The organism is Ruegeria sp. C8, assembly GCF_056537565.1.
In genome coordinates, this window is record NZ_JBQFRV010000009.1 from 113348 (window position 1) to 167330 (window position 53983).

A 53983-nucleotide genomic window follows, 5' to 3' on the forward strand; every position below is an offset into this window, starting at 1 on the left:
AGAAAACAAAGGTCTGGAAACCGAGACCGATGTTGTCGAAGGTATGCAGTTCGACCGTGGCTACCTGTCGCCTTACTTCGTCACCAATGCAGACAAGATGATCGCAGAACTCGACGACTGCATGATCCTGCTGCACGAAAAGAAACTGTCCTCGCTGCAGCCGATGGTTCCGCTGCTCGAGCAAGTCATCCAATCGCAAAAGCCGCTGCTGATCATTGCCGAGGATGTTGAAGGTGAAGCGCTGGCAACTCTGGTTGTCAACAAACTGCGCGGCGGTCTGAAAATTGCTGCTGTCAAGGCACCGGGCTTCGGCGATCGCCGTAAAGCCATGCTGCAGGACATCGCAATCCTGACCGGCGGTCAGGTCATCTCGGAAGATCTGGGCATGAAGCTCGAGTCCGTCACAATGGATATGCTGGGCACCGCCAAGAAGATCGAGATCACCAAAGACGAAACAACCATCGTTGACGGTGCTGGCGAAAAAGCCGAGATCGAAGCACGTGTTGCTCAGATCCGCACTCAGATCGAAGAAACCTCGTCGGACTACGACCGTGAGAAGCTGCAAGAGCGCGTTGCCAAACTGGCAGGCGGTGTTGCTGTTATCCGCGTCGGCGGCATGACCGAAGTTGAAGTGAAAGAGCGTAAGGACCGTGTGGACGATGCTCTGAACGCGACCCGCGCTGCTGTGCAGGAAGGCGTTGTCGTCGGCGGTGGTGTTGCTCTGGTTCAGGCCGGCAAAGCACTGGAAACTCTGGAAGGTGCAAACGCTGACCAGAACGCCGGTATCAACATCGTTCGCAAAGCGATCGAAGCGCCGCTGCGCCAGATCGCCGAGAACGCAGGTGTTGACGGTGCGGTCGTTGCGGGCAAAGTCCGTGAATCCGGCGATGTATCGTTCGGCTTCAACGCGCAGACCGAAGAATATGGCGACATGTTCTCGTTCGGCGTGATTGACCCTGCCAAAGTTGTCCGTACCGCTCTGGAAGATGCGGCGTCGGTTGCTGGTCTGCTGGTCACCACCGAAGCAATGGTTGCTGACAAGCCCGCCAAAGAAGGCGCGGCACCTGCTGGCGGCATGCCCGACATGGGCGGCATGGGCGGCATGATGTAAGCTGCTTAGGCCATAGTGCTTACGAGCGGGGTCGCCTTTTGGCGGCCCCGTTTGCGTTTGGAATGCCCGCTGCGCGGTCATGCCTCCGGCGGAGGTATTGTTGAACAGAAGAAGGGTGAGCTTTGCACTTAGCTGGAAAGTGAGTGTGCAAAGCGTGGCCAACGCGCTATGCGGGATTCATGAGACTTTTTCTTCTGACCTCACTGACCATGTGCGCCTTTGCGGCCAATTCGATTCTGAACCGGCTGGCGATTGAGAGCGAGGCGAGTGATCCTGCGGGGTTCGCCGTCGTCCGTGTTCTTGCGGGGGCGGTGGTTCTGGCCGTGTTGGTTCTTTTGAAAGGCGCGGTTCTGCCCCTTCGCTCACCACGTCGGATCATTGGGGCGGGTTCACTGTCTCTCTATATGATTGGCTTTTCTGTGGCTTACCTGACGTTGGACGCTGGGTTAGGGGCGTTGATTCTGTTTGGTGTCGTTCAGATCACCATGTTCGCAGTCGGGGCTATGACCGGAGCGACCCCGACGGTGCGCCAATTGGCAGGCGCAGCGGTTGCGCTGGGAGGGTTGGCCTATGTGCTTTGGCCATCGGGGACCGTTCAGGTGGACGCCTTGGGGGCTGCTCTGATGGTCGCGGCGGGGATTGGCTGGGCCGCTTATTCATTGGCCGGGCGGTCTGAGCCGAACGCCTTGGAGGGCACCGCGGCCAATTTTGTTGTCGCATTGCCCGTCACGGCTATGGCCTTGCTGGTGACAGGTGGTACTTGGCAGATGACCGGATTTGGCTATTTTCTGGCGGCTCTGTCCGGGGGCGTGACCTCGGGCCTTGGCTACGCGCTTTGGTATCGCGTGTTGCCGCAGCTTGCCCCTTCGGTCGCGGCAGTCGTACAGTTGAGCGTCCCTGTCATCGCAATCGTGGCGGGTATTTTGCTATTGGGTGAGGTGGCAAGCATGCGCTTGATCATCGGCGCGGCACTGGTTTTGGGCGGGATCGCGCTGGCAGTACAGCGTAGAACCTGAGGTCACATCTTTCCCCGAACCAAAATAGGCCTTATCTGGCGGGTATGAGAGTTCTGCTTGCCATATTTATTCTCCTTCTCCCGGCTGCGGCCCAGGCGAAATGCGTGATCCTGCTGCACGGGCTGGCTCGGACCGAGGCGTCCTTTTCGGTGATGGAGCAATTGTTCGAGGTGCATGGCTACACGGTCATTCGCCCAGGTTATCCGTCGACCGATTTGGGCATTCCGGAACTGGCCGAGCAAACTCTGCCCGATGCGTTCGCCGAATGCGGGGACGACACCGCAAATGTCGTGGCGCATTCCATGGGGGGCATCCTGTTGCGCTATTGGCTGCAGGATCACGAACCAGAGAATTTGGGTCGCGTTGTCATGCTTGGGCCGCCTAATCAGGGCAGCCAGTTGGTTGATGAATTGGGCGCATGGGAGGTGTTCGGCTACCTCAACGGTCCGGCGGGATTGCAGTTGGGCACAGGCCCGGAAGGCATCCCGCGCCAATTGCCTCCGGTTGAGTTCGAGCTTGGGGTGATCGCGGGTGAAAACTCTCTGAATCCGGTCTTTTCGTCGATGATTGATGGGCCAGACGATGGCAAAGTGTCGATCCGCACGACCCGGGTTGAAGGCATGGCGGACCACATCGTTCTGCCTGTGACGCATACGTTCATGATGAATAATCCCCGTGTAATGGCCCAGGCACTGCACTTCATCGAGTTCGGACAGTTCGACCCGCAAATCACTTGGCTCGATGGGGTGATGGACGTGATTGACGAGATCTGTATCGGGCAGGATTGCTCGGAGCCGAACTCGGAGCGCACGGAATGACCGCATTGGAACTGAACTTGACCGGAGCAGAGGTTCTGCTGCCGGAGGCCGGGTTGTCGCGTGCCGATTTGTCAATTGCCGAAGGGGAGGTGCAGGGCGACCGGACCGGGCGACAGGTAGATTTGTCTGGCTATTTGGTTCTACCCGGCATTATCGACCTGCACGGGGACGGGTTTGAACGTCATATTGCCCCGCGCCGTGGTGCCATGAAGCAGATGAACGAGGGCATCCTGTCGGTCGAGGCCGAGCTTGCCGCCAACGGGATCACCACCGGCGTTCTGGCCCAGTTCTACAGCTGGGAGGGCGGGGTACGCGGGCCAGACTTCGCCTCTCAGGTGTTCAAGGCGATTGCCGAGGTCAAGGACGGCACAGTCACCGATCTGATCCCACAATTGCGGTTCGAGACGCATATGCTGGACGACTATGACGGGCTGGCCCAAAAGATCGCGGGTTGGCAGGTGCCTTATGTCGTCTTCAACGATCACCTGCCGCATGACCGGCTGGCCAAAGGGCGCAAACCACCGCGCCTGACCGGGCAGGCCTTGAAAGCGGGGCGCAACCCCGATGCGCATTTTGAGATGCTGCTATCCATGCACGCCCGCAGCGATGAAGTCCCTGCCGCACTTGACGCGCTTTGCGCTGAGTTGGCCCAAAGAGGCGTGCGCTTGGGCAGCCATGATGATGCCACGTCTGAGACTCGCGCAGGATGGCGTACACGCGGTGTTTCGATTGCTGAATTCCCCGAAACCCTCGCCGCCGCAGAAGCCGCTCACGCGGCCGGAGACCACATCATTTTGGGATCGCCGAACGTGGTGCGCGGAGGCTCCCATAAAGGCAACGCCAGCGCTCTGGATCTGATCGCGATGGGGCTGTGTGACGCGCTGGCCTCGGACTACCACTACCCCAGCCCGCGCCGCGCCGCGTTGATGTTGGCAAAAAGCGGGTTGCTGGATTTCGCAAACGCCTGGGCGCTGGTCTCATCTGGCCCCGCGCGGGTTCTCGACCTGACAGATCGCGGCACGCTGATGCCGGGTCAACGCGCCGATATCGTCATCCTGGACGCAACAACCCACCGCGTCGCCGCCACCTTTGCGGGCGGGCGTGTCAGCCATATGTCCGGCGATATCGCGGCCAGATTTTTCGCCTGACTGCCTCATCTTCTTCTGTTAAAAAATACTTCCGCCGGAGGCATCGCGCAGAATGCGCGATTTCCCTCAGCGAGCGACGCGGTTGAAGTGACCCATCTTCCGGCCCGGCTTGACCTCGGCCTTGCCATAGAGGTGCAGGGCAACGTCCCGCTCCTGCGCCAGTTCCGGCACGCGGTCCATATCGTCGCCAATCAGGTTCTCCATCACCACGTCCGAATGCCGCTGCCCGTCTCCCAAAGGCCATCCGACCACGGCGCGAATATGCTGCTCGAACTGGTCGACGGCGCAGCCATTCTGCGTCCAGTGGCCCGAGTTATGCACCCGAGGTGCGATTTCGTTAACGATCAGGCCCGAAGGTGTGACGAACAGCTCAACCCCCATCACGCCCACATAGTCCAGAGCATTCAGGATATTGGCCGCGAGCAGAACGGCATCCGTCCGCTGCGCCGGGCGCAAGCTGGCAGGGACCGTTGTGGTGTGCAGGATGCCGTTGCGGTGGACATTCTCACCGGGGTCAAAGCAAGCGACCTGACCATCAAGCCCGCGGGCCGCGATGATCGAGACTTCGTGTGAGAAGTCCACAAACCCCTCAAGGATCGCAGGCGCGCGCGCCATATCGGCCAGAGCAGCCTCGGCATCCTCAGGCGCGCGCAGGCGGGCCTGACCTTTGCCGTCATAGCCGAACCTGCGCGTTTTCAGGATCGCGGGTGTCCCGATGTCCTCAATGGCCGTATTCAGGCTTGCCAGATCGGTGACGTCTGCAAAAGGCGCGGTGTTGAGGCCCAGACCTTGCAGGAAATTCTTCTCGGTCAACCGGTCCTGACTGACCCGCAGCGCCTCGCGTCCCGGACGGATCGGGCGGTGGGCTTCTAGCAGGTCCAGCGCCTCGGTCGGGATGTTCTCGAACTCGTAGGTGATGACATCGACCGAGTCGGCGAAGGCGCGCAGCGCGTCGGCGTCGTCATAGGGCGCGGTTGTCACGAGGTCGGCGACTTGAGCGGCGGGAGGGTTGGCGCCCGGCTCATAGATATGCGTCACAAACCCCAAGCGGGAGGCAGCGACCGACAGCATCCGGCCCAATTGGCCTCCGCCCAGAATACCGATCCGGGCGCCGGGTTTCAGAGCGTCACTCATCAACTGGCTCCTCCGGGATCGAGGCGGACAGAGCCTCACGCCACGTGTCCAGCCGTTCAGCCAGTGCGCTGTCTTGTAAGGCCAGAATACCGGCCGCCATCAGACCCGCATTGGCCCCACCGGCCGAGCCGATTGCCATGGTCGCCACAGGAAATCCTTTCGGCATCTGAACGATCGAGTACAGGGAGTCGACACCCGACAAAGCCCGCGTCTGAACCGGAACACCAACAACGGGCACGCGAGTTTTCGACGCCATCATGCCGGGCAAATGCGCAGCTCCGCCAGCGCCTGCGATGATCACATGCAAACCGCGCGACGCGGCGGTCTTGCCGTAATCCCATAGACGGTCAGGGGTGCGGTGGGCCGAAACGATGCGTTTTTCATACGCGATGCCCAATTCATCCAAGATATTGGCGGCTTCTTTCATCGTGGGCCAATCCGATTGGCTGCCCATGATGATCCCCACTTTCACATCGCTCATCCGCTTGCGTCCCTGCCGTTCGAAAGAGCGCGCACTATAGCCAAATCCGCATGCGTGGCAATGCGTCAGGCGATGATGTCGGGGGTCAGGCGATCCTCGATCAGGCGGATGATGTCTTTCAGCCGCAGTTTCTGCTTTTTCAAGCGTTTGATCGTCAATTGATCGGATGTGCCGGTGGCCTGCAACGCCTCAATTGCCTCATCAAGATCACGGTGCTGACGGCGAAAAACCTCCAGCTCAACCCGCAGAACTTCGTCGGTTTTCATGGAAAGGTCAGTGGGCGCGTTCATTGGCGACTCGGGCTTGTTGTGGTGCGTCCCCAACAAGATAGTGTGCAAGACGTTATCGCGCCAGACCTTGTGGACTTCCCGGTTTCTTCCCATATTCTATCTTGTGCGGTTGCCGAAATGGGGCCGCCCAAAACGTCGCTTTGACATAAAAGGACGAGAACACGTGTCAAAACTTACCTTGGGCTCATATCCGCATCTGTTGGGGTTCGAGCAATTGGAACGCCTTCTGGAACGGTCTGCAAAGGCTGGCAATGAAGGATATCCGCCCTACAACATCGAACAGACCTCGGACTATTCCTACCGCATCACTCTGGCGGTGGCCGGGTTCGCGGAAGAGGATCTGTCGATCACCATCGAGGACCGCCAACTGGTGATCCGGGGCCGTCAACGCGACGACAGCGAGGGGCGCATCTTTCTGCATCGCGGCATCGCGGCGCGTCAATTCCAGCGCATGTTCGTGCTGGCCGACGGTGTCGAGGTGGGCGAGGCGATTATGGAGAACGGTCTGCTGCATGTGGATCTGACCCGCGCCGTGCCGGAAACCGTGGTGCAGACAATCAACATACGGAAGGGGTAAGAGCAATGAACACACCGATTGAAATCAACACCGAAGGCGATCGTATCGTCTATGTCAAAACGGTTGAGGTTGCCGATCTGCCCAGCGATCTGCGCGATCAGGCGGGTGATCTGGATCAGCTTTACGCCGTTCATGACTCAGACGGGCAGCAACTGGCGCTTGTCGCCGACCGCAAGCTGGCCTTTGTGCTGGCCCGCGAGCATGACCTCTCGCCGGTGGCCGTTCACTGAACGGCCCCAGCCACACGCGTTTGCGCGTGACATTCCGCCCGACACCAGCGAAACATGCACAAGCTCCGGATCGCATCCGGGATGACATGTTCATGTAAGGAAACGGTGGATGAGCTGGTTCGATTTTGACTGGGTGGATGCCTTTACTGACAAAGCCTTTGGTGGAAATGGCTGCGCCGTAGTCCATGGCGCGGCCCACCTGTCGGATGAGGTCTGCATGGCCTATGTGCGCGAAACCTCTCTGGTCGAGTGTACTTTTGCAGGCCAGTCGGATGTTGCCGATATCCGGGTGCGGTATTTTCTGGCCAGCCGTGAAATCCCCTTTGCCGGTCATCCGACCATCGCAACGGTCGCGGCACTTCGGTCGCGCGGTCTGGTTGAAGGCGACTCTCTGACATTGGAAACCGGGGCGGGGCTTGTTGCCATTCGTCTGAACGGTGATGAGATCGAGATGACGCAGGTTGCGCCGGAATTCGGAGCCTATGTGCCTGCTGATCTAGTCGCCAGTGCGATATCGTTGCCCGAGGACGCGATTGTTTCTCCGCCGCGATTTGTCTCTACCGGGTTGCCGTTCTGTATCACCGTGCTGCGGGATCACGACGCCTTGCGCGCAGCGCGGCTGGTCGAAGGTCCTTTGCGCGAGGTGGCAGCATTAGCGGGATTTTCTGGTTCCGATATGGCAGAGCCGTTTTTGGTCACCTTGCAGGGAGCGACGACACAAGGGGATACGTTCTCACGCCTGCTGCTGGCACCGCCCAGCCCACCCGAGGACCCTTTCACAGGTTCTGCGACGGGCGCGATGGCGGCCTATCTTTGGAAATACGGGCTTATGGAGAAAGACCAATTCATCGCTGAACAGGGTCACGACATGGGGCGTCCGGGGCAAGCAACGGTGACGCGCGTCGGCCCAAGCGATGCCATGACCGGGATCAAGGTGGCGGGGCAAGGCTATGTTCTGATGCGCGGACAGGTCGACTTGCCTGAGACGGATCAATGACCCAAGCGATTGCTGTTTTACCCTACGGCCACCGTCTGGGCCCGAAACTGGCCGAGGTGCCTTTGTCCGAGCTGATCTGGCACGAGGGCTGCCCGGATCGTTTGCTGGGCAAAACAGTTGGCGACCTCGCGCCGACGGATCATCTGATCATATATCCCAATTCGACGGTTCACTGGCGGTTGCGGCGGGGCACAAAGGCGCGGATTTCGCTGATGATGGGTGAGCCTTCGGCCATCCACGCCAAACATGACCGACAGTTGCGCCTGACATGGCGGCGGTTCTTTCGGGTGTTCACGTTTCACGATGTTCTGCTGGAAAACCTGCCCAATGCTGTGTTTCTGCCCTATGGCGTGACCATGGTGCCAGATTGGCAGGAGCTACAGGCTGAGAAAGTAAAATCCTGTTCGCTGATTGCCTCGGCCAAGCGGGACCTCGTAGGCCACCAGCTGCGGCATGACGTGATAGATTGGATCCGCGAAACCGGGGCAGATGTGGATATCATGGGGCGCGGATACACGCCTTTCGACCAGAAGTCGGATGGTCTGGCCCCTTACCGCTATTCGGTCGTGATCGAGAACGTGCGAGAGCGGAACTACTTTTCAGAGAAACTGATCGACTCGATCCTGTGCGCGACAGTTCCGATCTATTGGGGCTGCCCAAATATCGAGGATTTCATGGACACTTCGGGGATGATCCTCTGCGAGACACAGGCAGATATACAGGAAGCGATTCAATCTGCATCCGAAGAAGACTATGCCCGGCGTCTGCCCCATCTGAAGGCGATTCAGGGCACAGCTGCAGATTACGGTCAGTTCGAAGAACGCGCCGTGCGGGCTTTGCGGCATGAGCTATCGGGCGCGTCCGGTTAAAACCCCATCCAAGCCATCTGTGCGATCGGGTTGTCTTGTGGGTCAATCCCGTGACGCGCGCATAGCGTGCTGAGAAACGATCCCCGCACCGGCAGGCCCGCAGTCTGTTGGGCCATAAATTTCTTCTGATGCCCAAATACATGCACGGAATTCACCCCGTCCCGTTCTATTGCATTTAGCGGAATCCTTGGGTCGTGCAGCTTCCAAAACGCCTCGTTTGCTAGGGGGTAGAACGTATCAGCAGGCATAGCGTGGATGTCCTCTCCGGTCTCACACAGAAAATGCCCCAGCGCCTTGGGGCCGGAGCATCCCCATGGCAGCGCCTCGATCCCCCAGGACTCACCCGCCGCGATACGCTTCTCGTTGTGCCTGCGCAGCTTGGCCCCGCGCCATGGTTGGGTCGGGTTGGCCGAGGTGACAAATGCCAGCATCTGCGCAAGCGTTTGGGATTCTCGGGGCAGGCGGAGCACCCCATTGGGAAATTTGCCGGATTGAGAAGGGGCAAAGACATACGGGGACGCAAAATCAAAGGGCTTCAGACAGAGCGCATCCAGATCAACCCAGATGAAATCTGTACGTTCCAATAGTCTCAGCCTGAAGATGTCGGAAAAAACCGCGACGCCCAGCCGGTCTTCGGGCCGTAACGCGAAAGGGGCGGGCCACAGTATCTCGGACGCGTGCCGCAGGTCGACGCCATTTGGGATATTCGCGATGTCATGAGCCGCATAGAGGGTGAAGGAATGGCCGTGGTCTAGGTACGATTGCATGCATAACGCCTCAAGCCAGCTGAGATCGGAACCAAACCAGAAGCTGGCGATGTGAGGAAGAGAGCGCATCTTGTATTGACTGTAGCGAACTTGACTGGGCCGACTGCATCAATGCCACGCATCTTTGTCAATCTCGGTCGTTGTTTTGCACGAAAAACGGCCCCCGGTGACCGGAGGCCGTTTCCAATCTGGTTTAGCTCAACCGCCTAGTTCGCAGCGATCAGGCCCATGCTCTCGAGCTTCAGCAGAACCTGATGCGCGCAGTTGTCGACCTCGACATTCTCGGTCTCGACGCTCAGTTCAGGATTCTGGGGCACGTCGTAAGGGTCCGAGATGCCGGTGAACTCTTTGATCTTGCCTTCACGGGCCAGCTTATAGAGGCCCTTGCGGTCGCGGCGTTCGCATTCCTCGATGCTGGTGGCCACGTGAACCTCGCAGAAGGCACCGAACTGTTCGATCTCTTCGCGCACGGCCCGACGGGTGGCGGCATAGGGCGCAATCGGCGCACAGATGGCGATACCGCCGTTCTTGGTGATCTCGGAGGCCACGTAACCAATGCGGCGGATGTTCAGATCGCGGTGTTCCTTCGAGAACCCCAACTCGGACGACAGGTTCTTACGCACAATGTCGCCATCCAGCAGCGTCACGGGGCGGCCGCCCATCTCCATCAGCTTGACCATAAGCGCGTTGGCGATGGTGGATTTTCCCGAACCCGAAAAGCCGGTGAAGAACACGGTAAAGCCCTGCTGGCTGCGCGGCGGTTTGGTTTTGCGCAGCTCGGCCACGACCTCGGGGAAGCTGAACCATTCAGGGATTTCCAGACCTTCGGCCAGACGGCGGCGCAGTTCGGTGCCCGAGATGTTCAGAATCGTTACATTGTCTTTGTCGAGGATCTCGTCATTCGGCTCGTACTGGGCGCGTTCCTGCACATAGACCATGTGCTTGAAGTCGACCATCTCAACGCCGATTTCATCTTGGTATTTGCGGAACAGATCCTGCGCGTCATAGGGGCCGTAGAAATCTTCACCTTGGCTGTTCTTGCCGGGGCCAGCATGGTCGCGGCCAACGATGAAATGAGTGCAGCCGTGGTTGGCGCGGATCAGACCATGCCAAACGGCCTCACGCGGGCCTGCCATGCGCATCGCCAGGTTAATCAGCGACATCGAGGTGGTTGAGGCCGGGTACTTGTCCAGAACCGCCTCATAGCAGCGCACGCGGGTAAAGTGGTCCACGTCGCCCGGTTTGGTCATGCCGACAACCGGGTGGATCAGCAGGTTGGCCTGCGCCTCTTTCGCGGCGCGGAAGGTCAGTTCCTGGTGGGCGCGGTGCAGTGGGTTGCGGGTTTGGAACGCAACAATGCGGCGCCAGCCCAGTTTGCGGAAGTAGGCGCGCAGCTCGTTCGGAGTATCCCTGCGGCCACGGAAATCATAGTGAACGGGCTGCTGAATGCCGACAACGGGACCGCCCAGATAGACCTTGCCTGCCACGTTATGCAGGTAGTTGACGGCCGGGTGCTCATCGTCATCCGCGCCAAAGACCTTCTCGGCTTCGCGCGATTTGTCGGGGGTCCAGCGGTCGGTCACAGTCATGGTGCCGAGGATCACGCCCTCTTGGTCTCGTAGGGCAATGTCTTGGCCCAGTTCGATGCTTTCGGCGAATTCTTCGCTGACATCCAGCGTGATCGGCATCGGCCACAGCGTGCCGTCAGCCAGACGCATGTTCTCGACCACACTGTCATAGTCGGCTTCGCTCAGAAACCCTTTCAGCGGATTGAAGCCGCCATTCATCAGCAGTTCCAGATCGCAGATCTGGCGCGGAGACAGGTCATGGCTGGTCAGATCCGCAGCCTCAACCTTCAGCTTCTGGGCCGAGTCATAAGATACGTAGAGTTCGGGAATGGGGGCGAGGTTGCTTAACATTGTCATCGGAATTCTCTTGTCGATGTGATGATGCGCCAGTGTGATCTTGGCATTTGAAACGGCATGTGCCCCGCCACTGAGTCAGAGTCCACAGGGTCAGATAAAACTAAGGAGGATATGAGCGGTTTTTCTTGTGATTGGAAGAATTTTCCAATTGGGTGGGAAACCGGCGATCAAAGTTCCGGTAATCTAGCGCAAATGTGCCACAGTAAGTATGCGTGTTCCTGTTGTCTTAGGCCTTTTCAAATTCCGAGGCGCGGGGCACCGGCAGGGCTGGAACGGGCTTGGATACGCCGCGCAGCTCGAAGTTTTGGATGCGGTCGCGCGAGATATCCATCTCGGCGGCCTGTAGCAGCTCGGCCGAAACCAGAAGCTCAACCCCCAGCGGTTTTGTTTCGGCCTCAAGGCGGCTGGCGACATTCACCGCGTCGCCGATGATGGTTTGCGCGGCATGTCCGGCCGCGCCAATTTCCCCAAGCACCAGATCGCCCAGATGCAGCCCCATGCCGATACGGATATGCGGGCTGTCTTCGGATGAGAGCTGTCGGTTGAACTGTTCCAGCGCATGGCTGATCTCAATTGCCGCTTGCAGACCGGATCGGGCGGATTGCTGGGGGTCGGGTTTGTCAAAAACCGCCAGCAACCCATCCCCCATATATTTGTCGACGACCCCGCCCTGGGAGGTGATCGAAGGCACAATCGCGTCAAAGAACCGGTTTAACAGGAAGACGATGTCATAAGGCAATTGCCCAGCGGTACGGGCGGTAAAGCCGCGCATGTCCAGAAAGAGAACGGCCAGCTGACGTTCCTGCCCCTGACTGGCATGAGCCCGGTCGTGCTTGCCGTCGGGACGGAAAACACGAAAGACCTTTACCGGCTCGGTCGGGCGCATCTGACAGGCCAGGCGCGTCTGGGCCGAGGCCCCAACAGCGGCCAGACTGCGGGCTTCGATCTCGCTGGGCGGGGACAGGTGATCTCCGCCATCTTCGACGATCACGCGGCAGGTGGTGCAGCGGCCCTTGCCGCCACATAGGGCGGCATGCGGAATTCCGTTGGCCTGAGACATCTCAAGCAGCGTCATGCCTTTCTCGGCAAAAACCTCGGGCCCTCGGGCATAGGTGACCTGCACGGAATGCCGACGTCTCCACAGCTTGCGGCCAAGATAGAAGGCCGCCGTGGCACCAAGCGCGGCCCAAAAACCCGTCATGGCGTTGTCTTCGACGCGGAACATGGCCTCAAAGGCCTCGGCCGAGGGCCAGTTATAGTGTTCGATATACTGTGCGCGCAGGAAGTCATCGGCAAAATCGGCCCAAATCCGGCGCCCCTCGGTCAGCACACCAGCCAGGGCGAAACAGGGGACAAAGACCGCAATACCGATCAGGTAGGGCAGGGTCTTGCCCCACCACCGGGTCAGCCGCAGCCACATGTGCAACCCGATGCAGCCATGTACCCACACGATCAGCAACAGAAGGCTTTGCATCCAAATCGCAGAGCTTGGCCACATCAGGATGATGATATAGCCCATTTCGTCATTCACATCGTAGATCTCATGCGCGTATCGCGTGTGAATGATGTGGACAATCAGCTGGATCGGGATCAGCAGCCCCAGCACGACCTGCAGGGCCGAGCTGAACGGCATGCGCAAAGTCCGTCGTTGTATGATCGACGTTAGCGCAAGGCCCGAATGCACGATCAGCGCAAGGTAGAGAAGCGCGCTCATGGCGTCGTGGCGCGTGACGGCCTTTCGACCATCTTGCATGCCATGCAGATAGTCGGTGTGAAACAGGCCCAGGCCGATGTTCAGAAAATGGAAGAAGGCAAAGACAAAAAGGACCAGCCCGCTGCCGATCCTAAGGCGGGTTGACCACCCGCCACGCCAAAGAGCGTTGTCCGTTGTGACCACGCGCGACCCTCATGTTTTGCACCAGTGTGAGGCCGCGCGGGGACAGGGTCAAGCCGGTCTGGCCTGACCCTGTGGCCCCTCAGTCTTGTTCGGCCAGGAAGCGTTCGGCATCCAAGGCGGCCATGCAGCCCATGCCTGCGCTGGTGACGGCCTGACGGTAGATGTGATCTGTCAGGTCTCCGGCTGCGAAAACGCCCGGAACCGAGGTCTCGGTTGATCCCGGCTTGGTTACGACATAGCCGCCCATATGGGTTTCCAGCGTGTCCTTGACCAACTCGTTGGCCGGGGCATGGCCGATGGCGACAAAAACGCCCTTGCACGGGATTTCTGAGATTTCACCCGTTTTCACGTTCTTGACGCGCACGCCTTCGACGCCCAAGGGCGCGTCGGTCCCGATGACTTCGTCCAGTTCATGGAACCAGAGAGGTTCGATCTTTTCATTCTTCATCAGGCGATCCTGCAGGATCTTTTCGGCCCGCAACTCGTCGCGGCGGTGGATCAAGGTCACCTTGCTGGCGAAATTGGTGAGGAATAGCGCTTCTTCCACGGCGGTGTTGCCGCCACCGATCACAACGATCTCCTGCCCGCGATAAAAGAACCCGTCGCAGGTCGCGCAGGCCGAGACGCCGAAGCCTTTGAATTTCTCTTCGGACGGCAGGCCAAGCCATTTGGCCCGTGCGCCGGTCGCCAGAATGACCGCGTCAGCAGTGTAAACCGTGCCGCTGTCGCCTTTTGCGGTGAACGGACGTGTTGAGACATCCAGATCACTGATGATGTCGCCGATGACCTCACAGCCCATCGCCTTGGCGTGGTCCTGCATGCGGACCATCAGATCGGGGCCTTGTACCTCGGTGTCGCCGGGCCAGTTTTCGACCTCGGTGGTGGTTGTCAGCTGGCCGCCGGGCTCGATCCCTTGCACCAGAATGGGTTCCAGCATCGCGCGGCTTGCATAAACCCCGGCTGTATAGCCTGCGGGCCCCGACCCGATGATCAGAACCTTGGTGTGTCGTGTTTCGGCCATGGTACCCCCGCTCGAACTGCCTGAATTGGGCCTTTTGCCCGTCGCAAGGATATAGCGATGGCCGGGCAGGGCTTAAAGCCCCTTCATGAAGGGAAGCTGATATGCCTTATTGGAATGACTCTGCGCAAATGAGCGATTTGAAAACAAAGAAAATTGCGCAGCTACGAAACATTATTGCGCGTGGGCTGGGTGCTGATATAAGAACCGAAAAATCAGGAGCGTTTTATGGTCACGACCCGGCTGGATGAAATTGATCGCAAGATTCTGGCGGAATTGCAGGCGGACGGTCGCATGACCAATGTGGAGCTGGCCAAAAGGGTCGGTATCTCGGCCCCTCCGTGCCTGCGCCGCGTCCGTACATTGGAGGAATCGGGTTATATCACCGGCTACCACGCCGAAGTGAACGCTCGCGAGCTTGGTTTCGAGGTTCAGGTCTTTGCGATGGTTGGATTGGATAGCCAAGCTGAATCGGAACTCAGCGCGTTCGAGGCGCAGTGCGGGCTATGGCCGCTGGTCCGTGAGTGTCACATGCTGAACGGCGAGGTCGACTTCATCCTGAAATGCGTCGCGCCCGACCTCAGCAGTTTTCAGCAGTTCCTGACCGGAGAACTACTGACCACGCCAAACGTGGCCAGCGTCAAGACATCGCTTGTTATCCGCGGCGCAAAAGACGACCCAGGCGTCCCGTTCGATGTGCTGGAAGACCGAATGAACCGCTCGGCCTAAACCACATCCGTCGTGTTTCTGTTGGGCAAGGTGGCAGCATAGCCACCACCGCCAGGGTCAAAGCCCATCCTATCAAAATCTGCATAAAGCCCCCACTCTGCAGTACTCGTTAACACGTCACGCCGATATCGCGTCGATCTCTCCGTCTCCGGCGCGTGGCATAAGCAACGGGCCGAAATCGTTCAACGATTCGATATGCGCGAACAGGTTCAGATAGATCGACCGTAACGAATGGCTGATCATGCGAACCGCATTAGCACCTGGATGATAGGTTTCAAAGGGCAGGCCGTCTACACGTATGACAGAGTGTTTTTTCAGGCATATGTGAAACAATTCCACCGGAGTGGGTGGCATTGTTTCCACAACGCCCATTCCGTCCTGAAATTCGGCGACAGGCGTCAGAATCGGTGACCCCCCGTGCAGGCGTCGCAAATGGGCGGGCGTGCCAAGCAGGCGCGCGGCAGGCCCGGCTATCACACCGGACATTGGCTTCTGCATGCCAAATGTATCGGCCATGATGCGGGTCAGCGGGCGGGTGCGCCCGCGGGAGTCCTCGCGGCCCGGTATCAGCGTCACCGAGCCCTTCCACAAAACGGTCTCAGAGGTCCCGTCCTGCGTAAGTACCGTGTCGCCGGGCAGCAGATCCTCGATTGCCATTGGCCCCTGTTCGGTTTCCACAAGCGACCCCCGTGAGAAGGCGCAAAAGGCGTCCTCGAACATCGGCAGGGCCGGTGCGATATGCCGGGTTTGCGCGATGTCTCCGTTTTTGAGCAAAGCGCTCACTTCGTAACGGCGCAGCTGGGCTTTCTGTTTTGTAGTCGGCCGCGGAGTGTCGCGGAGCAAAGCCGAGGTTTCGACAGCATTTCTGGCAGCAATGGCCAGTGATTTTGGAATAGTCATAAATATTCCGTTCCTTTTAGAACCGGATCAGACGGGGCATACCCCCATGCAGGCCCATCTGTCGGTTCGGTTCTTTGTCTTGAAATAAATGGGTAACCCCTGGGCACCGGCGATGGCCGTAGCGCACAGCGAAGCAATTTCGCATTCCATTGGTCAATCCATTGACCCCCCAGACAAACTCGTACAGCGCGGGCGAAAATGCCCACAAACACGCTCCGAACTCAGGATGCAGTTTTCGTTGCATCCCACGCTCACCGGACCGGAGCACTACCCGGTGCGCGTTGACCAAATGGAACCGGCAGCTTGGTTCCGTTGGCTTTCTGTTTCAGCGTCGCGTCGCGAGACGGCGGGCAACCCTGACAGAATGGCTTGAAACTCGCTTCCACGGCATGTCCAGTTTCGGATCCTGTGCGGCCTGAATGACCGCGCTTAGAAAGCGAGATTTCTGTTTCATTTTCTGGTCCTGCTCGATCGGAGGTCTGAGCCTCATTCCGTGTGTGTAGACTTAACGTGCCGCGTGTTTGCGGCAGGGATAAGGCTTAACCGGGATCAAAAACGGACAAAGAATAAAGGTTGGCGGTTCCTCTGTTTGAGGTGCCAGCATTCATTTGTCGGCAAAGACAGATAACCTTCTGAGTACTGGCACAAAATTCACTACGATTCTGTGTCAGATAAACACAATAAATGTGGCGGAAAGGTGGCGGTTTTGCCTTAATCAGGGCCTAATCTACAATCTGATCGCCGAAATCAAACGCCCGTAATCCGCCTCTTTGGCGTGTGTTGTCCGGCGGTATGAATAAAAACGATCTGGATCGGAATAAGTGCAGTGCCGGGTCCATTCTGCCTGCCCAACACCTGCTTGGCGCAGTTTATGTAGGCCAAAGGCGGGCAGGTCGAATTGCATCCGGTCGTCGGTGCCATTGGCGAAGAATCGGCTGTTCTCAGAGGACTCCGCCATAAACGCATCCAGAAACTCGGGGCCGACCTCATAGGCCGCCTGCGAAATGGATGGCCCGATCACGGCACGCGTGTTTTCGCGTCTGGCACCCAGTGCCTCCATCGCGTCCAATGTGGCCTCTAGTACTCCGTCCAAAGCTCCGCGCCAGCCAGCATGGGCGGCGCCGATCACGTTCGTGTCAGGGTCGCAGAAAAGCACAGGCTGGCAGTCCGCGGTCAGAATTGTCAGCGCCAACCCGGGCGTGGCGGTCACAAGCGCATCCGCCTTGGGTTTGTCACCCGTAAGGGGCGCATCTACCGTCAGCACATCGGGCGAATGCACCTGATGAATGCCAACCAGCGCCTCGGGCGTGACATCCATCGCGTCAGCAACTCGTCGGCGATTCAAGGCGACGATCTCAGTCTGATCGGACGAGCCATAGCCGCAGTTCAATCCCGCAAAGACACCCGAGGATGCGCCGCCTCTACGGCTGAAAAAGCCGTGTTTTACGGGGGCCAGCATATCCGACGTGAGAATTTCCAAAGTCATGGTTCCAGTCCCGGTGGAGGCGCAGCTTGGGGCGGGTAGAGGCCCAGCACTTTGAACAGATTTCCCATTTCATCGGGATGCGTCAACCGGCGATGTGCGGCCACCAGTTCATCAAGCTTGGAGCCGCCTATACCCTTGGCCAGAGCCTGTGCACGGGCGGTGATTCCCAGACGTTCCAGAAAAATGCCCTGTGGTGTCAGGCGGGTATGAGCACAGCCTGCGGCCTTTGCTGCCAGCGCCAGGGTTTCAAAATCCACATGCGCGGTCAGGTCTGCCTGACCGGGAGTTTGCAGAGGGTCCACACGCTCATGCGCCTTTAGGGCCTGAAGCGTATCGCCAAGCGAGCGCCAGTCACCATAGTCCACGATCAGAGCTGCCCCTCCGTTCTGCGCGATTCGGCTGGCGAGGATGGTCAGAATCGGAATGGCAGGTGCGCAGAGTTCGACGAGATCCCCGTCTCGCGTATCGGACAGCCTGTCCTGCAGCGCAGTATGCGGCGCAGCGGGGCCAAGGCCAAAACTCAGCGCGCCATCGGCCTCTCCGATCAATCGTTCGCGCCAAGCAGGGCCGTCGCGCAGGAACTGGCGGATGGGGAGGGCGTCAAAGAACTCATTCGCCACCAGAAACATCGGCAAGTCCGGCAGTTCTGCCACGTCGCTGATCCACTGCGGGTTGTGATCTTTCAGGGTTGCCTTTTGTACGTCGCGGAGCGTTTCTGAGGCTTCCAGCAGAACAACCTTGGCCGTATCATGAAAACCTGGAACCGAGCGGGTCGACCGTAGGATATCCGCCATCAGCGTGCCGCGACCCGGTCCAAGTTCGGCCAGAGCAAACGGGGATGGCTGCCCTTGATCTATCCAGCTTTGCGCCAGCGACAGCCCGATCAACTCGCCGAACATCTGACTGATTTCAGGCGAGGTGATAAAATCTCCCTGCGCACCGAATGGATCGCGCGTGGAATAGTAGCCCCAAGTTGGGTGTAGCAGGCATTCGGTCATGTAATCGGCCAGCGTCATCGGGCCGTCTTGCCGGATTCGGGCGATCAGAAGTTCGTGCAGCCTCATACCGTTCGCCGGGCGCGCAGGGCGAACCATAGGCCCAAGGCGATCATCGGCAGGGACAGGATTTGCCCCATTGTCAGGCCGTAGCCGCCGATATGCCACGCCAGCCCAAGCGGGTTACCGGGCGAGATGAACTGCGCGTCGGGCTGCCGGACAAACTCGACCACGAAGCGGGATGCCCCGTAGCCTGCGAGGAAAACGCCCATAATCAGGCCGGGTTTCCGGAACGCGCCGCGCCGGTAGGCCAGCCATAAAAGGACTGCGCCCAATAAGACACCCTCAAGCGCCGCCTCGTATAGTTGCGAGGGGTGACGGGCGCACATACCGGCCACGACGCCTGGGCAGTCCTGCGCTGCGAAGCCGGGAAAGATCACGGCCCATGGCAGCTCGCTTGGTCGGCCCCAAAGCTCGGCGTTGATGAAATTGGCAAGCCGCCCCAGCAACAGACCGGGCGGGACGGTGTAGGCCACCAGATCGCCCAACGACAGGGCCGGAATGTTGTGACGGCGACCATAGAGGTATGAGGCGACGATCACCCCCAGCAGCCCGCCGTGAAAGGCCATGCCGCCTTGCCAGACCTTCAGGATATCTGCCGGGTGCGACAGGTAGTAGGCCGGTTGATAGAAGAGCACAAAACCCAGCCGCCCACCGAGAATGACGCCAATAATGATCCAAGTCAGAAGGTCGTCCAACTGCTCGGGCTTCATGGGTGGCGTCTGATTGCGCCACAGAGCCGGACGCCGCAAGGCCATCACGGCCAGACGCCAAGCAATCAGGATGCCGACAATATATGCCAGCGCGTACCACCTGAGCGCGAACTCCATCCCGAACAGTGAGATCGAGAACAGCTCGGGCGACAGATCGGGGAAATTCAGAACAGCCTGCATGTGCGTCTCATTGCCCGGGGTTTGCAGGGCAAGTCAACCTTGAGCCTGCGCCAATCCTTCCCCATATAGGGAACAACCGCGATTTCGGAGAAAAGCCATGCAAACCCGCAACAAGATCCTCGACGACGTTTCCCAGCTGATGACCAACGCCATGGGTGTGGCGCAGGGCGCACGCGAAGAGGCCGAGAATGCGATGAAGTCGATGGTCGACCGTTGGCTGGCCGACCGCGATTTCGTCACGCGTGAAGAATTCGACGCTGTGCGCGCAATGGCCCAAAAGGCCCGTGAAGAGAACGCCGCGCTTGAGGCGCGCATCGCCGCGCTTGAGGCGAAACTGGACAAGTAACGCCCATATCCAGATTTTGAAGACAAGATTAGAGCCGCGCAATCCAAGGTAGGATTGTGCGGTGTTGTGTATCATGCCGCCTTGCAGAAATTAATCAAGACAAAGCTGCGCGAGACGCCAATATTTTGATCGTCGTTGCCGACTGTCCACAACTTATTGCTGTTATCCCCAAGAAATGGGGTTGCCAGACCACCTCTTGCGGCGCACCATATTTGGTACAGGCCTACGGGGGAAGCCCGGCTTGTAGAGCAGGCAACTAGCGCTGGGGCGCTGCCAGCCCCGAAATGCTAGAGAGTAGTGAGGTGGCATTATGGCCCTTTCCGAGCAGTTTCTCGAAGAAGACCTTCATCCAATCGATATTGTTGAACATCTGGCCGAGCATCACGACTGGGATTTTGACCGCATCGGTGACGATCAGATCGCCATGGCTGTCGAAGGGCAGTGGCGGACCTATTCGATCACGCTGGCCTGGTCCAACTATGACGAAACGCTGCGCATGGTTTGCTCATTCGAGATGGAGCCTCCGGCGGAGCGTGAGAGTGAGCTGTATGAGCTGCTCAACAAGATGAATGATCAGTGTTGGGCGGGCGCGTTTACCTATTGGGCGAACCAGAAGCTGATGGTCTATCGCTACGGTCTGGTTCTGGCCGGTGGTCAGACCGCAAGCCCCGATCAGATCGACACGATGATCAACGCTGCGGTGCTGAGCGCCGAGCGCTACTACCCGGCGATTCAGCTGGTCACCTGGGGCAATCGCGATCCGGAAGAAGCGATGCAAGTCGCCATTGCAGAGGCCTACGGCCGAGCGTAAACCTTTGCCCTGAACCGTTGAATAGGGGAGGGGCACAGATGGACATGTCGCGCGTGGCCGAGCAGGGCCTTGTGTTATTGGGTTGCGGAAAGATGGGGTCCGCGATGTTGGCGGGTTGGCTGGATCACGGCCTGCCCGCCGCTTCCGTTTGGGTGATTGATCCTTACCCCTCGGACTGGCTGAAAACGCAGGGCGTAAACATCAACACGCCACTGCCCGAATCCCCCGCAGTCGTGCTGGTGGCCGTCAAACCGCAAATGATGGGTGAGGCTCTGCCGGCGATCCAGGCCCTCGGTGGTGGAGGCAGCCTGTTCGTTTCCGTCGCAGCGGGCACCTCGATTGCGACATTTGAGGACGTGCTGGGTGAGGGCACACCGATTGTGCGGGCAATGCCGAACACACCGGCGGCGATCCGTCAGGGTATCACGGCGATGATCGGCAACGCACATGTGTCCGGTGACGATTTGGACCTCGCGGAAAACTTGCTTTCGGCGATAGGCGAGACCGTGCGTCTGTCGGACGAGGCTCAGATAGATGCGGTCACTGGCGTCAGCGGCTCAGGCCCAGCCTATGTGTTCCACCTGATCGAAACGCTGGCCGCCGCAGGGCAGGCGCAGGGTCTGCCGCATGAGCTGGCCATGAGACTGGCGAAATCCACGGTCGCCGGCGCCGGTGCCTTGGCCATGGCCGCCGAGGAAGACCCCTCGCAGCTGCGGGTCAACGTGACCTCGCCCAATGGCACGACACAGGCCGCGCTGGAGGTTCTGATGCACGAAGCAGAGGGTTTCCCAAATCTATTGCACCGCGCCGTCAAGGCCGCGACCGACCGTTCAAAGGAGTTGGGTCGTGAGTGAGATTTCCTTCGACGACTTCCTGAAAGTCGACATCCGCGTCGGTGAGGTCATCCGCGCCGAGCCCTATCCCGAAGCCCGCAAGCCCGCGATCAAGATGTGGATCGATTTCGGCGACGAAATTGGTGAGCGCAAAACCTCGGCCCAGATCACCGCGCATTACGATCCGTCGACACTGATCGGCAAGCAGGTGATGGCTGTGGTCAACTTCCCGCCACGCCAGATCGGGAGATTCATGTCCGAGGTTCTGGTCCTTGGCCTGCCGGATGAAAAAGGTGAGATCGTGTTGATCGGCCCGGATGGCAAAGTCCCCGTTGGCGGAAGGATGCACTGATGAAACTCTGGATCACGCGCCCGATGACACCGGCGGTCGAAGCACGGGCCGCTACCGAGTTCGATGTTGAGATCCGCCCTGCAACCACTCCGCTTTCCAAGGATGAGATGGTGGGGGCGTTGCAGGACTATGACGTGGTTGTGCCCACTCTGGGCGACCTGTTCTCGGCCGATGTCTTCGCCAAAGTGCCCGAGCCGCGCTGCAAGCTGTTGGCCAATTTCGGCGTCGGCTACAATCACATCGATGTCGAGGCCGCGCGCGCCTTAGGCATCGCCGTCACCAACACGCCCGGAGCGGTCACAGATGCGACCGCCGATATCGCCATGACCTTGCTACTCTCGACCGCGCGCCGCGCGGGTGAGGGGGAGCGTTTGGTGCGGGCTGACAACTGGCAGGGTTGGCATCCCACGCAAATGCTGGGGCATCATGTGACGGGCAAGCGCGTGGGCATCGTCGGCATGGGTCGCATCGGGCAGGCCATCGCGCGGCGCTGTCACTTCGGGTTCGGCATGCATGTCGCTTATCAATCCCGTAGTGCCAAGCAGCTTGATTTTGAGGCCGAGTACATCCCCGATCTCTTGGCACTTGCGGCCTCGGTCGATTTCCTGGTTCTGGCGGTTCCGGGCGGGGCTGAGACACGCCATCTGATCAATGCCGCAGTGCTTGAGGCCATGAACTCCTCGGCCATTCTGGTAAACATCGCGCGGGGTGAGGTGGTAGATGAGACCGCTCTGATCAGCGCGCTGCAAGCAGGGCTGATCGCCGGGGCCGGGCTGGACGTTTACGAGTTCGAGCCGGCTGTGCCGCAGGCACTACGCGAGATGCAGAACGTCACCTTGCTGCCGCATCTGGGTACCGCCACCGAAGAGGTGCGAACCGGCATGGGACATATGGCGTTGGACAATGTGGCCGCCTTTGTCGAAGGGCGCGACTTGCCAAACCCGGTCTAGTCGCCGACCGCCTCGCGCCAGTGTTTGCGGCAGAGCGAGACATAGGTCTCGTTCCCGCCAATCTGAACCTGAGCACCCTCGGTGATCGCGCGGCCATTGACGTCCTGCCGAATCACCATCGTGGCCTTGCGTCCGCATTCGCAAATGGTGCGGACCTCGCGCATCTCATCGGCCAAGGCCAGTAAGGCTGCTGAGCCGGGGAAGAGTTTGCCCTGGAAATCTACCCTTAAGCCATAAGCCAGCACCGGGAGCTTCAGGTCATCCACGGCGCGGGCAAGTTGCCAGACCTGATCCTCGGACAGGAACTGGGCCTCATCCACGAAGACACAGGCGATCGGATTGGCCTTCTGGCGCGTTTCGATCATGGCAAAAACGTCATCGTCCGGCCGGAAGGTATCGGCTTCTTCGGAAATCCCGATACGCGAGGCGATCCGCCCCACACCAGCGCGCCCGTCCACGGCAGCGGTCATCAGATAGGTCTTCATGCCGCGCTCACGGTAATTGTGCGAGGCCTGCAGCAATACGGTCGATTTGCCCGCATTCATGGTCGAGTAGTTGAAATACAGTTTAGCCATGCGGCGGGTCTAAAGCGCCGACGCCAATCGAACAACCCATCAATCTTTCAGGGGGAAGCGACGTCGCCGTTACCATTGCAGAGGCCGAGCAGATGCTCTTTGGGGATGGAACCTTGCGCATGCAACAGCGACGCCATCGGTCAACATGTGACCAAAACGGAGTGAGGCTGAACAATATTGCCTCACGATTACTCATTACCGGCACTGAACGGCCGCCACTCACTCACAAAACCCTCGCATATCTGAGGGATAGTCAATTTATGGCATTTCAATTATGACTCGGTTATGGGAAATTTCCCTATGCTTTCCCCCAAAACGGATAGAAGGGGCGGCGCGTGCAGGTAGCAAAGGTAGAACTATGGCAGATATCGGGGCCTATCTTAAGAAACACACCGAAGCCTTGGTGAAAGATGTCGGGATCGAAGCCGCGTGTGAGATCACGGGCAAATCCAAGGCGACGCTCGGCCGCTACTATTCGGATAATTCGGAGCACGCGGATCGGTTCATGCCCGTTGACGCAGTGGCACGGCTAGAGAATGCGGCTAACTATCCGCATGTCACTTCGGCGCTGGCGGACCTGAAGAACATCACTCTGTCCTACGGGGATCGCAACACGGATTCTCCGCGTACAGGTGGTGTGAACGCGGATGTCATCGCCCTGAGCCAGCGTTTCGCCATGCTGATGACCGAGTATCAGGCGGCCATCGAAGACGGGATCATTACCGTCAACGAAGCCAAGCGCCTGCTGAAGGAAACCAGCCTTTTGCAGCAGGTTCTTATTGAGATGAAACTACATCTCGAAGAAGAAAGCGTTAGTTAAGAGTTGGCACCAGACGCCTTTGGGCGGTCGTTGTTAGAACGTGCTTATTGCACTGCCACCTGACAGCTTCTCCTATACAGTGTCAGATCAGGATTTCCGTTTTACAATTACGGACCCTACCGAATAACCCGCTCCGAACGAGCAGATTAGCCCGATATCCCCGTCTTCAAGATCGTCCGAGTATTTGGAGAAGGCGATAATCGACCCGGCTGAGGACGTGTTGGCATAGTCCTGCAAGATGTTGGGTTGCTCACCCGCCTCGGGCACACGTCCAAGGACCTTCTTTCCGATGAAATCGTTCATGGTCTTGTTGGCCTGATGCAGCCACAGGCGTGTCAGGTCGTCGCTGCCGATGCCCTCGGCCTCCATGTGGTCGCTGATATGCTGGCTGACCATGGGCAGCACTTCCTTGAAGACCTTGCGCCCGTTCTGCATGAACTGCATGTCGCGCCGGTCGATCATCCCATCAGGGCGCGAGCGGCGCAGAAAGCCGTTATTGTTGCGGATATTGTTCGAGAAACTGGTGGCGCATCGGGTCGACAGGACCTCAAAATGCGGGCCTTGCGCGTCTTCGATGCGTTCGATCAGGGTGGCCGTGGCCACGTCGCCGAAGATGAAATGACAATCCCGGTCGCGCCATTCCAGATGGCCCGAGCAGATTTCGGGGTTCACGACCAATGCGGACCGAACCGAACCCGAGCGCACCATATCCGCCGCCGCCTGAATGCCAAACGTGGCCGAGGAACAGGCGACATTCATGTCAAACCCAAAACCCTTGATGCCCAGAGCCTGCTGTATCTCGATGGCAATGGCCGGGTAGGCCCGTTCGTGGTTCGAGGCCGCGCAGATCACCAGATCGACATCTGCCGCCGTCCGACCAGCTTGCGCCAGTGCTTTGTGGCAGGCATCCACCGCCATTTCGGTCATGATCCCCGGCTCGTCATCGCTGCGCTGGCGCAAAGCGGGGTGCATGGTGTCGGGGTCCAACACGCCGGATTTATCCATCACATAGCGGTTTTCGATGCCGGACGCCTTGACGATGAACTCCTCAGAGGAGTGCTGCATCGGCTCCATCTGTCCGGCTTCGATGGCCTGGGCGTTCTCTGCATTCACCTTGTCGGCATAGGCGTTGAAGGCTTGCACCAGCTCGGCATTGGTGATGACGTTTTCCGGCGTGAAAACGCCTGTACCGGTGATTGCAGGGATATACATGGCAAGTCCTGAACGTTTTGGATTTGCTCAAAATGCAGTCACAGGGGCATTTGATCAAGTCTTGGTTACCCGAGGGAAGCCAGGCCCGAGGATGATTCTCCACTTCAGTTATTGAATAGTTCATAATTTGAAGTATATGACCCGCAACGACGTCTCGGAGTCTCTTCAATGTCAGACAGTATCAGCGACAGGCTTAGCCGTTTGAGCCCAGAAATTCAGGCCATCATGGGCGTCTACGCGCTCTATTGGAAACTCGAAGAGACCTTCGACACCGTCGAAACTGACCTGAGCCACCCGGAATGCCATATGCTGATCAAGCTGGATGAACCTAAGCGAATGGGTGTTCTGGCAGCCGATATGCTCAGCGTGCCATCCACAATTACGGCCACTGCGGATGCTCTGGAAGAAGCCGGCTATCTGGCGCGCCAGCGCGATCCCAACGATCGCCGTGCCTGGTTGCTGGTGCTGACCGAACAAGGCGAGAGCGCGCGAGATATGTTGGTGTCAGCAGCCGGAGATCTGTTTCACAAGGCATCTGGCCTGAATGCAGAAGAAACAGCCGAGTTCGCCCGGATGGCGAGCAAGATTCGTGACAACGTACTGAAAACGGGAATTCCCGAGGGATTGAAGAAATGAAACAGCTGACTTCTCTGGGCCTGCTATTGGCCGTTTTGGCGACGCCGCTTGTCGCGCAAGAGACCGCGAAACCGGTCAAGCTAATGCAGGTGCAGGAAACGGCTCCGGGTTTCACTCGACAGTTTTTCGGCCGCGTCGCTGCGCGTCAGACCGTTGATCTGGCATTTCAGGTTCCAGGGCAGATTGTTGAGATGCCTGTCACCGAAGGGTTCGTCATCCCGAAGGACGGTCTGATTGCCCGACTGGATCAGGAACCGTTCGAACTCAGGCTGGATCGCGCCCGGTTGCAGAAAGAACAAGCTGACCGAACCGTCGCGCGCCTGTCGCGGTTGCGCGGCACAACCGCCAGCCAAGTGGCGGTCGATGATTCCGAAACCGAAGCGCAACTGGCCGCTATCGCCCTCCGCGACGCGGAATACGAGCTGGAACACGCAACGCTGACGGCGCCGTTCGACGCGCTTGTATCAAGCCGCGCAGTTGAGGCCTTTACCACCGTGTCGGCGGGAACTCCGATCGTGCGCATCCACGACATGTCCGAACTTCGGATCGAGGTGGACGTCCCCGAGATCCTGTTCCAACGCTCGGGTCAGCAGGATGACATCACGATCACGGCCAAATTCCCCGTAAGCGACGAAGTTTTTCCGCTGGAAATCCGTGAGTTCGACGCTGAGACCTCGAGTGTTGGGCAGACATTCCGCATTCAGTTCGGCCTGACCCCGCCTGAGGGGCTGCAGATTCTGCCCGGCTCGTCCGTGTCGGTGAACGTGCATGTCAGGGATGGCCGCACGGGGATCGTTCTGCCGGCGTCAGCCATCGTCGCTGGCGCGGATGGCGCGCTGGGCGTGATGGTCTTTTCTCCGGCTGGCGCAGACGAGGGCACGGTACGCCTTGCACCCGTAACCATCGAACCAACGCAGACCGGCGAAGTCCGTGTTCTGACCGGCTTGTCAGACGGCGATGAGGTGGTTGTCGCAGGTGGCTCGGCGTTGACAGACGGCCAGAGCGTGCGCCGTTTCACCGGCTTCTCGAACTAAGGGGCGGGCTAATGAGAATTGCACGCGCATCTATCGACCGGCCGCTTTACACGTGGCTGATCATCCTGATCGCCCTGTTTGGCGGTATTTGGGGCTTCCTTTCCCTGGGGCGCCTGGAGGACCCGGCTTTTACAATCAAAAACGCGGTGATCGTCACGCAATACCCCGGCGCCACGGCCGAGCAAGTGGCGCTGGAAGTCTCTGAACCTCTGGAATCGGCGATCCAGCAAATGGGCGAAGTGGATACGATCACCTCGTTGAACCAGCCGGGGCAGTCCCTGATCGAGGTTGAGATCAAATCCACATATGACGGTAGCGAATTGCCAGCCATCTGGACCCGCCTGCGCGCCAAAGTGCGCGATGCGGCGCGGGGCCTGCCATCTGGCGTAAACCAGCCCTTCGTCAATGATGGTTTCGGCGACGTGTTCGGCCTGTTCTACGCAGTCACGGCCGAGGGGTTTTCGGACGCCGAAAAGCACGAATTGGCGACGTTTCTGCGGCGTGAGCTGTTAACGGTCGACGGCGTTGCCGATGTCGAGGTTCAGGGCTTGCCGCAAGAGGCGATTTTCATCGAACCGGATCTGTCCATCTCGGTGAACCAGAATGTCCCCATCCAAGCCATCAACGAGGCGATTGCCAACGCGGATTCGGTCAACTCCTCCGGCTCGGTTCGGTCCGAGAACGACCGCACCACCATTCTGACAGCCGAAGGGTCGGATAGTGTGTCGGCCATCGCAGGGTTGTCGGTCGGCTCGCAAGGGCAGGTGATCAACCTGTTTGACATGTCCAACGTTTACCGCGCCCGTCAGACCGACCCGGATATCATGATCCGCTTCGATGGGACCGAGGCCTTTACGCTGGGCATTGCCGGTTTGGCCGCCGAAAACATTGTCGAAGTCGGCAAGCGCGCGGATGCCAAATTCGCGGAACTGGATACGCAAATCCCCTTTGGCGTGGAGATTCTGCCCATCTACCAGCAGCATGTGGTGGTCGAGCAAGCCTCGAACGACTTTCTTGTGAACCTCGCCATGTCGGTGATCATCGTGGTCGCGGTTCTGGGCCTCTTTATGGGATGGCGCGCCGCCATTGTGGTCGGGACGACATTGCTTCTGACCGTGGTCGGGACGCTACTGTTCATGGCGCTGTTCTCGATTGAGATGGAGCGAATCTCGCTGGGTGCCCTGATCATTGCGATGGGGATGTTGGTGGACAATGCCATCGTGGTGGCCGAGGGCATGCAGATCGCGATGCTGCGCGGCAAATCCTCGCGCGATGCAGCGGATGAGGTGGCATCGAAAACGCAGATCCCACTGCTGGGCGCGACGGTCATCGGCATCATGGCCTTTGCGGGCATCGGTCTCAGCCCCGATGCGACCGGAGAGTTTCTGTTCTCGCTCTTTGCGGTTATCGGGATCTCATTGCTGCTCAGCTGGGTTCTGGCAATCACAGTAACACCGATGTTGGCGCATTACTTCTTCAAGCAGGGCAAAGAGGGTGAAGTTGACGCCTATGGCAGCCTTCTGTTCCGCGTTTACGGCGCGATCCTGCGCTGGGCGTTGCGGTTCCGCTGGCTCGTTGTGGCCGGGCTGATCGCTGTCACGGTGGCCTGTTATGCGGGCTTTGGCCTGATGAAGCAGCAATTCTTCCCGGACTCGAATACGCCGCTGTTCTTTGTCCACTACAAACTGCCTCAGGGCACACCAATCTCGCGTACGTCAGCGGATATGGCCGTGGTCGAGGATTGGCTGGCCGAACGTGACGATGTGGTGTCCGTCACCACATTTGTCGGGCAGGGCGCAACCCGTTTCATGCTGACCTACAGCGCGGAGGACCCGAACCCAAGCTACGGTCATATGATCATTCGGACGGAAACGCTCGAGGATATCCCAGTGCTGCAGGCCGAGCTTGAGGCCTTTGGGGTGGCTCAGTTCCCTGAAAGCGAGTTTCGCACCAAACGTCTGGTCTTTGGTCCGGGTGGAGGCACCCCGATACAAGCCCGCTTTTCGGGTAGCGACCCAGCCGTGCTGCGGCAGTTGGCGGACGAAGCGGTTCAACGCATGGCGGCTGCTACGCCGAACGCGCTGAACATCCACCATGACTGGCGCGAAAAAGAACTGGCGGTTCAACCGATCTACGCAACCGAACGCGCGCAGACAGCTGGTGTTTCTCGCGAAGATATTGCGGCCACGCTGCAATTCTCGACCGATGGCATCACCGGAGGCGTCCTGCGCGAGCGCGACCGCCTGATCCCAATCATTCTGCGCCGCCCTGCGGAGGGTGACTATTCGATCGTCGATCAGGTCGTGTATTCCGATCAGTCAGGCCAATTCGTACCCATCGAACAGATGGTGGACGGGTTCGAATACCAGTTGCTGAACACCGAGGTCCACCGGCGCAACCGGGTCCTGACCATCACCGTTGGCGCGGATATCCCGCCGGATGTGACTGCAGCGCAGGTGCATTCCGAGGTGCGCGCAACGATTGAAGAGATAGACCTGCCACCCGGCTATCGTATGGAATGGGGCGGTGAGTTCGAGGACTCGGGCGATGCCCAGGAAAGCCTTGGTAGGCAATTGCCGCTGAGCCTGCTGATCATGGTGCTGATCTCGGTGCTGCTGTTCAATGCGATCCGCCAGCCGGTTATCATCTGGCTGTTGGTGCCCATGTCGGTGAACGGCGTGGTCATCGGTTTGCTGGGCACCGGGCTGCCGTTCACCTTTACGGCGCTTCTCGGTCTGCTCAGCCTGTCGGGAATGCTGATCAAGAACGGCATCGTTCTGGTCGAAGAGATTGACCTGGTCCGCGCAACGGGAAAACCCCTGCAGGAGTCGATCATCGAAGCATCCGTCTCGCGTCTACGGCCGGTGATGCTGGCGGCGATTACAACGATCCTTGGGATGGCCCCGCTGCTGACGGATGCGTTCTTTGTCTCGATGGCGGTCACCATCATGGGCGGGTTGGCTTTTGCCACGGTCCTGACCATGGTCGCGGCCCCGGTCTTCTATATGCTGTTTTTTCAGCGAGATGAGAAACGACAAGCGGTTACCGCTTGAATGAAAAACCCCCGGTCAAAGACCGGGGGTTTTGCTTTTTCCTTGGTGCTGCAGGTCAGCCCTGCAGCGATTTCACCTCGACGTCACCTTCGGCCTGCGCCTTGATCGCCAACGCTGCTGCGTAGCTGGCGGCGGCGGTGGTGAAATAGGGGATCTTGTCATACAGAGCGATCGAGCGGATCGACCGGCTGTCTTCCACCGCCTGTGCGCCTTCGGTTGAGTTCATCACCAGCTGAACACCGCCGTCTTTCATCAGGTCAGTCACATCGGGGCGTCCCTCATAGACCTTGTTGACCACTTCGCAAGGTACGCCCTGCGCGTCCAGCCAGGTTTGCGTGCCGCGTGTGGCGACCAGTTCAAAGCCCTGATCGACCAGAACGCGCGCGGCCTCCAACATGTCCGGCCCTTTGTCGGCATCCTTGATCGAGATGAATGCGTGGCCGGATGAGGGCAGCACCATGCCAGCGCCAATCTGTGCCTTCAGGAATGCGCGCGGGAAGTCGCGATCCCAGCCCATGACCTCACCAGTCGAACGCATTTCCGGGCCCAGAATGGTGTCGACGCCAGGGAAGCGTGCGAAGGGCAGCACGGCCTCTTTGACCGAGAACCACGGCATGTCCGGGTCGGCCAGTGTCATCTGGTCGGCGATCTTGCTGTCGTCGACTGTCTTGTAGGGCGGGCGTTTCGGGAAGTCCGCCAGTTTCTCACCCGCCATGACACGCGCGGCGATGGATGCAATTGCGCTGTCGGTGGCTTTGGCGACGAAGGGTACGGTACGCGAGGCGCGGGGGTTTACTTCAATCAGGTAGATCTCAGCATCCTTGATCGCGAACTGAACGTTCATAAGGCCGACCACGTTCAACGCCTTGGCCAGTTTGAACGCCTGATCTTTGATCTGCTCGATGATCTCTTTCGACAGCGAGTAGGGCGGCAGCGAACAGGCCGAGTCGCCCGAGTGAACACCCGCCTCTTCGATATGCTGCATGATGCCTGCAACGTGAACGTCGGTGCCATCGCACAGAGCATCGACGTCCAGTTCCACCGCACCAGCCAGATAGCTGTCCAGCAGAACAGGGCTGTCGCCCGAGACCACAACAGCCTCGTTGATGTAGCGCCGCAGCTGATCCATATCGCGCACGATCTCCATCGCGCGGCCGCCCAGAACGTAGGAGGGGCGGATCACCAGCGGGAAGCCGATTTCCTCGGCGATCTCAAGCGCCTGTTCATCGGTCGAAGCGATGCCGTTTTTCGGCTGCTTCAGGCCCAGCTCGTTGACCAGCGCCTGGAAGCGTTCACGGTCTTCGGCCAGGTCAATCGCGTCGGGCGTTGTGCCGAGGATCGGAATGCCTTCGGCCTCAAGCGCGTTCGCCAGTTTCAGCGGAGTCTGGCCGCCGAACTGGACGATGACGCCGTGCAGCGTGCCGTTTTCCTGCTCTTTCGTCAGGATTTCCATGACGTGCTCAAAAGTCAGCGGCTCAAAATACAGACGATCCGAGGTGTCATAGTCGGTCGAGACCGTCTCGGGGTTGCAGTTGACCATGATGGTCTCATAACCCGCGTCGGTCAGCGCAAAGCAGGCGTGACAGCAGCAATAGTCGAACTCGATGCCCTGACCGATCCGGTTCGGACCACCGCCAAGGATGACGACCTTTTTACGGTCACTTGGGCGCGCCTCACACTCAACTTCACCCATCATCGGAGCTTCGTAGGTCGAGTACATATAAGGTGTCTGCGCTTCGAATTCGGCGGCACAGGTGTCAATGCGTTTGAACACGGCCTTTACGCCCAGATTGCGGCGGGCGCGGCGGACGTTGTCTTCGTCACGGCCAGTCAGGTTGCCCAGACGTGCGTCGGTGAAGCCCAGCATTTTCAGTTTTCGGATGCCGTCCTCGGTGACCGGCAGGCCGTCTTTGCGGACCTGGCGCTCGGCCTCGATGATCTCGCGGATGCGGGCCAGGAACCAAGGGTCGAATTTGGTGACACCGAAAATCTCATCATCGGAAAGACCGTGACGCATCGCTTGCGCAATCGTGCGCAGACGGTCGGGAGTCTGCTGACTGATCGCTTTGATCACGGCAGCCTTGTCGTCCGCTTCTTCCCAAACACCTACATTCAGGCCGGAGATTTCGATTTCGTCAAAGCCGGTGAGGCCCGATTCCATTGAGGCCAGCGCCTTCTGCATCGATTCGTGGATCGTGCGGCCGATGGACATGGCCTCACCCACCGACTTCATCGCGGTGGTCAGGTAGGGCTCAGACCCCGGGAATTTCTCGAAGGCGAATTTCGGGATCTTTGTGACGACATAGTCAATGGTCGGCTCGAACGACGCGGGGGTGACCTTGGTGATGTCATTGTCCAGCTCGTCCAGCGTGTAGCCGACGGCCAGCTTCGCGGCGATCTTGGCAATCGGAAAACCGGTCGCTTTTGATGCCAGCGCGGACGACCGGGAAACCCGAGGGTTCATCTCGATGACGACCATGCGGCCATCTTCAGGGTTGATCGCCCACTGTACGTTCGAGCCACCGGTCTCAACCCCGATCTCGCGCAGAACGGCAATCGAGCCGTTGCGCATGATCTGATATTCCTTGTCGGTCAGCGTCAGGGCAGGGGCCACGGTGATCGAGTCACCCGTATGCACGCCCATCGGATCAACGTTTTCAATCGAGCAGACGATGATGGCGTTGTCGGCGGTGTCGCGGACCACCTCCATCTCGTATTCTTTCCAGCCCAGCAGGCTTTCATCGACGAGGATCTGGTTCACCGGCGAGGCATCCATGCCCGAGCGGCAGAAATGGATGTAATCCTCGCGGTTATAGGCCACGCCGCCGCCGGTACCGCCAAGCGTAAAGGCAGGTCGGATGATGGCGGGCAGGCCGATTTCCTCCAGCTCGTCCAAGGCCATCTGAACACCGGCATCCAGATCGGTAGAACCGTCTTCACGCTTGGGCGCGGTCACGATGGTTGCCTTGGGGTTTTCAAGGCCCAACCGGTCCATCGCCTCGCGGAACAGAGCACGGTCTTCTGCCATTTCGATCGCGTCGCGTTTAGCGCCGATCATCTCGACGCCGAACTTGTTCAGCACGCCCATCTCTTCCAGCGCTAGCGAGGTGTTCAGGCCGGTTTGGCCACCCATGGTCGGCAGCAGGGCATCGGGGCGCTCTTTCTCGATGATCTTGGCGACCACTTCGGGGGTGATCGGCTCAATATACGTCGCGTCGGCCAGACCCGGATCGGTCATGATCGTCGCGGGGTTCGAGTTCACCAGAATGACCCGGTATCCTTCCTCACGCAGCGCCTTACAGGCCTGAGCGCCGGAATAGTCAAACTCGCAGGCTTGTCCGATAACAATGGGGCCCGCCCCAATGATCATGATCGACTTGATGTCGGTTCTTCTCGGCATGGCCTTGTTCCTTCGATTGTCAGCGAGTCAGGGCACCGCCCCAGCGCCCAAATTGTCCTGCGTTATAGGGACCGCGCGAAAAGGTGCAAGAGGTATCGGGAACAGAGGTGAAATTGCCGCTTTCCCCCCTTTCCCTTGGCAGAGTATTCTCTATATCGCGCATCACGGCTTATGAGGATGCACTTGCGTATTCGTTTTGATCAGGGACCTGCCGGTCCGGGAACCCGGTTCGACCGGCCATCCCACATCATCCGGGCGGATGCCGCGGACGAGGTGCCACAGGCGTTGGCGGCCCTCGATGACGCGCGCGCGGCGGGTAGTTGGCTGGCTGGTTATGCCAGCTATGAGCTGGGCTATGTGCTGGAACCTCGGCTGCTTGGTTTGTTGCCTCGTGAACGGAAACTGCCGCTGCTGTGTTTCGGCGTCTATGACGCACCGGATCAAGGCGCGCTACCCAAAGCGCAAGGCGGCGTATCCGCGTTTCAGCCGCGTTGGGATGAAGCACGCTACAGTCAGGCCTTCCGGGCAGTGCATGATGCTATCGGGGCAGGGGATATTTATCAGGCGAACCTGACCTTCCCGATTGATCTGCAGGTCGATGGGGAGAGCGCGGCGCTCTACGCGGCGCTGACGTCCGGCCAACCGGTCGGCCACGGAGCACTGGTTCAACAGGACGGTCTGCCGGACCTTCTAAGCCGCTCGCCCGAGCTGTTCTTCCGCACGGATGAGACTGGCCGGATCGAAACGCGGCCCATGAAGGGCACCCAACCGCGCAGTGAGGACATGGCAGAAGATGCCCGCCGCCGCAACTTCCTGTCCTCGGATGAGAAGAACCGGGCCGAGAACCTGATGATCGTTGACCTGCTGCGCAACGATATCAGCCGCGTGGCGCTGCCCGGTTCGGTTCACGTGCCCGAGCTGTTCAAGGTCGAAACCTATGCTACGGTGCATCAGATGGTCTCGCTGGTGCGGGCGCAGCTGCAGGTCGGGGCCGGGCTGTCCGACATCATCACGGCTCTGTTCCCTTGTGGTTCCATCACCGGCGCGCCCAAGATCCGTGCGATGGAGATCCTGTCCGAGCTGGAGCCCTGGGCGCGTGATATCTATTGCGGAACCATCGGCTGGGCCGCGCCGGATGGCCGGTCGGAATTCAACGTCGCCATCCGCACACTGATGATGGACGATGGAAACGCCACCCTGAATGTCGGCGGCGGCGTGGTTTGGGACAGCACAGCCCCATCTGAATACGAGGAGGCCCTATGGAAAGCCCGCTTCGCCCACCAGTTGAGCCTGATTTCCGCCTGATCGAAACCCTTGGCTTTCAACCCGATCAGGGCTTCGTGCGGCGTGATCGGCACCTTGACCGCATGGCGCGCACGGCAAAGGACTTGGCGCTGTCCTTCGACCGCAATGCGGCGCTTGCGATATTTTCCGGCGTTACCAGCGATGCCCCCTTGCGGTGTCGGTTGACCATGGATGTCCACGGAGGCTTTGACCTGACCGCGGCCGCGTTAGCTGGCAACCCTGAGATCTGGCGGTTGGGGATTTCTCAGACCCGGCTGAACTCAGACGACATATGGTTGCAGCACAAAACCACGCGCCGCGTGGTTTATGATACTGCCCGAGCCTCCCTGCCGGATGGCATTGACGAGCTGCTGTTCTTCAACGAGCGGGAAGAGCTGTGCGAAGGAACCATCACCAATCTGTTCATTGAAAGGCCGGACGGGCGCAGGCTTACGCCTCCTGTGTCCTGCGGTCTTTTGCCGGGCATTCTGCGCGAACAGCTTTTGGAGGAGGGTTGGGCCGAGGCCGTTCTAACCATGAATGATCTGAGTTCCGCCAAGGCGATTTATATGGGCAACTCTCTGCGCGGTCTAATCCCCGCAAATATGGTGGCGCTATGAGCAACGACAGCGCATTGGACCACCGCCCGGTGGCGATTGGGCGTCTGCGGCTTGAATTCGGTGCGTTCTTTGTTGCGGTCCCTCTGCTGATTGCAGTCCTGTTCCCGCCCAACTGGATGTTCCCGGCCTTGTTCGCATTCACTGGGCTGGGCATTGTCCTCTTGCATGCCACACCGGGCTTCCAATGGGCCGAACTTCGCTACAATTGGGCAAACTGGTCGGTCCGCGAACTGGCCGCTTTCACGGCTGCTACAGCACTGTTCTGCACGGCGCTGATCTACCTAACCCGCCCGGACGCCGCCTTTTTCCTTTTGATGCACCGGCCCGAGATGCTGGCGTTTATCTGGGTCGGCTATCCGCTACTGTCTGCGCTACCGCAAGAGCTGTTGTTCCGCCCGCTGTTTTACCGCCGCTACCATGGGATCCTACCTGACGGCCACAAGGCCGACCTCCTGAACGCGGCCATCTTTTCCTTCGCCCATCTGATGTACTGGAGCTGGATCGTCGCCGTCATGACTTTTGTTGGCGGCCTGCTGTTTAGCTGGGCCTATCGCAAACGAGGGTCCTTCTTCTACGCGGTGTTGTTGCACGCGATTGCGGGGAATATCATTTTTGCCGTGGGCCTGGGCGTGTATTTCTATTCCGGCAACGTTCAAAGGCCGTTTTGACGGCGCGACCCGCCTTGACTTTCCAAGCCTGACAGGGTGTATCGGCGCGACGAATTCTGCGCCCGAAGGGATATTCCATGCACGCCTATCGCAGCCACACCTGCGCCGCTCTGACCGCCGCCAATGTCGGTGAAACCGTCCGCCTGTCCGGTTGGGTGCATCGGGTCCGAGATCATGGCGGCGTGCTGTTCATCGACCTGCGCGACCATTTCGGTGTGACACAAGTTCTCTGCGATGGCGACAGCGCGGCATTTGCCGAGCTTGAAAAAGTTCGCTCGGAATGGTGTATCCGCATCGACGGCACCGTCAAAGCGCGTGACGCCGATTTGGTGAACCCGAAACTGCCAACTGGCGAGATCGAGGTTTACGTGCGTGAGCTTGAGGTTCTGGGTGCCGCCGACGAACTGCCGCTGATGGTGTTCGGCGATCAGGAATACCCCGAGGAAACCCGCCTGCGCTATCGCTACCTCGACCTGCGCCGCGAGGCGATGCAGCAGAACATGACCCTGCGCTCGGACGTTGTGGCCTCGATGCGTCGCCGCATGTGGGATCAGGGCTTCCGTGAATATCAGACGCCGATCATCACCGCCTCGTCGCCCGAAGGCGCGCGTGACTTTCTGGTGCCCTCGCGCCTGCACCCGGGCAAGTTCTATGCACTGCCGCAAGCGCCGCAGCAGTTCAAGCAGCTGATCATGGTGTCTGGCTTCGACAAATACTTCCAGATCGCGCCATGTTTCCGTGACGAAGACCCGCGAGCGGACCGGTCGCCCACCGATTTCTACCAGCTTGACCTTGAGATGTCGTTTGTCGAACAGCAGGATGTGTTCGACACCATCCAGCCCGTTTTGACCGGCGTGTTCGAAGAGTTCGGTGGCGGCCGCAAGGTCGATCAGGAATGGCCTCAGATTTCCTACAAGGATGCGGCCCTGTGGTACGGCTCCGACAAGCCCGACCTGCGGAACCCTATCAAAATGCAAGTGGTCTCCGACCACTTCCGCGGTTCTGGCTTCGCGATTTTCGCAAAGCTGTTGGAGCAGGAAGGCACCGAAATCCGCGCCATCCCCGCGCCGACTGGCGGCAGCCGCAAGTTCTGCGACCGTATGAACGCTTTCGCCCAGAAAGAAGGTCTGCCCGGCATGGGCTACATCTTCTGGCGCGATCAGGGCGATGGGATGGAGGCCGCTGGCCCGCTTGCCAAGAACATCGGTCCCGAGCGGACCGAGGCGATCCGTCAGCAACTGGGTCTGGGTGTCGGCGATGCGGCGTTCTTCCTGGGTGGCAAGCCGAAAACCTTTGAAAAGGTCGCGGGCAAGGCGCGCGATGTGATCGGCGATGAGCTGGGCCTGACCGAGAAAGATCGTTTCGCCTTTGCTTGGATCGTGGATTTCCCGATCTACGAGCAGGACGAGGAAACCGGCGCGATCGACTTTGAACACAACCCGTTCTCGATGCCGCAGGGCGGTATGGAGGCGCTGAACGGCGATCCTCTGAACGTGCGCGGCTATCAGTACGATCTGGCTTGTAACGGGTATGAGCTAGTCTCGGGCGCGATCCGGAACCACAAGCCAGAAATCATGCTGAAAGCCTTTGAGCTGGCGGGCTATGGTGAGGACGAAGTGAAATCCCGCTTTGGTGCCCTTTTCAACGCGTTCCACTACGGCGCGCCGCCACACGGTGGTTGTGCCGCGGGCATCGACCGGATCGTGATGCTGCTGGCGGATGAAGCCAACATTCGCGAGGTCATGATGTTCCCGATGAACCAACGCGCCGAAGATTTGATGATGGATGCGCCGTCCGAGCCAAGCTCGGATCAATTGATGGAGCTGGGGCTTCGCATTATCCCGCAGGATTAAAGAAACAGCCGCCCGCTTCAAGCGGGCGGTTTGCTTTTGAGGGGGTGAAACAAGGCTTTAAGTGCGTATAACCTGATCGCGTTGATCACCGAGGCAAGAATGCGTTTGTGTTTCGATTCTGTCTCGTTACCTCAATCCCCTAATATGCTTGTGACATTCTCGGGACGGTGGTGCCGCTCAATGCTTCAAGCAAACCTGACCTAGATCGCTTCGGGTTAAACCTGTGACACGAATACCCTGCCACGCATTCAGCGTTCTCGGGACATTCGTGTCACTTGATGATTCAGGTAAAACCCGAAACGCTTTAGTCCAGAGGATTGGCTACCCCGACCCGTTTCGCCCGGATGGCCCGAGCCGAGCTGCGGGCCTGTCGGTACATCCACAAACACAACAAAGATGCGGTGATGAAATAGGCGGTTACCAATTCAGATAGCCTCTTTCTGCTGCAATCTGTCTTGAACGATCCCGGCAACCTGCGCGGCGCGTGCGGTGATCGGCGTGCCCTCGGAGCGCGAAGCTGCAAGGTCCTTTGCCGCCTTGATCAAGACCAGATCATTGGCCTCACGCGCGACGCTGCCGAGAAACTGGGCTGCATAGTCCAGCGTGCGGTGATCATTCGGACTGGCCAGCACATCGGCGATATGGGCCATGTCGTCCTGATAGGCGAGGGGATCTGGATGGATCTGCTCATCCAGGACCGCGTGTAGTTCGCTGGGGCGGCGGTTTTCGGGCAGCAGTTCGAGAATGGTTCTTTGAAAGAAGGCCATGGATTTGATTGGCTTGTCCAGAAATCCATCTGCCCCGGCCTGCATCGCCTTTTCGCGGATGCAGTCATCGCCGGACATACCAATGATGACACCGATCCGAGGGGTGGCCTGCGCCAGTTCGGCAATCAGATCAGCGCCCGAGCCATCTGGCAGCCCCATATCCACGACGATGATCGAGGGGCGATAGATCTGCAGGTGACGCCGTGCCGATTTCAGGCAATCTGCACGCCGGATCCGCGCGCCGCTATGCAGGCACATCAGGCGGATCACATCGCAGGAATATCGGCTGTCTTCGACAACCAGAATGGTCTGTCCCCGCAACGGTCGGGTCGCGGTGGGTGTGGCAATGGTGGTCAATGGTCCCGAATCGTCCATGGCAGCTCTCCTATCCAGCAGATGCCTCACGCTATGAACTTCTGGCTAACACAGGGTTAACGGGCAATTTGGCGCACTTGTCCTTTGACCGGGCAGCCCCCATAACCCAAGCAATGCAGGACAGAGGAGACTATCATGATTGGACGCCTGAACCACGTTGCCATCGCCGTTCCGGACCTTGAGGCCGCATCGGATCAATACCGCAATGCGCTGGGCGCCAAGGTGGGCGCGCCTCAGGATGAACCCGATCATGGTGTGACGGTTGTTTTCATCGAACTGCCCAACACGAAGATCGAGCTTCTGTACCCGCTGGGTGATGACAGCCCGATCAACGGGTTTCTGGAAAAGAACCCCGCCGGAGGTATCCACCACGTTTGCTATGAGGTCGACGATATCATCGCCGCACGTGACCACCTGAAGGAAACCGGCGCGCGCGTCCTGGGCTCGGGTGAACCCAAGATCGGTGCCCATGGCAAACCCGTGTTGTTCCTGCACCCCAAGGATTTCAATGGTTGCCTGGTCGAGTTGGAACAGGTGTAACGCCAGCCCGGAGGGCCTGACATGACTATCACTGCCGCTTTGGTTCTGTTTGCCGTCATCTGGTTCATGACGCTGCTGATCGTTCTGCCTATCCGTATCAAGACGCAGGGCGATCTGGGGGATATCGTTCCGGGCACCCATGCGGGTGCGCCGGAAGAGCATCACATGAAAAAGAAGATGTGGATCACCACCGGCATTTCGATCGTTCTGTGGGCGATCATAGCCGGGATCATCCTATCAGGCGCGATTTCGGTGCGCGACTTCGACTGGTTGAACCAGTTAGAGCCGCGCTGACCTCAGGTGTTCGAAAGCTTGTGGTAGATATGGGTGAACGTGGCCGCCCCGAGGATCGGGATCACCAGGTTTACCAAAGGAACGGAAAGCGGGATCGCCATCAGCGTTCCTGCAGCCCAGATTGTGGTGACGTGTTTGGCGCGTAGCTTGCGTGCCCCGTCACGGCCCAAGCGGCGCATGGCGGCCAGCGTAAAGTACTCTCGACCCAGCAGAAATCCGTTCATCGCCCAGAAAATGAAGGGCGCGAAGGGTGGGAAGATCGCGTAGAGGATCAGTGCCAGAATATTGGCTAGGATCAGCACGCCTAAAAAGCCCAACCCATCCATGATGGCCTCGGATACCGGTATCCTTGGAGCCTTGGGCAGGGTTGGATAGTGCTTGTCCTCAACGGCCTGCGCCACGTCCTCGAGAAAAATTGAGGTGATGGCCGAGGCGACCGGCACCATTAAGAACACCGGCAACACCAGCACCAGAAAAATGCCCGAGTAATTCAGCACGTCGTTCAACCACGACACCGTGCCGACAAATGGCAATGATATCTCGTTTCCAGACAGTGAATTGATGAACCAGATCGCGCCCGCGCAGGCGAGGATCAATAACAGAATCGTCAGACCGATACCCCGAAACAGGACAGAGCGGAATTTTGGGTCTCCGATCTGACCCAGCGCGGCAAAAAACGCGTTGAGGATGATCATTCCGCGACCCATTCCGTCAGGGCGGCAACATCGGGCCGAGGGCGCTCGGGCGGGGCGCTGCCTTCCGTGGCGATGTGAATCAAGCCCGCGACGCTTTCATTGTCGGCGAGACCAAATGCTTTCTGGCAGAAGGCACGGTCATGGGTTTGCCAGCCGGACAGCCAGTTGGCGCCCCATCCTGCGGCCAATGCCGCGTTCAACAGCGCCAGACAGACCGCGCCCGCCGAATAGGTCTGTTCGATGGCCGGGATTTTCTCGGACGGTTTCTGAACCTCGATCACGGCTACAGCCAGATGTCCCAAGTCGAACTGGCTGCGCGCCTTTGCAATGTCTTCGGGGCTTTTGCCCAAAGCGGTGCCGCAGTCCTCGGTCAGGCTGGCCAGACGCGCCATGGCGCCGTTTTCCAACACAATGAACCGCCAAGGCTCAAGCTTGCCATGATCAGGGCTGCGCGCGGCTGCGGTCAGCAGCGGCAACAGCTCATCCCGCGTCGGAGCCGGGGCGATCAGCGTTTTTGCAGGGCGAGAGCGGCGCACCTGCAGAAATTCCAGCGCGGCGGGGTTTTTCAGGGACATATGTTAACTTCCTTTACATCAGCGGTTTGTATTTTGGTTGCCACGGCTTGGGTTTCAAGGGGCAGGACAAGTTCGCTGGGTCTTTTCTGGCCGGACGGTGGGGCCTACGGAAAAGGGGTTTGAATGGCTACATTTGGGATATCTAAGGCATCGGCGTGTCGCCGTCCATGCGCGCGCTATCGGAGCCTTAATCCTGCGTTTCGCGAATCTGATAGACGCCTTCGGGCAGATCCAGCGCGGCTGCCAGATCACGCACCTGTTCAGGCGACAGTGTTATTTTCTGGACCTCACCGGTGCGGGGATCGAATTGCTCCAACGTCACGCATTCCGCGAAGCTGTTGATGACAACGTCCTCGTTCAAAGGCTTGTCGCCTTCATCCACCAGAGTAATCACCGTCGAGTCGAATTCATGCTCAATCGAAAACATGAGTTCAGAGTGCGCGCGACCGCCTCGCAATGCAAGCCGTTTGGGCGCGATCCGGGTATGGTCGCGCCGTCATGCGCGCGCTATGTTCCCTTTAAGGCCTGACCGCTTGAAGGAAACCTGATGCGTCGACTTATTCTTCTGGTGATTGCACTGTTTCTGTCAGCATGCAGCGCGGAAACCCTGCGTGAGCAGTCCGTCGCCGAGTGGGAGGCCTCGGAAGCGCCCGTGACTGTTGAGACCTTCCGGGAAGTGAGCCAGGCAATCGGTGACGAAGCACGCGCGCAATGTTTGCGTACCTCAAAGGGGCAGAACTGCGACTTCCGAATTCTGGTAGACTTGAACCCCAAAGCTCCGGCCAATGCGTTTCAGACGCTGGACGACAAAAACCAGCCGGTGATCATTTTTACCCGCTCGATGATCCAGTCGGCCCAAAACGCGGATGAACTGGCCTTTGTCATGGGCCATGAGGCGGCGCATCACGTTCTGAGTCATATCGCCCGTCAAAGCGAAAACGCAAGCGCCAGCGCCGCGAAATTCGGAGATCTGGCGCGGCTGCGTGGCGGCACCGATGCAGAGATTGAAGAGGCGCAGAAACTGGGTGCTAAAGTGGGCGTGCAGGCCTATGTCCAGACCTTCGAGCTTGAGGCCGATCAACTGGGTACCATCATTACCTATAATGCCGGATATAACCCTCTGGTCGGTGCCAAGTATTTCGACCGCATTCCGGATCCCGCTGACAAGTTCCTCAGCACACATCCGCCCAACGCGCAGCGCGTGCAGATCGTTCAGCAAACGGCTCGGCAACTTGGATTGACCCAATGACGGATGTGCTGCGGATGGGGGTCGTCCTGACGGATCGGGGCTCGAAATACGCGGTGTCGGGCGCGCATGTCGAATCGCGGGCCGAGATTGACGCGGTGCTGGACGCGCTGCGTTCGGACAAAAGCTATGCCAAGGCCACGCATAATACATGGGCGGCGGTTTTGCCGACTGGCGGGCTAAAGGCCGATGATGGCGAAAGCGGCGCTGGCATGGTGATCCTACGTATGTTGGAGCGTGAGGGGCTGCGCAATCACGTGATCATCGTCACCCGCTGGTATGGCGGCAAGAAATTGGGCGGAGACCGCTTTCGTCGCGTTCAGGACGCCACGCGCGCCTACCTGGACCGGATCAGCGCCCCAACTTGACCTGAATCAAAGTCCTTTGGCCCATGCTTGCTACCCTGTTTGACAGCGCGACAGGGAAAGGACGCAACATGCCCAGCCTGAAATCACTGCGATTGCATGCCGGTTTGGTGGACGACATGGCAAACATGCTGGATGTCGATCTGGAGGAAGCCACGATCCGGGGCGATGTGTCTCTGGACCAGCTCTCAGAGGCGGTACTGCGCTGCACCGATTGCCCCAATCCCGACAATTGCCAAACGCTGTTGGCTCAAGCATCGTCTCTAAGCCGGACCCCTGAATACTGCCGCAACAAAGACTTGCTGCACAAACTGATGCCCTAGAGCGGGTTAGTGGGATGCCGCATCTGGGAAACATCATGACCCATTTTCGTCTGGTCCTGCGCATGGGACAAACAACCGGCGCAGACCTTGTTCAGGCGCATCGATCCGGCAAACTCAGCCAAGAGGAATGGGCTGAGATGATCCAGTTCTGCCGGGGGTGTTCATCTGCGCAGGATTGTCCCGAATGGATGGAGCGGCAGGCCGCGGGCGCAGACGCGCCGCAGACCTGTCCGAATCGGGCAAAATTTGCCGCGCTCAAGGCCGCCCAAACCGAACAGGCCTGAAGTCTCAGACCCTGAACTGCCTCTCAGAGCTTGGAATGCGTTCCGTCGCACAGGGGTTGCTTGGACGTATGTTTACACCCACAGAAGAACACCTTTTTGCTGGCCTCAGCGGTGTATTTGACCGGCTCGAACGTGCTGCCTTTGTGGGAGCCATCGCAGAAAGGTTGCCGCTTAGACTGGCCGCAGGAGCACCAGAAATAGCTTTTCCCTTCTTCGACCTCGACAGGAATGGGCGAGTCTTGGGCGATGGTCGGCAATTGAGACATTTGGCTACTCCGTCCTTTGGCTGATGTCTGAAAAAGTCTAGGGTTATGTTTCGAAAAAGGTAGCCTGTCTTGGCGAGTAGGTCGCAATTTGCCGGTCATGCTGGCATGGAATCGCTGCGTTTCACGGTTTTGTGATTGATTCTGTTGCCAGATTGCTTGTCAGCCCGTATTCTGGTCGTGGCCCCGAAAATTGGGCAATATCAGCAAAGTAATAAAGGAACGATGGACATGAAACTGAAGTTTGCCGCCGTTGGTGCGTTTGCTCTGATCCTGACTGCATGTGCGCAGCAGGAAGAACCGACCCCAGTATACGTTCAGCCGAGCTACGATAAAGCTGGCACACCAAGCTGCCCGGGCGGGTATCAGCTGGCAACAACCGAAGCAGGCCAGACTGTCTGTGACCCGATACAATAGAGGTTTTGCAGGCGGCCCCAATGCGGGCCGTCTGCACATCAAACGAAGTGAATGCCGCCCTTGAGGCGGTTTTTTCTTGCCCATTGCACCGCAGGCGCCAACGGTTCAAAACGGCACGAAAGCAATCGCCCGAGGACCCATGCTCAATTTCTTTTCCCGCCTCAAGGACCGCACCAAATGGAGCTGGCAAGGATTGGTCGCCACTTGGCGGGATGAGTATTCCTTTCGCGTCTGGGGCTATGCCAACCTGATCTCGGCGGTGCTTGCTGTGTGGCTGCCGATCAGCGGGGCAGAGCGTGGGTTAATCCTTGTCATGGGTGTTCTGGTGCTTGTGGCCGAGCTGTTCAACACGGCCATCGAACGCGCGGTTGACTATACCTCGACGGACCATCATCCGCTGGCGGGACAGGCCAAAGATGCTGCGAGCGCTGCCGTCGCTTTGACCGCGATTGCTGCCGGGATTGCCTGGTCTGTGGCACTGCTCGGCCTGATCTAGGTCGCCTTAAGTATCGCTTGAAATTCTTCGGAGCGCTCAGCGAAACTTGCGATGTATATTGTGGCGCAGGCCAAAGGATCTGTGTTTCAAATGCCGCGGCCTGTGATGCTTGAGAACCAGTTTACGACGGGGGTGCAGGACGCGCTTGGCCGGTTTGACCTTGTGTTTGAGGACCGGAGCCGAGTGATGCCGGTGAACAAAGTGTTTGTTGCGTTTGTAAATCACCAGCTTGTTGCCTCCGACTGGCAATATCTTGACCGCGCCACCATGCGCGTGCTGCGCCGCCACCGGAGGCGCCAGCATCATGGCCGCTACCGCCAGCATTTTGAAATGCGATGAAATCGTCGGAAACCGAAACATGAAACCCTCCAACCCGTGTCGAGTTCAGCATCGCGGCTTTGTCGGGCAAGCGCCAATAAACTCGGCTCACGCTTGCCCCAACTTATTTGTAGTTGTCAGATCATAGGGTTAGGGGTGTTCAAACCCGTTTGCCCCACAAGTCATACTCACCCGCTTCATCGACCTCGACCGTAACGAGGTCTCCGGGTTTGAGGGTTTCGAACCCCTCATCAATGAAAAGGTTGCCGTCAATCTCGGGCGCGTCGGCCTTGGTTCGGCAGGTGGCGGCCTCGTCATCGACCTCATCCACGATGACCTGGAGGGTCTGACCGACCTTGGCTTCCAGTTTGGCTTCAGAGATCGCCTGCGCTTTCTCCATGAAACGGTCCCATCGGTTCTGCTTGACCTCAGGGGCCACATGATCGGGCAGATCGTTCGAGCGCGCGCCATCAACGTTTTCGTACTGAAAACAGCCAACACGATCCAATTGCGCTTCGTCCATCCAGTCCAGCAGGGTCTGGAATTCAGCCTCGGTCTCGCCCGGATAGCCGACGATAAAGGTCGAGCGCAGAGTGATGTCCGGGCAGATCTCGCGCCAGGCTTTGATCTCATCGAGTGTTTTGGCGGCTGCGGCCGGACGGGCCATGCGCTTCAGCACATCCGGGTGCGCATGCTGAAAGGGGATATCCAGATAGGGCAGCACGTTGCAGCCCGCATCTGCCATCAGCGGGATCAACTCGCGCACATGCGGGTAGGGGTAGACATAGTGTAGCCGAATCCAGGCATCGAGCTGCCCCAATTCGCGCGCCAGATCGGTGATATGGCTGCGCACCTCGCGGTCCTTCCACGGGTTCACATCGTATTTCCGGTCCAACCCATAGGCCGAGGTATCCTGACTGATCACTAGCAACTCGCGCACGCCGTTGTCGACCAGCTTTTCGGCCTCGCGCAGCACCGCATGGGCCGGACGGCTGACGAGCTTGCCGCGCATGTCGGGGATGATGCAGAACTTGCACTTGTGGTTACAGCCCTCCGAGATCTTGAGATAGCTATAATGCCGCGGAGTCAGCTGCACCGAGCTGGCGGGCAACAGGTCCACGAATGGGTCCGGATCAGGCGGCACCGCCACATGAACTGCGTCTAGAACCTGCTCGTATTGATGCGGGCCGGTGACCGCCATGATGCGCGGGTGGTGTTCCCGGATATAGTCCGGCTCTGCCCCCAGACAGCCAGTAACGATGACCTTGCCGTTTTCGACAAGAGCCTCGCCGATGGCGTCCAGAGATTCGGCCTTGGCGCTGTCCAGAAACCCGCAGGTGTTCACAATCACGGCATCGGCCCCGGAATAATCGGGTGAAATGCCGTACCCTTCGGCGCGCAGCCTGGTCAGGATGCGCTCGCTGTCTACCAGCGCTTTGGGGCAGCCCAATGAGACCATACCAATGGTCGGCTGGCCTGAACGCGGCGTGTCGGTGATCCGGGCAGACGGGGCAAGGTCGGGGCGGAGGTTTGGCGGATTGCTACTCATGCGGCCGCATATAGTTTGGATTGGTTCCCCTTGCAAATGCAGCCGTGGGTTTGAATGATACCAAAAACACAAGCCAAAAAAGGCGGAGAGCAGTTCGATGAAATGGCTGATACGTACCCTGTTCATCTTGGTGGCCGTTGTGGGCCTTGTCGTGGGCGCGCTTTTGTTGATGCCCGGCGACAAGCTGGGGGCGCTTCTGGCTGAACAGGTCAAGGCGGAAACGGGGCGTGAGCTGACCTTCTCGGGCGATGTGTCGATCTCATTCTGGCCCGTTCTGGGCCTCGAAACCGGGCCGGTCACCTTCGGCAACGCTGATTGGGCGGGGTCTGAGCCGATGCTGAGCGCTGAAAGCCTGTCTTTCGGTGTGGATGCGGCGGCGCTGTGGGCCGGCGAGATCCGGATCAAACGGGTCTTTGCCGACAGCCCGGTTCTGCGGCTGGAATATGCCAACGGGCGCGGAAATTGGGAGCTGACCGCAACTACGGCCGCCACGACAGGTGGAGGAACAGCGCCCGCGCCTCAGGCGACGCAACCGATCACGCTCGACCGGCTGGAACTCAGCAACGCGCGCCTGATCTTTGTCGAAAACGGCGCGACCAAGTGGAATTTCCGGGACGTAAACCTCTCGGCGCAATGGCCGGATGTCTCGGCCCCGATGATCATGGAGGCTAATATGGCCGTGCCCGGTGGCACTGTTCAGGTAAATCTGAAACTGCCTGATCTTCCAGCCTTTGCCTCGGGCGGCGCGGCACCTCTGGTGCTTTCGATGACAGTGCCGGGCGGGCGTATCGCCTTCAACGGGCGGGCCACCATCGAAGGAGAGATGGACGGCAAGACCGAAGTCAAGACCAGCAATACCGACGCCATGCTGGCCGCGTTCGGGCAGGCGGGTGTGTCGGTGCCCAATGGTCTGGGGCGTGTGGCAGACGTGTCGGGGCAGATGACTTACACGCGGGACGGTCGCATCTCTTTGCGAGACATGACCGCCGTGTTGGATCACAACCGGTTTGATGGCGAGGCCGATATCGTGATTTCAGACCCTCCGCAGATCACAGCCCGGTTGCGGGCGGGGGATTTGGATTTTTCAACCTTTGCAGACACCGTCGATACAGGATCCGGAGGTGGAGGGGCCTCTGCCAGCGACGGGTGGTCGACGACACCCATCGACGCGTCGGCGCTGGGTTTGGCAAACGGTTCGATTCGATTGACCGCGTCCTCCATCGCCGTGCCGGACATGACGCTTGGACAAAGCGACCTGACGCTCAACCTCGACCGGTCGCGTGCGGTTCTGAAAATGCAGCCCGCGACCCTGTTTTCCGGGCAGTTAAACGGTCAGGTGGTGGCCAATAATCGCAACGGCCTATCCGTCGGTGGAAATTTCAAAGCCGAAGGGATCAATGTGCAGCAGGCCCTGTCAACGCTCGGAGGGGTTGAACGGCTGACGGGCACGGCTTCGGCTTCGCTGGAGTTTCTGGGCGTGGGGCAGACCGAAGATGCAATCATGCGGTCGCTGTCTGGGAAGGGAGATATTGCGGTCGGGAAAGGCGTGATCTCCGGCTTCGATCTGAACCGGCTGATGGGGCGCGGCGAAGGGTCCGGAGGGACCACGGTGTTCAACAGCCTGACGGCCAGTTTCACCATGGATGGCGGCAATCTGACGAATAACGACCTGCTCATGTCGCTGGATAATTTCAGGGCAGATGGCGCGGGACGCGTCGGGATCGGCGCGCGCGATATCGACTATCTGTTCACGCCGGTCGCCCTGCGCGCCAATTCAGGCGAAGGGATCGCCGTGCCGGTGCGCATCGTCGGTCCGTGGAGCGACCCTTCGATCCGCCCTGACCTGACAAAGGTCATCGAGGCAGCGGCAGAAGGAAAGCTGAAAGATCTGGAAAACGACGCCAAAACCAAGGTTCTGGAAAAGGTCGGAGGAGAGCTGGACTCGACCATCACAGACACTGATCAAATCGAAGAAGTGCTGAAGGACAAGCTAGAAAAAGAAGCCAAGAAAGGTTTGCTCAAGCTGTTCGGAGGGGATTGATTGGGGCGCGCATCGACGCCCCTTTCCTTTAGATCGTTTGGTCGTAGTCGCCGACACCCGGCTCGGTCCGGATGACAGCATCGATGTCGGCAAAAATCGCCCGCATCTCTGCTTCGCTTTCGCTGCTTTCGCAGACAACCACCAGATTGGGGGTGTTCGACGAGGCTCGCACTAAGCCCCAGCTGCCATTATCCAGAATGACACGTGCACCGTTGACGGTGACGACCTCTTTGATCGCGCGGCCCGCGAAGCTATTGCCTGCGTCGGCCTTGGCGACCAGCTTGTCCACGAGGCGCTGCAGGATATCGTATTTCTCGGTATCCGCCGCGTAGGGCGACATGGTCGGGGTGGACCACGTCTTGGGCAGGGCCTTGCGCAGGTCGGACATGCTCTGACCCGGGTTGCGGTCCATCAATTTGCAGATTTCCACCGCAACGCGCATCCCGCAGTCATATCCGCGCCCAACAGGCTCGGCGAGGAAGTAGTGGCCGGATTTCTCAAACCCTGCGAGGGCTCCGATCTCTTTGACCCGGCGTTTCATATGGCTGTGGCCGGTTTTCCAGTAATCTGCCTTGACGCCAAGGGCCTGAAGTTCCGGGTCGCTGGCAAACAGGCCGGTTGATTTTACGTCGGCCACGAAGGTCGCGCCGGGATGCAGCTTGGCCAGATCACGCGCCATGATGACACCGACCTTGTCGGCAAAGATCTCTTCGCCCTCGTCATCAACCACACCGCAGCGATCGCCGTCGCCGTCAAATCCCAAGGCCAGATCGGCACCGCTGGATTTCACCGCATCCGCCATGTCATGCAACATCTCCATGGCTTCGGGGTTCGGGTTGTAGTTCGGGAATGTGTAGTCGAGTTCGGTGTGGCTGGGCACAACCTCAACACCGATCCGCTCAAAAATCTCGGGTGCAAATGCCGAGGCAGTGCCATTACCCGTGGCGCAAACCACCTTAAGCGGGCGGGACATTTTGAAATCACCGACCAGATCGTCGATATAGGCCTCTTTAACGCCATCGACGAATTCATACGAGCCGCCCTCACGCGCCACTGTCTCGCCATTCAGCACAATGTCGCGCAGCTCGGACATCTCATCCGGGCCGTGGGTCAGCGGTCGGTCGAAACCCATTTTAACCCCGGTCCAGCCGTTTGGGTTATGGCTGGCGGTGACCATCGCCACCGCCGGAACATCCAGATGGAACTGCGCGAAATAAGCCATTGGGCTGAGGGCAGGGCCGATGTCCTTCACCTGAATACCCGCCTGCATCAGGCCGAGGATCAACGCGTTTTTGATGGCCAGAGAATAGTCGCGGTAGTCATTGCCAACCGCAATGACCGGCGCGATGCCGCGTTTGTGCATCTGAGTACCGATCCCAAGACCAAGGGCGGTCATGCCCGGCAGGTTGATCGCATCAGGGTACTTCCAGCGTGCATCATATTCGCGGAACCCGGTGGGTTTAATCATCGGGTCGCGCAGAAAGCTCCAGGTGTTTGGGGTCACCTCGGGAATGGGTTTGGTCATAACTGGTCTCAATCGTTAAATCTGAATCGGGTTCGCTTTGGCCAGCGCATCAAAACGCATCAATGTGTCAACAAGATGGGGCATCTGATCCAAAGGGATCATGTTGGGGCCATCAGACGGTGCTGTGTCGGGGTCCTGATGCGTTTCGATGAACACCGCTCCGATCCCCAGCGATACGGCGGCGCGCGCCATCACCGGCGCAAATTCGCGCTGCCCACCCGAGGAGCCACCTTTGCCACCGGGCTGTTGCACCGAATGGGTCGCGTCCATCACGACCGGATAGCCCGTCTTCGCCATTTGCGGCAGGCCCCGCATATCGGCCACCAGAGTATTGTACCCGAACGAGGTTCCACGTTCCGTCAGGAGGATATTCTGGTTCCCGGTGCTTTCGATCTTGTCGACGATGTTGCCCATTTCCCAGGGGGCGAGAAACTGACCTTTCTTGACGTTCACAGCCTTGCCCGTTGCGCCCGCCGCCAAAAGCATATCGGTCTGGCGACACAGAAAAGCTGGGATCTGCAGAATATCGACGGCGTCAGCCGCGATGGCGCATTGGGCTTCGGTGTGGACATCGGTCAGCACCGGAATGCCCATGGTGCTGCGAATGTCATCCAGAACCTTCAGCCCCGCATCAATCCCCATGCCACGCTTGCCGGACAAAGAGGTTCGGTTCGCCTTGTCGTAAGACGCCTTGAATACATACTGCGCCCCGGCCGCGTCGCAGGCTTCTTTCATGGCGCCCGCAATCATCTGGGCATGGTCTGCCGTCTCAAGCTGGCAAGGGCCGGCAATGATAGTCAGCGGAAGGTCGTTGCCGACCGTCAGGTCGGAGATTTTTACATGTTTCATATGTCTTACGAGGATACCTGTTCACGAAGGACCGACGCGGTAAGCGAGATCATCAGGTAGATACCAGCAAACAACAGGAAAGCCAAAATCGTATTTTCGAACTTTCGGGGATAGGTCGGATCCTGCGCTTCAACGGGGTTCACCGAAACGGTCAGGTACCGCACCTTGCGGTTCGCTTCGGATCGCGTGGTTTCCATTTGTTGCATTGCCGTTTGCAGCATCATGTCACGCGCCGCCAGATCGGCCTGCGCCATCTGGATTCGAACGCTCAACCGCGCCAGCGAGTTTTCGCCTGCGGATGCGTCCAGCATCTCGGCGTTCAACTCGGCTAGGACCACTTCCAAGCGGGCGATATCGGCACTGACTCCATCGACCTTGGCTTGGTTTGGTCGGCGGTTGTCCTGCAGGGCGGCCAGTTCCAGCTCTTTATCCTGAATGGCGACCTCGATCTCATTGATCCGACCGCGAAGACCAGCGATGACGTTTTCAGGGTCCAGCAAGGCACCCTGCAGCTGCAACTCGATCAATGCTTCCTGCGCCTTGCGCCGCTCTGACTGCGCCGCCTCGAACCCTTCCCGCGCATCGCGCATCTGATCCTCGCGCTTAAGGCCGGACAGGCTGTTGATCCGCTCTTCCGCGTAAGAGATCAGGCGTTGCGACAGTTCGACAGCGATTTCAGGTTCGGGGGCAGCGACTTCCATACGGACGATCCCGTCGCTTGGGTCATATCCGATGGTCACCATACGTTTATACAGCTTGTGGGTGTCTTCCAGACTGGCGTCCTGAGGCAGCCTCTGGATCGGGTCGATCCATTCCTGTTTGAAGATCTGGGAAAAGCCCATGTCCCGTTCCAGACGCTCTAATGCGTCCTTGGATTCGAGAAACTCTTGGGTGGAAACTGAATCCTGCGCGGTTGCATATTGGGTTCCGCTCAACAGGCCGCCAATTGTTCCGCCACCGCCGTCCGCTTGCAGGATCGAAAAGGCCGAATCGCTGGCATACATCGGCGTTGCCTCGCGATAGAAATAGTAGCCAACCACAAAAGTGGGCAGAAAGACGAACACCGCAAGCCGCGCGAACAACGCCGCCAGTTTCTTTTTTCGGCGGAGCGCGATGTCCTTCTGGATCTGACCGATTTCGCGATCGCGCCGCTCGGCCGGGCTCATCTCAGGTCCGGGTAGGGTCTGAGGAGCCTCGCTCACCGGTTGCGGCAACTGGACGGGTGCCGTTTCGTCACTCTCCGTTTTCGCCGAAGCATTGGCCGAGGCAAGCTCCAGCAGATTGCTGCGCCGGAATGGATCAATGCCCTTCTTGCGTAGCAGGCGTACCGCGTCATAGTCCGAGGTCGCGGCCAGTCCGTGTTTGCTGGCCAGACGCCGGGCGATGCGCAATTGCCGACCGGTCAGGCCTTCGCGCTTGATATCGTCCAGCTCGGCCCCGGGCTGCGTTTCGCCTGACGAGGCCTGCGTGGCGCTGCGAATGCGCGCCATGGCGTCCAAGCGGGCCTCGGGCGAGGTGTCTGATTGCGCCTTGTGGCGCCAGTTGTATTTTCTAACCTTGGGTTTCGTAGTCATATAACTGCTTTGCCTCTTCCAAGGTTTCAAACATGCGCAGTTGACCATCCACCAGAACGGCCGCCTGTTTCACGAATTTTTCAAGCGTTGCGGGGCTGTGCGACACGATGACCAGCGTTGTCGTGCGCAGCCTTTCCTGCAGGATCGCGCCGGCCTTATGGTTGAATTCCACATCCGTGGACGCCGGCATGCCCTCATCAATCAGGTACATGTCGAAGTCCAGTGCCAGCATCAGCGCAAAGGTGAATCTGGCCTTCATTCCCGAAGAATAGGTGGCCAGAGGCTGGTTGAAATACTCGCCAAGACCGCACAGCCAGCTGCAGTAGGCTTCGACATAGTCGGGGTCCATTCCGTAGATTTTGGCGATATAGCGTGCGTTCTCCAATGCAGACATCTTCGAGGAGACACCACCGGTAAACCCCATCGGGAAAGACACTTTGCACTCACGCCGGATGACCCCTTCATCGGGCTTTTCCAAACCCGCCATCATATTGATCAGAGTGGTTTTTCCCGTCCCGTTCGGCGCAAGCACGCCAAGCGAGGTTCCGAGTTCGACGCGGAAAGAAGCCCGGTCGAGGATCACCTTGCGGCGCGTCCCCGTCCAGAAGGATTTACTGACATTCTCGAACTCAAGCATGCTTGGCCTGCTGCTCAATCCTTTGGTTTGATCGCTCTTTTTGGTGAGCGTTTGGATGCGAAGTCTATCGTTTCATGTTGGCTACATTATGTCGAATTATGAAACAAATGTTCAATGCATCTTCACAAAGTGCAGATCACATCGTGCCAAACATCAACACGAAAAGATGTTTTGGCGGCAAGTTCGAGGGTGGTTATCTTCCCTTGATACTCACGATTTCGGTGCAAGACTGCGGCTATGAGCGATCTGCAAAAGGAAATCTCGGCCTGTCGGCTGTGTGCGGATGCGTTCGCGCAAACCGCGACGCAGCACGCGCCGCGCCCTGTCGTCTGGTTCCGCTCTGGCACCCCCATTTTGGTTGCGGGGCAGGCTCCGGGCGCGCGGGTTCATGAGTCGGGGCGGCCTTTTACAGACCCCTCAGGGGATCGCCTGCGGGATTGGTTGGGGATCGGCGAAGGAGTGTTTTACAACCGGGATCGTCTGTCCATTGTGCCCATGGCCTTCTGCTTTCCTGGATATGACGACCGCAAAGCGGATCTTCCGCCGCCCGCTTTGTGCCGTAAAACCTGGCATGACCGGGTTGTTGAGGCGCTGGGGCCGGTCCCTCTGACCGTGTTGGTCGGGGGGCACGCCCATAAGTACCATCTTGGAGTGCGCAGTTCGGTCACTGAGACGGTTCGCAACTGGCGGGACCACGCGCCGCACATCTTTGCCTTGCCTCATCCGTCGTGGCGCAATACTGCATGGATCAAGAAAAACCCGTGGTTCGAGACCGACCTGCTGCCGGCCTTGCGGGCACGGGTGCAAGAGGTTCTGAATGACTGAAGCAACGGCGCTGGACACGGCGCATACCGCGATGGAAACTGCTCCGCAGGACGATGCCGTCCGGCTGCGCTTTTTTGAGCGGCTGGCCGATAGTGAGCTGTTCCTGATGCTGACCGAAGAGGCGCAGGGCGAGAATATCTCACCCGAGCTGTTCGACGTGGCCGATGGCCGCTTTGTACTGGCCTTTGATCGCGAGGATCGGTTGGCGCAGTTCGCCGGACGTCCCGTTCCCTATGC

The 53983-nt window shown here is 59.0% G+C and carries 59 protein-coding genes (2 of these 59 cut by a window edge); 33 read left to right on the forward strand and 26 right to left on the reverse strand.

The genetic code is table 11. The features are described from left to right. From groL to ACR0KL_RS13455, 4 genes are all read left to right on the forward strand, one after another. Window positions 1–1111: the 3' portion of a chaperonin GroEL gene (gene groL, locus ACR0KL_RS13440; protein WP_170374649.1), read on the forward strand. The gene continues 533 nt to the left of window position 1, outside the view; only the last 1111 of its 1644 coding nucleotides appear in the window; its start codon lies off the left edge, out of view; the stop codon is at window positions 1109–1111. Window positions 1112–1290: 179 nt separating this feature from the next. Next, window positions 1291–2127 (forward strand): DMT family transporter, encoded by an 837-nt coding sequence (locus ACR0KL_RS13445; protein ID WP_170680364.1) that lies wholly within the window; start codon window positions 1291–1293, stop codon window positions 2125–2127. Between the two features lie 44 nt (window positions 2128–2171). Further along, window positions 2172–2945: an alpha/beta fold hydrolase gene (locus tag ACR0KL_RS13450; protein WP_480777145.1), complete on the forward strand. Its 774-nt coding sequence runs from the start codon at window positions 2172–2174 to the stop codon at window positions 2943–2945. Next, window positions 2942–4093: an alpha-D-ribose 1-methylphosphonate 5-triphosphate diphosphatase gene (locus ACR0KL_RS13455; protein WP_480777146.1), complete on the forward strand. Its 1152-nt coding sequence runs from the start codon at window positions 2942–2944 to the stop codon at window positions 4091–4093. The genes ACR0KL_RS13450 and ACR0KL_RS13455 overlap by 4 nt, the downstream gene beginning before the upstream one ends. Before the next feature lie 66 nt (window positions 4094–4159). Here the strand turns inward: ACR0KL_RS13455 and ACR0KL_RS13460 are convergent, their stop codons facing one another. From ACR0KL_RS13460 to ACR0KL_RS13470, 3 genes are all read right to left on the reverse strand, one after another. Next, window positions 4160–5227, reverse strand: coding sequence for a 5-(carboxyamino)imidazole ribonucleotide synthase (locus ACR0KL_RS13460; protein ID WP_480777147.1), 1068 nt, complete (start codon window positions 5225–5227; stop codon window positions 4160–4162). Then, entirely contained in the window at window positions 5220–5708 is a 489-nt protein-coding gene (gene purE / locus ACR0KL_RS13465; protein WP_170680370.1) for a 5-(carboxyamino)imidazole ribonucleotide mutase, read from the reverse strand. The genes ACR0KL_RS13460 and purE overlap by 8 nt, the downstream gene beginning before the upstream one ends. A 65-nt stretch (window positions 5709–5773) precedes the next feature. Beyond that, window positions 5774–5998, reverse strand: a complete 225-nt coding sequence (locus ACR0KL_RS13470; protein WP_037308505.1) for a YdcH family protein — start codon at window positions 5996–5998, stop codon at window positions 5774–5776. Window positions 5999–6161: 163 nt separating this feature from the next. Here ACR0KL_RS13470 and ACR0KL_RS13475 point away from each other — a divergent pair, with 163 nt between their 5' ends. The 4 genes from ACR0KL_RS13475 (at window position 6162) to ACR0KL_RS13490 (ending at window position 8671) form a co-directional block, all read left to right on the forward strand. After that, a complete protein-coding gene (locus ACR0KL_RS13475) occupies window positions 6162–6575 on the forward strand; it encodes an Hsp20 family protein (protein WP_170374660.1) in 414 nt (137 codons plus the stop codon). Window positions 6576–6580: 5 nt separating this feature from the next. Further along, the gene (locus tag ACR0KL_RS13480; RefSeq protein WP_170374662.1) at window positions 6581–6805 is read left to right on the forward strand and encodes a DUF1150 family protein; all 225 of its coding nucleotides are present in this window, start codon (window positions 6581–6583) and stop codon (window positions 6803–6805) included. A 109-nt stretch (window positions 6806–6914) separates the two neighbouring features. Further along, window positions 6915–7802: a PhzF family phenazine biosynthesis protein gene (locus ACR0KL_RS13485; protein ID WP_170680371.1), complete on the forward strand. Its 888-nt coding sequence runs from the start codon at window positions 6915–6917 to the stop codon at window positions 7800–7802. Next, window positions 7799–8671, forward strand: a complete 873-nt coding sequence (locus ACR0KL_RS13490) for a glycosyltransferase family 10 domain-containing protein (protein WP_170680372.1) — start codon at window positions 7799–7801, stop codon at window positions 8669–8671. The genes ACR0KL_RS13485 and ACR0KL_RS13490 overlap by 4 nt, the downstream gene beginning before the upstream one ends. Here the strand turns inward: ACR0KL_RS13490 and ACR0KL_RS13495 are convergent. From ACR0KL_RS13495 to trxB, 4 genes are all read right to left on the reverse strand, one after another. After that, window positions 8668–9438, reverse strand: coding sequence for a hypothetical protein (locus ACR0KL_RS13495; protein WP_480555306.1), 771 nt, complete (start codon window positions 9436–9438; stop codon window positions 8668–8670). The two genes, ACR0KL_RS13490 and ACR0KL_RS13495, sit on opposite strands and share 4 nt — an antisense overlap. Before the next feature lie 206 nt (window positions 9439–9644). After that, window positions 9645–11363, reverse strand: coding sequence for a bifunctional sulfate adenylyltransferase/adenylylsulfate kinase (locus tag ACR0KL_RS13500; protein WP_170680374.1), 1719 nt, complete (start codon window positions 11361–11363; stop codon window positions 9645–9647). Between the two features lie 226 nt (window positions 11364–11589). Beyond that, complete coding sequence (locus ACR0KL_RS13505) at window positions 11590–13260, reverse strand: adenylate/guanylate cyclase domain-containing protein (protein ID WP_480555304.1); 1671 nt, start codon at window positions 13258–13260, stop codon at window positions 11590–11592. A gap of 79 nt (window positions 13261–13339) precedes the next feature. Further along, window positions 13340–14281, reverse strand: coding sequence for a thioredoxin-disulfide reductase (trxB, locus tag ACR0KL_RS13510; protein ID WP_170680375.1), 942 nt, complete (start codon window positions 14279–14281; stop codon window positions 13340–13342). 225 nt (window positions 14282–14506) lie between these two features. Here trxB and ACR0KL_RS13515 point away from each other — a divergent pair, with 225 nt between their 5' ends. Beyond that, window positions 14507–15007, forward strand: a complete 501-nt coding sequence (locus tag ACR0KL_RS13515) for an Lrp/AsnC family transcriptional regulator (protein ID WP_170637470.1) — start codon at window positions 14507–14509, stop codon at window positions 15005–15007. Window positions 15008–15124: 117 nt separating this feature from the next. Here the strand turns inward: ACR0KL_RS13515 and ACR0KL_RS13520 are convergent, their stop codons facing one another. The 5 genes from ACR0KL_RS13520 to lgt form a co-directional block, all read right to left on the reverse strand. Continuing rightward, window positions 15125–15907, reverse strand: a complete 783-nt coding sequence (locus ACR0KL_RS13520; RefSeq protein ID WP_170468290.1) for a Hint domain-containing protein — start codon at window positions 15905–15907, stop codon at window positions 15125–15127. Window positions 15908–16232: 325 nt separating this feature from the next. Next, a complete protein-coding gene (locus tag ACR0KL_RS13525; protein WP_256439789.1) occupies window positions 16233–16361 on the reverse strand; it encodes a hypothetical protein in 129 nt (42 codons plus the stop codon). A 273-nt stretch (window positions 16362–16634) separates the two neighbouring features. Continuing rightward, complete coding sequence (gene pgeF / locus ACR0KL_RS13530) at window positions 16635–17393, reverse strand: peptidoglycan editing factor PgeF (protein WP_170680376.1); 759 nt, start codon at window positions 17391–17393, stop codon at window positions 16635–16637. After that, a complete protein-coding gene (locus tag ACR0KL_RS13535; protein WP_480777148.1) occupies window positions 17390–18457 on the reverse strand; it encodes a class I SAM-dependent methyltransferase in 1068 nt (355 codons plus the stop codon). Before ACR0KL_RS13535 ends, pgeF begins: the two co-directional genes overlap by 4 nt. Continuing rightward, a complete protein-coding gene (gene lgt, locus ACR0KL_RS13540; protein ID WP_170680380.1) occupies window positions 18454–19341 on the reverse strand; it encodes a prolipoprotein diacylglyceryl transferase in 888 nt (295 codons plus the stop codon). Before lgt ends, ACR0KL_RS13535 begins: the two co-directional genes overlap by 4 nt. A 97-nt stretch (window positions 19342–19438) precedes the next feature. Between lgt and ACR0KL_RS13545 the strand changes: the two genes are divergently transcribed. The 5 genes from ACR0KL_RS13545 to ACR0KL_RS13565 all read left to right on the forward strand — a co-directional run bounded on the left by ACR0KL_RS13545 (window position 19439) and on the right by ACR0KL_RS13565 (window position 22633). After that, complete coding sequence (locus ACR0KL_RS13545; RefSeq protein ID WP_120632035.1) at window positions 19439–19687, forward strand: accessory factor UbiK family protein; 249 nt, start codon at window positions 19439–19441, stop codon at window positions 19685–19687. Between the two features lie 310 nt (window positions 19688–19997). Further along, entirely contained in the window at window positions 19998–20498 is a 501-nt protein-coding gene (locus tag ACR0KL_RS13550; protein WP_170468281.1) for a type III secretion system chaperone family protein, read from the forward strand. A 38-nt stretch (window positions 20499–20536) separates the two neighbouring features. Continuing rightward, complete coding sequence (proC, locus tag ACR0KL_RS13555) at window positions 20537–21352, forward strand: pyrroline-5-carboxylate reductase (RefSeq protein ID WP_170680382.1); 816 nt, start codon at window positions 20537–20539, stop codon at window positions 21350–21352. Further along, window positions 21345–21683: a tRNA-binding protein gene (locus ACR0KL_RS13560; RefSeq protein WP_170680384.1), complete on the forward strand. Its 339-nt coding sequence runs from the start codon at window positions 21345–21347 to the stop codon at window positions 21681–21683. The genes proC and ACR0KL_RS13560 overlap by 8 nt, the downstream gene beginning before the upstream one ends. Next, complete coding sequence (locus tag ACR0KL_RS13565; protein WP_170680386.1) at window positions 21683–22633, forward strand: 2-hydroxyacid dehydrogenase; 951 nt, start codon at window positions 21683–21685, stop codon at window positions 22631–22633. The genes ACR0KL_RS13560 and ACR0KL_RS13565 overlap by 1 nt, the downstream gene beginning before the upstream one ends. Here the strand turns inward: ACR0KL_RS13565 and ACR0KL_RS13570 are convergent. Next, window positions 22630–23208, reverse strand: a complete 579-nt coding sequence (locus ACR0KL_RS13570) for a thymidine kinase (protein ID WP_170680388.1) — start codon at window positions 23206–23208, stop codon at window positions 22630–22632. The two genes, ACR0KL_RS13565 and ACR0KL_RS13570, sit on opposite strands and share 4 nt — an antisense overlap. A gap of 358 nt (window positions 23209–23566) precedes the next feature. On the opposite strand from ACR0KL_RS13570, the gene ACR0KL_RS13575 reads away from it, so the two are divergent. Continuing rightward, the gene (locus ACR0KL_RS13575) at window positions 23567–24028 is read left to right on the forward strand and encodes a hypothetical protein (RefSeq protein WP_170374695.1); all 462 of its coding nucleotides are present in this window, start codon (window positions 23567–23569) and stop codon (window positions 24026–24028) included. Window positions 24029–24115: 87 nt separating this feature from the next. On the opposite strand, the gene ACR0KL_RS13580 is transcribed toward ACR0KL_RS13575, so the two are convergent. Next, on the reverse strand, window positions 24116–25240 hold the full coding sequence (locus ACR0KL_RS13580) for a beta-ketoacyl-ACP synthase III (RefSeq protein ID WP_170555841.1): 1125 nt from the start codon (window positions 25238–25240) through the stop codon (window positions 24116–24118). Window positions 25241–25408: 168 nt separating this feature from the next. Here ACR0KL_RS13580 and ACR0KL_RS13585 point away from each other — a divergent pair, with 168 nt between their 5' ends. The 3 genes from ACR0KL_RS13585 to ACR0KL_RS13595 are packed head-to-tail and all read left to right on the forward strand — an operon-like array spanning window position 25409 to window position 29963. After that, window positions 25409–25876, forward strand: a complete 468-nt coding sequence (locus ACR0KL_RS13585; protein ID WP_170555840.1) for a MarR family transcriptional regulator — start codon at window positions 25409–25411, stop codon at window positions 25874–25876. Continuing rightward, window positions 25873–26910, forward strand: coding sequence for an efflux RND transporter periplasmic adaptor subunit (locus ACR0KL_RS13590; protein ID WP_170555839.1), 1038 nt, complete (start codon window positions 25873–25875; stop codon window positions 26908–26910). The genes ACR0KL_RS13585 and ACR0KL_RS13590 overlap by 4 nt, the downstream gene beginning before the upstream one ends. Before the next feature lie 11 nt (window positions 26911–26921). Continuing rightward, the gene (locus ACR0KL_RS13595; RefSeq protein ID WP_170680390.1) at window positions 26922–29963 is read left to right on the forward strand and encodes an efflux RND transporter permease subunit; all 3042 of its coding nucleotides are present in this window, start codon (window positions 26922–26924) and stop codon (window positions 29961–29963) included. 55 nt (window positions 29964–30018) lie between these two features. Here the strand turns inward: ACR0KL_RS13595 and carB are convergent, their stop codons facing one another. Next, window positions 30019–33363, reverse strand: a complete 3345-nt coding sequence (gene carB / locus ACR0KL_RS13600) for a carbamoyl-phosphate synthase large subunit (protein WP_480777149.1) — start codon at window positions 33361–33363, stop codon at window positions 30019–30021. Between the two features lie 177 nt (window positions 33364–33540). On the opposite strand from carB, the gene ACR0KL_RS13605 reads away from it, so the two are divergent. The 4 genes from ACR0KL_RS13605 to aspS all read left to right on the forward strand — a co-directional run bounded on the left by ACR0KL_RS13605 (window position 33541) and on the right by aspS (window position 37788). Beyond that, window positions 33541–34668, forward strand: a complete 1128-nt coding sequence (locus ACR0KL_RS13605; protein ID WP_170680402.1) for an aminodeoxychorismate synthase component I — start codon at window positions 33541–33543, stop codon at window positions 34666–34668. Continuing rightward, window positions 34623–35267, forward strand: a complete 645-nt coding sequence (locus tag ACR0KL_RS13610; RefSeq protein ID WP_170680404.1) for an aminotransferase class IV family protein — start codon at window positions 34623–34625, stop codon at window positions 35265–35267. The genes ACR0KL_RS13605 and ACR0KL_RS13610 overlap by 46 nt, the downstream gene beginning before the upstream one ends. Continuing rightward, on the forward strand, window positions 35264–35935 hold the full coding sequence (locus ACR0KL_RS13615; protein WP_170680406.1) for a CPBP family intramembrane glutamic endopeptidase: 672 nt from the start codon (window positions 35264–35266) through the stop codon (window positions 35933–35935). Before ACR0KL_RS13610 ends, ACR0KL_RS13615 begins: the two co-directional genes overlap by 4 nt. Window positions 35936–36012: 77 nt before the next feature. Next, entirely contained in the window at window positions 36013–37788 is a 1776-nt protein-coding gene (gene aspS / locus ACR0KL_RS13620; protein ID WP_170680408.1) for an aspartate--tRNA ligase, read from the forward strand. A gap of 425 nt (window positions 37789–38213) precedes the next feature. Here the strand turns inward: aspS and ACR0KL_RS13625 are convergent, their stop codons facing one another. Continuing rightward, window positions 38214–38930 (reverse strand): response regulator, encoded by a 717-nt coding sequence (locus ACR0KL_RS13625; RefSeq protein ID WP_480777150.1) that lies wholly within the window; start codon window positions 38928–38930, stop codon window positions 38214–38216. A gap of 135 nt (window positions 38931–39065) precedes the next feature. Between ACR0KL_RS13625 and mce the strand changes: the two genes are divergently transcribed. Both mce and ACR0KL_RS13635 read left to right on the forward strand, forming a co-directional pair. Then, window positions 39066–39470 (forward strand): methylmalonyl-CoA epimerase, encoded by a 405-nt coding sequence (mce, locus tag ACR0KL_RS13630; protein ID WP_170374728.1) that lies wholly within the window; start codon window positions 39066–39068, stop codon window positions 39468–39470. Window positions 39471–39491: 21 nt separating this feature from the next. Continuing rightward, complete coding sequence (locus tag ACR0KL_RS13635) at window positions 39492–39764, forward strand: DUF1467 family protein (protein WP_170374730.1); 273 nt, start codon at window positions 39492–39494, stop codon at window positions 39762–39764. A 2-nt stretch (window positions 39765–39766) separates the two neighbouring features. Here the strand turns inward: ACR0KL_RS13635 and ACR0KL_RS13640 are convergent, their stop codons facing one another. The 3 genes from ACR0KL_RS13640 to ACR0KL_RS13650 all read right to left on the reverse strand — a co-directional run bounded on the left by ACR0KL_RS13640 (window position 39767) and on the right by ACR0KL_RS13650 (window position 41461). Further along, window positions 39767–40459 (reverse strand): EI24 domain-containing protein, encoded by a 693-nt coding sequence (locus tag ACR0KL_RS13640; RefSeq protein WP_170680412.1) that lies wholly within the window; start codon window positions 40457–40459, stop codon window positions 39767–39769. Next, a complete protein-coding gene (locus ACR0KL_RS13645) occupies window positions 40456–41034 on the reverse strand; it encodes a nitroreductase family protein (RefSeq protein ID WP_170643121.1) in 579 nt (192 codons plus the stop codon). The genes ACR0KL_RS13640 and ACR0KL_RS13645 overlap by 4 nt, the downstream gene beginning before the upstream one ends. 187 nt (window positions 41035–41221) lie before the next feature. Then, complete coding sequence (locus tag ACR0KL_RS13650) at window positions 41222–41461, reverse strand: hypothetical protein (protein WP_170460576.1); 240 nt, start codon at window positions 41459–41461, stop codon at window positions 41222–41224. Between the two features lie 120 nt (window positions 41462–41581). Between ACR0KL_RS13650 and ACR0KL_RS13655 the strand changes: the two genes are divergently transcribed. The 4 genes from ACR0KL_RS13655 to ACR0KL_RS13670 all read left to right on the forward strand — a co-directional run bounded on the left by ACR0KL_RS13655 (window position 41582) and on the right by ACR0KL_RS13670 (window position 43252). Then, the gene (locus ACR0KL_RS13655; RefSeq protein WP_170643120.1) at window positions 41582–42283 is read left to right on the forward strand and encodes a M48 family metallopeptidase; all 702 of its coding nucleotides are present in this window, start codon (window positions 41582–41584) and stop codon (window positions 42281–42283) included. Beyond that, window positions 42280–42648: a YigZ family protein gene (locus tag ACR0KL_RS13660; protein ID WP_170480391.1), complete on the forward strand. Its 369-nt coding sequence runs from the start codon at window positions 42280–42282 to the stop codon at window positions 42646–42648. Before ACR0KL_RS13655 ends, ACR0KL_RS13660 begins: the two co-directional genes overlap by 4 nt. Before the next feature lie 68 nt (window positions 42649–42716). Next, window positions 42717–42968, forward strand: coding sequence for a DUF6455 family protein (locus ACR0KL_RS13665; protein WP_170468242.1), 252 nt, complete (start codon window positions 42717–42719; stop codon window positions 42966–42968). Between the two features lie 14 nt (window positions 42969–42982). Then, window positions 42983–43252, forward strand: coding sequence for a DUF6455 family protein (locus tag ACR0KL_RS13670; protein ID WP_480777151.1), 270 nt, complete (start codon window positions 42983–42985; stop codon window positions 43250–43252). A gap of 23 nt (window positions 43253–43275) precedes the next feature. Here ACR0KL_RS13670 and ACR0KL_RS13675 read toward each other — a convergent pair whose 3' ends face one another. Beyond that, window positions 43276–43518: a CDGSH iron-sulfur domain-containing protein gene (locus ACR0KL_RS13675; RefSeq protein WP_480777152.1), complete on the reverse strand. Its 243-nt coding sequence runs from the start codon at window positions 43516–43518 to the stop codon at window positions 43276–43278. A gap of 228 nt (window positions 43519–43746) precedes the next feature. Between ACR0KL_RS13675 and ACR0KL_RS13680 the strand changes: the two genes are divergently transcribed. Both ACR0KL_RS13680 and ACR0KL_RS13685 read left to right on the forward strand, forming a co-directional pair. After that, window positions 43747–43932 carry a hypothetical protein gene (locus ACR0KL_RS13680; protein ID WP_425085163.1) on the forward strand — a complete coding sequence of 62 codons (186 nt, stop codon included), beginning with the start codon at window positions 43747–43749 and terminating at the stop codon, window positions 43930–43932. Between the two features lie 139 nt (window positions 43933–44071). Then, a complete protein-coding gene (locus ACR0KL_RS13685) occupies window positions 44072–44428 on the forward strand; it encodes a diacylglycerol kinase (RefSeq protein WP_480777153.1) in 357 nt (118 codons plus the stop codon). A gap of 36 nt (window positions 44429–44464) precedes the next feature. Here the strand turns inward: ACR0KL_RS13685 and ACR0KL_RS13690 are convergent, their stop codons facing one another. Together ACR0KL_RS13690 and rimO are read right to left on the reverse strand one after the other, a co-directional pair. Next, window positions 44465–44788: a hypothetical protein gene (locus ACR0KL_RS13690; RefSeq protein ID WP_480777154.1), complete on the reverse strand. Its 324-nt coding sequence runs from the start codon at window positions 44786–44788 to the stop codon at window positions 44465–44467. Between the two features lie 118 nt (window positions 44789–44906). Beyond that, complete coding sequence (gene rimO / locus ACR0KL_RS13695) at window positions 44907–46295, reverse strand: 30S ribosomal protein S12 methylthiotransferase RimO (protein WP_170680416.1); 1389 nt, start codon at window positions 46293–46295, stop codon at window positions 44907–44909. Window positions 46296–46392: 97 nt separating this feature from the next. Here rimO and ACR0KL_RS13700 point away from each other — a divergent pair, with 97 nt between their 5' ends. Next, window positions 46393–48336, forward strand: a complete 1944-nt coding sequence (locus ACR0KL_RS13700) for an AsmA family protein (RefSeq protein WP_480777155.1) — start codon at window positions 46393–46395, stop codon at window positions 48334–48336. A 28-nt stretch (window positions 48337–48364) separates the two neighbouring features. Here ACR0KL_RS13700 and ACR0KL_RS13705 read toward each other — a convergent pair whose 3' ends face one another. Genes ACR0KL_RS13705 through ACR0KL_RS13720 form a run of 4 tightly spaced genes read right to left on the reverse strand, consistent with a single transcriptional unit; the run spans window position 48365 to window position 52921 of the window. Beyond that, window positions 48365–49861 carry a phosphomannomutase/phosphoglucomutase gene (locus ACR0KL_RS13705; protein WP_170680421.1) on the reverse strand — a complete coding sequence of 499 codons (1497 nt, stop codon included), beginning with the start codon at window positions 49859–49861 and terminating at the stop codon, window positions 48365–48367. 15 nt (window positions 49862–49876) lie between these two features. Continuing rightward, entirely contained in the window at window positions 49877–50710 is an 834-nt protein-coding gene (kdsA, locus tag ACR0KL_RS13710) for a 3-deoxy-8-phosphooctulonate synthase (protein ID WP_480777156.1), read from the reverse strand. A gap of 5 nt (window positions 50711–50715) precedes the next feature. Next, on the reverse strand, window positions 50716–52284 hold the full coding sequence (locus ACR0KL_RS13715; RefSeq protein ID WP_480777157.1) for a KpsE/RkpR family capsule polysaccharide export protein: 1569 nt from the start codon (window positions 52282–52284) through the stop codon (window positions 50716–50718). Then, complete coding sequence (locus ACR0KL_RS13720) at window positions 52262–52921, reverse strand: ATP-binding cassette domain-containing protein (RefSeq protein WP_170460627.1); 660 nt, start codon at window positions 52919–52921, stop codon at window positions 52262–52264. The genes ACR0KL_RS13715 and ACR0KL_RS13720 overlap by 23 nt, the downstream gene beginning before the upstream one ends. A gap of 237 nt (window positions 52922–53158) precedes the next feature. On the opposite strand from ACR0KL_RS13720, the gene ACR0KL_RS13725 reads away from it, so the two are divergent. Then, on the forward strand, window positions 53159–53746 hold the full coding sequence (locus tag ACR0KL_RS13725; protein ID WP_170555818.1) for a uracil-DNA glycosylase family protein: 588 nt from the start codon (window positions 53159–53161) through the stop codon (window positions 53744–53746). Next, window positions 53739–53983 carry the 5' portion of an SseB family protein gene (locus ACR0KL_RS13730; RefSeq protein WP_480777158.1) on the forward strand. Its footprint extends 544 nt past the window's final position, so only the first 245 of its 789 coding nucleotides appear in the window; it begins with the start codon at window positions 53739–53741; its stop codon lies beyond the right edge, outside the window. Before ACR0KL_RS13725 ends, ACR0KL_RS13730 begins: the two co-directional genes overlap by 8 nt.

What these genes read in the sequence shown, in the direction of transcription:
- ACR0KL_RS13485 (WP_170680371.1), top strand. Translation starts at nt 6,915, where the DNA reads ATGAGCTGGTTCGATTTTGACTGGGTGGATGCCTTTACTGACAAAGCC.
- rimO (WP_170680416.1), bottom strand. Translation starts at nt 46,295, where the DNA reads ATGAGTAGCAATCCGCCAAACCTCCGCCCCGACCTTGCCCCGTCTGCC.
- ACR0KL_RS13575 (WP_170374695.1), top strand. Translation starts at nt 23,567, where the DNA reads ATGGCAGATATCGGGGCCTATCTTAAGAAACACACCGAAGCCTTGGTG.
- ACR0KL_RS13580 (WP_170555841.1), bottom strand. Translation starts at nt 25,240, where the DNA reads ATGTATATCCCTGCAATCACCGGTACAGGCGTTTTCACGCCGGAAAAC.
- ACR0KL_RS13550 (WP_170468281.1), top strand. Translation starts at nt 19,998, where the DNA reads ATGGCCCTTTCCGAGCAGTTTCTCGAAGAAGACCTTCATCCAATCGAT.
- purE (WP_170680370.1), bottom strand. Translation starts at nt 5,708, where the DNA reads ATGAGCGATGTGAAAGTGGGGATCATCATGGGCAGCCAATCGGATTGG.
- ACR0KL_RS13705 (WP_170680421.1), bottom strand. Translation starts at nt 49,861, where the DNA reads ATGACCAAACCCATTCCCGAGGTGACCCCAAACACCTGGAGCTTTCTG.
- ACR0KL_RS13565 (WP_170680386.1), top strand. Translation starts at nt 21,683, where the DNA reads ATGAAACTCTGGATCACGCGCCCGATGACACCGGCGGTCGAAGCACGG.
- ACR0KL_RS13625 (WP_480777150.1), bottom strand. Translation starts at nt 38,930, where the DNA reads ATGGACGATTCGGGACCATTGACCACCATTGCCACACCCACCGCGACC.
- ACR0KL_RS13520 (WP_170468290.1), bottom strand. Translation starts at nt 15,907, where the DNA reads ATGACTATTCCAAAATCACTGGCCATTGCTGCCAGAAATGCTGTCGAA.
- ACR0KL_RS13525 (WP_256439789.1), bottom strand. Translation starts at nt 16,361, where the DNA reads ATGAAACAGAAATCTCGCTTTCTAAGCGCGGTCATTCAGGCCGCACAG.
- ACR0KL_RS13670 (WP_480777151.1), top strand. Translation starts at nt 42,983, where the DNA reads ATGCCGCATCTGGGAAACATCATGACCCATTTTCGTCTGGTCCTGCGC.
- ACR0KL_RS13605 (WP_170680402.1), top strand. Translation starts at nt 33,541, where the DNA reads ATGCACTTGCGTATTCGTTTTGATCAGGGACCTGCCGGTCCGGGAACC.
- ACR0KL_RS13445 (WP_170680364.1), top strand. Translation starts at nt 1,291, where the DNA reads ATGAGACTTTTTCTTCTGACCTCACTGACCATGTGCGCCTTTGCGGCC.
- ACR0KL_RS13450 (WP_480777145.1), top strand. Translation starts at nt 2,172, where the DNA reads ATGAGAGTTCTGCTTGCCATATTTATTCTCCTTCTCCCGGCTGCGGCC.
- ACR0KL_RS13715 (WP_480777157.1), bottom strand. Translation starts at nt 52,284, where the DNA reads ATGACTACGAAACCCAAGGTTAGAAAATACAACTGGCGCCACAAGGCG.
- ACR0KL_RS13610 (WP_170680404.1), top strand. Translation starts at nt 34,623, where the DNA reads ATGGAAAGCCCGCTTCGCCCACCAGTTGAGCCTGATTTCCGCCTGATC.
- mce (WP_170374728.1), top strand. Translation starts at nt 39,066, where the DNA reads ATGATTGGACGCCTGAACCACGTTGCCATCGCCGTTCCGGACCTTGAG.
- lgt (WP_170680380.1), bottom strand. Translation starts at nt 19,341, where the DNA reads ATGCAGGCTGTTCTGAATTTCCCCGATCTGTCGCCCGAGCTGTTCTCG.
- ACR0KL_RS13570 (WP_170680388.1), bottom strand. Translation starts at nt 23,208, where the DNA reads ATGGCTAAACTGTATTTCAACTACTCGACCATGAATGCGGGCAAATCG.
- carB (WP_480777149.1), bottom strand. Translation starts at nt 33,363, where the DNA reads ATGCCGAGAAGAACCGACATCAAGTCGATCATGATCATTGGGGCGGGC.
- ACR0KL_RS13665 (WP_170468242.1), top strand. Translation starts at nt 42,717, where the DNA reads ATGCCCAGCCTGAAATCACTGCGATTGCATGCCGGTTTGGTGGACGAC.
- ACR0KL_RS13480 (WP_170374662.1), top strand. Translation starts at nt 6,581, where the DNA reads ATGAACACACCGATTGAAATCAACACCGAAGGCGATCGTATCGTCTAT.
- trxB (WP_170680375.1), bottom strand. Translation starts at nt 14,281, where the DNA reads ATGGCCGAAACACGACACACCAAGGTTCTGATCATCGGGTCGGGGCCC.
- ACR0KL_RS13490 (WP_170680372.1), top strand. Translation starts at nt 7,799, where the DNA reads ATGACCCAAGCGATTGCTGTTTTACCCTACGGCCACCGTCTGGGCCCG.
- aspS (WP_170680408.1), top strand. Translation starts at nt 36,013, where the DNA reads ATGCACGCCTATCGCAGCCACACCTGCGCCGCTCTGACCGCCGCCAAT.
- ACR0KL_RS13595 (WP_170680390.1), top strand. Translation starts at nt 26,922, where the DNA reads ATGAGAATTGCACGCGCATCTATCGACCGGCCGCTTTACACGTGGCTG.
- ACR0KL_RS13675 (WP_480777152.1), bottom strand. Translation starts at nt 43,518, where the DNA reads ATGTCTCAATTGCCGACCATCGCCCAAGACTCGCCCATTCCTGTCGAG.
- ACR0KL_RS13460 (WP_480777147.1), bottom strand. Translation starts at nt 5,227, where the DNA reads ATGAGTGACGCTCTGAAACCCGGCGCCCGGATCGGTATTCTGGGCGGA.
- proC (WP_170680382.1), top strand. Translation starts at nt 20,537, where the DNA reads ATGGACATGTCGCGCGTGGCCGAGCAGGGCCTTGTGTTATTGGGTTGC.
- ACR0KL_RS13615 (WP_170680406.1), top strand. Translation starts at nt 35,264, where the DNA reads ATGAGCAACGACAGCGCATTGGACCACCGCCCGGTGGCGATTGGGCGT.
- pgeF (WP_170680376.1), bottom strand. Translation starts at nt 17,393, where the DNA reads ATGACTTTGGAAATTCTCACGTCGGATATGCTGGCCCCCGTAAAACAC.
- ACR0KL_RS13590 (WP_170555839.1), top strand. Translation starts at nt 25,873, where the DNA reads ATGAAACAGCTGACTTCTCTGGGCCTGCTATTGGCCGTTTTGGCGACG.
- ACR0KL_RS13495 (WP_480555306.1), bottom strand. Translation starts at nt 9,438, where the DNA reads ATGCAATCGTACCTAGACCACGGCCATTCCTTCACCCTCTATGCGGCT.
- ACR0KL_RS13650 (WP_170460576.1), bottom strand. Translation starts at nt 41,461, where the DNA reads ATGTTTTCGATTGAGCATGAATTCGACTCGACGGTGATTACTCTGGTG.
- ACR0KL_RS13700 (WP_480777155.1), top strand. Translation starts at nt 46,393, where the DNA reads ATGAAATGGCTGATACGTACCCTGTTCATCTTGGTGGCCGTTGTGGGC.
- ACR0KL_RS13660 (WP_170480391.1), top strand. Translation starts at nt 42,280, where the DNA reads ATGACGGATGTGCTGCGGATGGGGGTCGTCCTGACGGATCGGGGCTCG.
- ACR0KL_RS13645 (WP_170643121.1), bottom strand. Translation starts at nt 41,034, where the DNA reads ATGTCCCTGAAAAACCCCGCCGCGCTGGAATTTCTGCAGGTGCGCCGC.
- ACR0KL_RS13585 (WP_170555840.1), top strand. Translation starts at nt 25,409, where the DNA reads ATGTCAGACAGTATCAGCGACAGGCTTAGCCGTTTGAGCCCAGAAATT.
- ACR0KL_RS13640 (WP_170680412.1), bottom strand. Translation starts at nt 40,459, where the DNA reads ATGATCATCCTCAACGCGTTTTTTGCCGCGCTGGGTCAGATCGGAGAC.
- ACR0KL_RS13635 (WP_170374730.1), top strand. Translation starts at nt 39,492, where the DNA reads ATGACTATCACTGCCGCTTTGGTTCTGTTTGCCGTCATCTGGTTCATG.
- ACR0KL_RS13680 (WP_425085163.1), top strand. Translation starts at nt 43,747, where the DNA reads ATGAAACTGAAGTTTGCCGCCGTTGGTGCGTTTGCTCTGATCCTGACT.
- ACR0KL_RS13725 (WP_170555818.1), top strand. Translation starts at nt 53,159, where the DNA reads ATGAGCGATCTGCAAAAGGAAATCTCGGCCTGTCGGCTGTGTGCGGAT.
- ACR0KL_RS13720 (WP_170460627.1), bottom strand. Translation starts at nt 52,921, where the DNA reads ATGCTTGAGTTCGAGAATGTCAGTAAATCCTTCTGGACGGGGACGCGC.
- ACR0KL_RS13655 (WP_170643120.1), top strand. Translation starts at nt 41,582, where the DNA reads ATGCGTCGACTTATTCTTCTGGTGATTGCACTGTTTCTGTCAGCATGC.
- ACR0KL_RS13535 (WP_480777148.1), bottom strand. Translation starts at nt 18,457, where the DNA reads ATGAGGCTGCACGAACTTCTGATCGCCCGAATCCGGCAAGACGGCCCG.
- kdsA (WP_480777156.1), bottom strand. Translation starts at nt 50,710, where the DNA reads ATGAAACATGTAAAAATCTCCGACCTGACGGTCGGCAACGACCTTCCG.
- ACR0KL_RS13455 (WP_480777146.1), top strand. Translation starts at nt 2,942, where the DNA reads ATGACCGCATTGGAACTGAACTTGACCGGAGCAGAGGTTCTGCTGCCG.
- ACR0KL_RS13685 (WP_480777153.1), top strand. Translation starts at nt 44,072, where the DNA reads ATGCTCAATTTCTTTTCCCGCCTCAAGGACCGCACCAAATGGAGCTGG.
- ACR0KL_RS13690 (WP_480777154.1), bottom strand. Translation starts at nt 44,788, where the DNA reads ATGTTTCGGTTTCCGACGATTTCATCGCATTTCAAAATGCTGGCGGTA.
- ACR0KL_RS13500 (WP_170680374.1), bottom strand. Translation starts at nt 11,363, where the DNA reads ATGACAATGTTAAGCAACCTCGCCCCCATTCCCGAACTCTACGTATCT.
- ACR0KL_RS13545 (WP_120632035.1), top strand. Translation starts at nt 19,439, where the DNA reads ATGCAAACCCGCAACAAGATCCTCGACGACGTTTCCCAGCTGATGACC.
- ACR0KL_RS13515 (WP_170637470.1), top strand. Translation starts at nt 14,507, where the DNA reads ATGGTCACGACCCGGCTGGATGAAATTGATCGCAAGATTCTGGCGGAA.
- ACR0KL_RS13470 (WP_037308505.1), bottom strand. Translation starts at nt 5,998, where the DNA reads ATGAACGCGCCCACTGACCTTTCCATGAAAACCGACGAAGTTCTGCGG.